66 protein-coding genes, 1 tRNA gene, 1 rRNA gene and 1 pseudogene (1 of these 69 running past the window's edge) are annotated in these 57671 nt (G+C 40.5%); 6 read left to right on the top strand and 63 right to left on the bottom strand.

Translation table 11 applies throughout. The features are described 5' to 3' along the window. Positions 1-92: ribosomal RNA gene (locus EDD58_RS11155) — 16S ribosomal RNA — on the bottom strand; the annotation flags it as partial. Positions 93-516: 424 nt separating this feature from the next. Continuing rightward, positions 517-1176 (bottom strand): DUF4272 domain-containing protein, encoded by a 660-nt coding sequence (locus tag EDD58_RS11160; RefSeq protein WP_131925613.1) that lies wholly within the window; start codon positions 1174-1176, stop codon positions 517-519. Positions 1177-1389: 213 nt separating this feature from the next. On the opposite strand from EDD58_RS11160, the gene EDD58_RS11165 reads away from it, so the two are divergent. Then, complete coding sequence (locus EDD58_RS11165; protein WP_131925615.1) at positions 1390-1740, top strand: hypothetical protein; 351 nt, start codon at positions 1390-1392, stop codon at positions 1738-1740. Between the two features lie 48 nt (positions 1741-1788). Here EDD58_RS11165 and ku read toward each other — a convergent pair whose 3' ends face one another. The 12 genes from ku to EDD58_RS11225 all read right to left on the bottom strand — a co-directional run bounded on the left by ku (position 1789) and on the right by EDD58_RS11225 (position 12231). Continuing rightward, positions 1789-2613 carry a non-homologous end joining protein Ku gene (ku, locus tag EDD58_RS11170; RefSeq protein WP_131925617.1) on the bottom strand — a complete coding sequence of 275 codons (825 nt, stop codon included), beginning with the start codon at positions 2611-2613 and terminating at the stop codon, positions 1789-1791. Beyond that, positions 2613-4001, bottom strand: a complete 1389-nt coding sequence (locus EDD58_RS11175; RefSeq protein ID WP_165875947.1) for a tetratricopeptide repeat protein — start codon at positions 3999-4001, stop codon at positions 2613-2615. The genes ku and EDD58_RS11175 overlap by 1 nt, the downstream gene beginning before the upstream one ends. A 140-nt stretch (positions 4002-4141) precedes the next feature. Beyond that, the gene (gene panD / locus EDD58_RS11180) at positions 4142-4525 is read right to left on the bottom strand and encodes an aspartate 1-decarboxylase (RefSeq protein ID WP_131925621.1); all 384 of its coding nucleotides are present in this window, start codon (positions 4523-4525) and stop codon (positions 4142-4144) included. 1 nt (position 4526) lies between these two features. Continuing rightward, positions 4527-5387, bottom strand: coding sequence for a pantoate--beta-alanine ligase (gene panC / locus EDD58_RS11185; protein ID WP_243648720.1), 861 nt, complete (start codon positions 5385-5387; stop codon positions 4527-4529). Continuing rightward, complete coding sequence (panB, locus tag EDD58_RS11190) at positions 5387-6250, bottom strand: 3-methyl-2-oxobutanoate hydroxymethyltransferase (protein ID WP_131925625.1); 864 nt, start codon at positions 6248-6250, stop codon at positions 5387-5389. The genes panC and panB overlap by 1 nt, the downstream gene beginning before the upstream one ends. A 321-nt stretch (positions 6251-6571) precedes the next feature. Beyond that, positions 6572-7546, bottom strand: coding sequence for a biotin--[acetyl-CoA-carboxylase] ligase (locus tag EDD58_RS11195; RefSeq protein ID WP_131925627.1), 975 nt, complete (start codon positions 7544-7546; stop codon positions 6572-6574). Next, entirely contained in the window at positions 7527-8756 is a 1230-nt protein-coding gene (locus EDD58_RS11200; protein WP_131925629.1) for a CCA tRNA nucleotidyltransferase, read from the bottom strand. The genes EDD58_RS11195 and EDD58_RS11200 overlap by 20 nt, the downstream gene beginning before the upstream one ends. A gap of 10 nt (positions 8757-8766) precedes the next feature. After that, positions 8767-9882 (bottom strand): N-acetyl-alpha-D-glucosaminyl L-malate synthase BshA, encoded by a 1116-nt coding sequence (gene bshA, locus EDD58_RS11205; protein WP_131925631.1) that lies wholly within the window; start codon positions 9880-9882, stop codon positions 8767-8769. Positions 9883-9898: 16 nt separating this feature from the next. Then, positions 9899-10603 (bottom strand): bacillithiol biosynthesis deacetylase BshB1, encoded by a 705-nt coding sequence (gene bshB1 / locus EDD58_RS11210; protein WP_131925633.1) that lies wholly within the window; start codon positions 10601-10603, stop codon positions 9899-9901. A gap of 21 nt (positions 10604-10624) precedes the next feature. Further along, positions 10625-11026: a methylglyoxal synthase gene (locus EDD58_RS11215; protein WP_131925635.1), complete on the bottom strand. Its 402-nt coding sequence runs from the start codon at positions 11024-11026 to the stop codon at positions 10625-10627. 39 nt (positions 11027-11065) lie between these two features. Further along, the gene (gene dapB / locus EDD58_RS11220; RefSeq protein WP_131925637.1) at positions 11066-11866 is read right to left on the bottom strand and encodes a 4-hydroxy-tetrahydrodipicolinate reductase; all 801 of its coding nucleotides are present in this window, start codon (positions 11864-11866) and stop codon (positions 11066-11068) included. Between the two features lie 32 nt (positions 11867-11898). Continuing rightward, complete coding sequence (locus tag EDD58_RS11225) at positions 11899-12231, bottom strand: nucleotide pyrophosphohydrolase (protein WP_131925639.1); 333 nt, start codon at positions 12229-12231, stop codon at positions 11899-11901. Positions 12232-12369: 138 nt separating this feature from the next. Here EDD58_RS11225 and EDD58_RS11230 point away from each other — a divergent pair, with 138 nt between their 5' ends. Further along, on the top strand, positions 12370-13254 hold the full coding sequence (locus tag EDD58_RS11230) for a YitT family protein (RefSeq protein ID WP_131925641.1): 885 nt from the start codon (positions 12370-12372) through the stop codon (positions 13252-13254). A gap of 111 nt (positions 13255-13365) precedes the next feature. Continuing rightward, a complete protein-coding gene (locus tag EDD58_RS11235) occupies positions 13366-13767 on the top strand; it encodes a helix-turn-helix domain-containing protein (protein ID WP_131925643.1) in 402 nt (133 codons plus the stop codon). Positions 13768-13936: 169 nt separating this feature from the next. Here the strand turns inward: EDD58_RS11235 and EDD58_RS11240 are convergent, their stop codons facing one another. From EDD58_RS11240 to EDD58_RS14925, 38 genes are all read right to left on the bottom strand, one after another. After that, positions 13937-14728: a sporulation protein YpjB gene (locus tag EDD58_RS11240; RefSeq protein WP_131925645.1), complete on the bottom strand. Its 792-nt coding sequence runs from the start codon at positions 14726-14728 to the stop codon at positions 13937-13939. Positions 14729-14945: 217 nt separating this feature from the next. Next, complete coding sequence (locus tag EDD58_RS11245) at positions 14946-15566, bottom strand: DUF1405 domain-containing protein (protein WP_243648721.1); 621 nt, start codon at positions 15564-15566, stop codon at positions 14946-14948. Positions 15567-15656: 90 nt separating this feature from the next. Beyond that, positions 15657-16463 (bottom strand): menaquinol-cytochrome c reductase cytochrome b/c subunit, encoded by an 807-nt coding sequence (locus EDD58_RS11250; RefSeq protein ID WP_131925647.1) that lies wholly within the window; start codon positions 16461-16463, stop codon positions 15657-15659. Positions 16464-16488: 25 nt separating this feature from the next. Beyond that, complete coding sequence (gene qcrB / locus EDD58_RS11255) at positions 16489-17160, bottom strand: menaquinol-cytochrome c reductase cytochrome b subunit (protein ID WP_131925649.1); 672 nt, start codon at positions 17158-17160, stop codon at positions 16489-16491. A 27-nt stretch (positions 17161-17187) separates the two neighbouring features. After that, on the bottom strand, positions 17188-17691 hold the full coding sequence (locus EDD58_RS11260; protein ID WP_131925651.1) for a QcrA and Rieske domain-containing protein: 504 nt from the start codon (positions 17689-17691) through the stop codon (positions 17188-17190). 167 nt (positions 17692-17858) lie between these two features. Continuing rightward, entirely contained in the window at positions 17859-18314 is a 456-nt protein-coding gene (locus EDD58_RS11265; protein ID WP_131925653.1) for a DUF2487 family protein, read from the bottom strand. Positions 18315-18374: 60 nt separating this feature from the next. After that, positions 18375-18926 carry a ReoY family proteolytic degradation factor gene (locus tag EDD58_RS11270; protein WP_131925655.1) on the bottom strand — a complete coding sequence of 184 codons (552 nt, stop codon included), beginning with the start codon at positions 18924-18926 and terminating at the stop codon, positions 18375-18377. Positions 18927-19053: 127 nt separating this feature from the next. Next, complete coding sequence (locus EDD58_RS11275; RefSeq protein WP_131925657.1) at positions 19054-20199, bottom strand: hypothetical protein; 1146 nt, start codon at positions 20197-20199, stop codon at positions 19054-19056. Between the two features lie 141 nt (positions 20200-20340). Further along, positions 20341-20829 (bottom strand): hypothetical protein, encoded by a 489-nt coding sequence (locus EDD58_RS11280; RefSeq protein WP_131925659.1) that lies wholly within the window; start codon positions 20827-20829, stop codon positions 20341-20343. A 185-nt stretch (positions 20830-21014) separates the two neighbouring features. Next, a complete protein-coding gene (aroA, locus tag EDD58_RS11285; RefSeq protein ID WP_131925661.1) occupies positions 21015-22301 on the bottom strand; it encodes a 3-phosphoshikimate 1-carboxyvinyltransferase in 1287 nt (428 codons plus the stop codon). A 12-nt stretch (positions 22302-22313) separates the two neighbouring features. Next, entirely contained in the window at positions 22314-23423 is a 1110-nt protein-coding gene (locus EDD58_RS11290) for a prephenate dehydrogenase (RefSeq protein WP_131925663.1), read from the bottom strand. Between the two features lie 3 nt (positions 23424-23426). Further along, positions 23427-24524: a histidinol-phosphate transaminase gene (hisC, locus tag EDD58_RS11295; protein WP_131925665.1), complete on the bottom strand. Its 1098-nt coding sequence runs from the start codon at positions 24522-24524 to the stop codon at positions 23427-23429. 31 nt (positions 24525-24555) lie between these two features. Continuing rightward, complete coding sequence (trpA, locus tag EDD58_RS11300) at positions 24556-25353, bottom strand: tryptophan synthase subunit alpha (protein ID WP_131925667.1); 798 nt, start codon at positions 25351-25353, stop codon at positions 24556-24558. Further along, positions 25350-26573, bottom strand: a complete 1224-nt coding sequence (gene trpB, locus EDD58_RS11305; protein WP_131925669.1) for a tryptophan synthase subunit beta — start codon at positions 26571-26573, stop codon at positions 25350-25352. The genes trpA and trpB overlap by 4 nt, the downstream gene beginning before the upstream one ends. Beyond that, positions 26533-27213, bottom strand: a complete 681-nt coding sequence (locus EDD58_RS11310) for a phosphoribosylanthranilate isomerase (RefSeq protein WP_165875948.1) — start codon at positions 27211-27213, stop codon at positions 26533-26535. Before EDD58_RS11310 ends, trpB begins: the two co-directional genes overlap by 41 nt. After that, positions 27200-27997, bottom strand: coding sequence for an indole-3-glycerol phosphate synthase TrpC (gene trpC / locus EDD58_RS11315; protein WP_131925673.1), 798 nt, complete (start codon positions 27995-27997; stop codon positions 27200-27202). The genes EDD58_RS11310 and trpC overlap by 14 nt, the downstream gene beginning before the upstream one ends. Next, positions 27987-29009: an anthranilate phosphoribosyltransferase gene (gene trpD / locus EDD58_RS11320; RefSeq protein ID WP_131925675.1), complete on the bottom strand. Its 1023-nt coding sequence runs from the start codon at positions 29007-29009 to the stop codon at positions 27987-27989. Before trpD ends, trpC begins: the two co-directional genes overlap by 11 nt. Beyond that, positions 29006-30520, bottom strand: a complete 1515-nt coding sequence (trpE, locus tag EDD58_RS11325; RefSeq protein WP_131925677.1) for an anthranilate synthase component I — start codon at positions 30518-30520, stop codon at positions 29006-29008. The genes trpD and trpE overlap by 4 nt, the downstream gene beginning before the upstream one ends. A 523-nt stretch (positions 30521-31043) precedes the next feature. Next, positions 31044-31418 carry a chorismate mutase gene (gene aroH, locus EDD58_RS11330; protein WP_131925679.1) on the bottom strand — a complete coding sequence of 125 codons (375 nt, stop codon included), beginning with the start codon at positions 31416-31418 and terminating at the stop codon, positions 31044-31046. Further along, the gene (gene aroB / locus EDD58_RS11335; RefSeq protein WP_131925681.1) at positions 31415-32515 is read right to left on the bottom strand and encodes a 3-dehydroquinate synthase; all 1101 of its coding nucleotides are present in this window, start codon (positions 32513-32515) and stop codon (positions 31415-31417) included. The genes aroH and aroB overlap by 4 nt, the downstream gene beginning before the upstream one ends. Then, the gene (aroC, locus tag EDD58_RS11340) at positions 32515-33678 is read right to left on the bottom strand and encodes a chorismate synthase (RefSeq protein WP_131925683.1); all 1164 of its coding nucleotides are present in this window, start codon (positions 33676-33678) and stop codon (positions 32515-32517) included. The genes aroB and aroC overlap by 1 nt, the downstream gene beginning before the upstream one ends. A gap of 179 nt (positions 33679-33857) precedes the next feature. Further along, positions 33858-34037: a hypothetical protein gene (locus EDD58_RS11345; RefSeq protein ID WP_131925685.1), complete on the bottom strand. Its 180-nt coding sequence runs from the start codon at positions 34035-34037 to the stop codon at positions 33858-33860. A gap of 203 nt (positions 34038-34240) precedes the next feature. After that, positions 34241-34684, bottom strand: coding sequence for a nucleoside-diphosphate kinase (gene ndk / locus EDD58_RS11350; RefSeq protein WP_131925687.1), 444 nt, complete (start codon positions 34682-34684; stop codon positions 34241-34243). A gap of 198 nt (positions 34685-34882) precedes the next feature. Continuing rightward, a complete protein-coding gene (gene hepT, locus EDD58_RS11355) occupies positions 34883-35854 on the bottom strand; it encodes a heptaprenyl diphosphate synthase component II (RefSeq protein ID WP_131925689.1) in 972 nt (323 codons plus the stop codon). Positions 35855-35868: 14 nt separating this feature from the next. Further along, positions 35869-36717, bottom strand: a complete 849-nt coding sequence (locus tag EDD58_RS11360) for a menaquinone biosynthetic enzyme MqnA/MqnD family protein (protein WP_243648722.1) — start codon at positions 36715-36717, stop codon at positions 35869-35871. Further along, on the bottom strand, positions 36714-37313 hold the full coding sequence (locus tag EDD58_RS11365; protein WP_131925693.1) for a UbiX family flavin prenyltransferase: 600 nt from the start codon (positions 37311-37313) through the stop codon (positions 36714-36716). The genes EDD58_RS11360 and EDD58_RS11365 overlap by 4 nt, the downstream gene beginning before the upstream one ends. Then, the gene (locus tag EDD58_RS11370; RefSeq protein WP_243648723.1) at positions 37310-38143 is read right to left on the bottom strand and encodes a UbiA-like polyprenyltransferase; all 834 of its coding nucleotides are present in this window, start codon (positions 38141-38143) and stop codon (positions 37310-37312) included. Before EDD58_RS11370 ends, EDD58_RS11365 begins: the two co-directional genes overlap by 4 nt. Positions 38144-38196: 53 nt before the next feature. Further along, positions 38197-38922 carry a demethylmenaquinone methyltransferase gene (locus EDD58_RS11375; protein WP_131925883.1) on the bottom strand — a complete coding sequence of 242 codons (726 nt, stop codon included), beginning with the start codon at positions 38920-38922 and terminating at the stop codon, positions 38197-38199. A gap of 7 nt (positions 38923-38929) precedes the next feature. Next, positions 38930-39691 (bottom strand): heptaprenyl diphosphate synthase component 1, encoded by a 762-nt coding sequence (locus tag EDD58_RS11380; RefSeq protein WP_131925697.1) that lies wholly within the window; start codon positions 39689-39691, stop codon positions 38930-38932. Positions 39692-39780: 89 nt separating this feature from the next. Continuing rightward, the gene (locus EDD58_RS11385) at positions 39781-40287 is read right to left on the bottom strand and encodes a hypothetical protein (protein ID WP_131925699.1); all 507 of its coding nucleotides are present in this window, start codon (positions 40285-40287) and stop codon (positions 39781-39783) included. Positions 40288-40373: 86 nt separating this feature from the next. Then, positions 40374-40601 carry a trp RNA-binding attenuation protein MtrB gene (gene mtrB, locus EDD58_RS11390; protein WP_131925701.1) on the bottom strand — a complete coding sequence of 76 codons (228 nt, stop codon included), beginning with the start codon at positions 40599-40601 and terminating at the stop codon, positions 40374-40376. 131 nt (positions 40602-40732) lie between these two features. Further along, positions 40733-40809: transfer RNA gene (locus EDD58_RS11395), tRNA-Pro, on the bottom strand. An 88-nt stretch (positions 40810-40897) separates the two neighbouring features. After that, positions 40898-41464, bottom strand: coding sequence for a GTP cyclohydrolase I FolE (folE, locus tag EDD58_RS11400; RefSeq protein WP_424321669.1), 567 nt, complete (start codon positions 41462-41464; stop codon positions 40898-40900). Positions 41465-41645: 181 nt separating this feature from the next. Next, the gene (locus EDD58_RS11405; protein ID WP_481249185.1) at positions 41646-41939 is read right to left on the bottom strand and encodes an HU family DNA-binding protein; all 294 of its coding nucleotides are present in this window, start codon (positions 41937-41939) and stop codon (positions 41646-41648) included. A 313-nt stretch (positions 41940-42252) separates the two neighbouring features. Beyond that, complete coding sequence (spoIVA, locus tag EDD58_RS11410) at positions 42253-43731, bottom strand: stage IV sporulation protein A (RefSeq protein ID WP_131925705.1); 1479 nt, start codon at positions 43729-43731, stop codon at positions 42253-42255. A gap of 169 nt (positions 43732-43900) precedes the next feature. Next, positions 43901-44044 carry a hypothetical protein gene (locus EDD58_RS14920; protein WP_165875949.1) on the bottom strand — a complete coding sequence of 48 codons (144 nt, stop codon included), beginning with the start codon at positions 44042-44044 and terminating at the stop codon, positions 43901-43903. Positions 44045-44198: 154 nt separating this feature from the next. After that, a complete protein-coding gene (locus EDD58_RS11415; protein ID WP_131925707.1) occupies positions 44199-44873 on the bottom strand; it encodes a hypothetical protein in 675 nt (224 codons plus the stop codon). A 57-nt stretch (positions 44874-44930) separates the two neighbouring features. Next, positions 44931-45089, bottom strand: a complete 159-nt coding sequence (locus EDD58_RS14925) for a hypothetical protein (RefSeq protein WP_165875950.1) — start codon at positions 45087-45089, stop codon at positions 44931-44933. 143 nt (positions 45090-45232) lie between these two features. Between EDD58_RS14925 and EDD58_RS11420 the strand changes: the two genes are divergently transcribed. Continuing rightward, on the top strand, positions 45233-45877 hold the full coding sequence (locus tag EDD58_RS11420) for a hypothetical protein (RefSeq protein ID WP_131925709.1): 645 nt from the start codon (positions 45233-45235) through the stop codon (positions 45875-45877). 250 nt (positions 45878-46127) lie between these two features. Here EDD58_RS11420 and EDD58_RS11425 read toward each other — a convergent pair whose 3' ends face one another. The 11 genes and pseudogenes from EDD58_RS11425 to EDD58_RS14930 all read right to left on the bottom strand — a co-directional run bounded on the left by EDD58_RS11425 (position 46128) and on the right by EDD58_RS14930 (position 55922). Then, positions 46128-47153 (bottom strand): NAD(P)H-dependent glycerol-3-phosphate dehydrogenase, encoded by a 1026-nt coding sequence (locus EDD58_RS11425; protein ID WP_131925711.1) that lies wholly within the window; start codon positions 47151-47153, stop codon positions 46128-46130. A 5-nt stretch (positions 47154-47158) separates the two neighbouring features. Beyond that, on the bottom strand, positions 47159-47755 hold the full coding sequence (gene plsY / locus EDD58_RS11430) for a glycerol-3-phosphate 1-O-acyltransferase PlsY (protein ID WP_131925713.1): 597 nt from the start codon (positions 47753-47755) through the stop codon (positions 47159-47161). Between the two features lie 22 nt (positions 47756-47777). Next, positions 47778-49094: a ribosome biogenesis GTPase Der gene (der, locus tag EDD58_RS11435; protein WP_131925715.1), complete on the bottom strand. Its 1317-nt coding sequence runs from the start codon at positions 49092-49094 to the stop codon at positions 47778-47780. Positions 49095-49324: 230 nt separating this feature from the next. Then, the gene (locus EDD58_RS11440) at positions 49325-49519 is read right to left on the bottom strand and encodes a capping complex subunit for YIEGIA (protein ID WP_243648724.1); all 195 of its coding nucleotides are present in this window, start codon (positions 49517-49519) and stop codon (positions 49325-49327) included. A gap of 12 nt (positions 49520-49531) precedes the next feature. Then, on the bottom strand, positions 49532-50416 hold the full coding sequence (locus tag EDD58_RS11445; protein ID WP_131925717.1) for a YIEGIA family protein: 885 nt from the start codon (positions 50414-50416) through the stop codon (positions 49532-49534). 4 nt (positions 50417-50420) lie between these two features. After that, entirely contained in the window at positions 50421-51059 is a 639-nt protein-coding gene (locus tag EDD58_RS11450; RefSeq protein ID WP_131925719.1) for a hypothetical protein, read from the bottom strand. 101 nt (positions 51060-51160) lie between these two features. After that, the gene (rpsA, locus tag EDD58_RS11455) at positions 51161-52312 is read right to left on the bottom strand and encodes a 30S ribosomal protein S1 (RefSeq protein WP_131925721.1); all 1152 of its coding nucleotides are present in this window, start codon (positions 52310-52312) and stop codon (positions 51161-51163) included. A gap of 490 nt (positions 52313-52802) precedes the next feature. Further along, positions 52803-53471: a (d)CMP kinase gene (gene cmk / locus EDD58_RS11460; RefSeq protein WP_131925723.1), complete on the bottom strand. Its 669-nt coding sequence runs from the start codon at positions 53469-53471 to the stop codon at positions 52803-52805. 331 nt (positions 53472-53802) lie between these two features. Further along, a complete protein-coding gene (gene ypeB / locus EDD58_RS11465) occupies positions 53803-55161 on the bottom strand; it encodes a germination protein YpeB (protein ID WP_131925725.1) in 1359 nt (452 codons plus the stop codon). Between the two features lie 15 nt (positions 55162-55176). Then, a pseudogene (locus EDD58_RS11470) lies at positions 55177-55536 on the bottom strand (cell wall hydrolase); the annotation flags it as partial. Between the two features lie 221 nt (positions 55537-55757). After that, positions 55758-55922 (bottom strand): hypothetical protein, encoded by a 165-nt coding sequence (locus EDD58_RS14930; protein WP_165875952.1) that lies wholly within the window; start codon positions 55920-55922, stop codon positions 55758-55760. A 202-nt stretch (positions 55923-56124) separates the two neighbouring features. Between EDD58_RS14930 and EDD58_RS11475 the strand changes: the two genes are divergently transcribed. Together EDD58_RS11475 and EDD58_RS11480 are read left to right on the top strand one after the other, a co-directional pair. Further along, positions 56125-57096: an asparaginase gene (locus EDD58_RS11475; protein WP_131925727.1), complete on the top strand. Its 972-nt coding sequence runs from the start codon at positions 56125-56127 to the stop codon at positions 57094-57096. A 265-nt stretch (positions 57097-57361) separates the two neighbouring features. Further along, positions 57362-57671, top strand: partial view of an NCS2 family permease gene (locus EDD58_RS11480; RefSeq protein ID WP_243648725.1) — the beginning only. 965 nt of this gene lie beyond the right edge of the window; the window shows 310 of its 1275 coding nt (coding positions 1-310); it begins with the start codon at positions 57362-57364; the stop codon falls past the right edge of the window.

Here is a 57671-nt window from a genome sequence, read left to right on the forward strand (position 1 = left end):
TCGCCGCTAGGAGCCGAAGCTCCCCGCTCGACTTGCATGTATTAGGCACGCCGCCAGCGTTCGTCCTGAGCCAGGATCAAACTCTCCAAAAATGGCTGTTTGATTCTATGCTCTCAAAAAATTAACAGGTCATGGTTTCACTCTTTAGTTTTCAAGGAACACTGTATCAATCTATTTTTTCTTTATCACCATCTTGCGGCGACAAGTAATAATTTATCATGCACAAGAAATAAAGTCAACACTGAAAATAAATATTTAAATATTCTTTTTTTCAATCTACTAATCATCTCCTTCATTCACAAGCATCAGGTAAATCAATTAACAACAAAATGGTTAGAAAAGTGTTAGTTACTCTATTAAACCATATGAGTCACACATGAATCTAAATTCCGTCGGGTTGTTGTTTCTCTAGGAAAACAACAACCCAACTCGATAGAAAGAATTATTTTTAATTACTACAAGAAATTTTATTCAAGTCAAGATGATTAAGCAAAAACAGAATCATTCTATTAACTTCTAGTCATCCCATTCATCTAACCAGTTCACAAGCCAAGCCAGCGCATGGATTCGCTCATAGACAATCATCTGATCAAATGACTGTAGAAAAGATTGTTGATCTCCTTCTTCATGGAAAGAACGATGAATCCGGTATGTAAAATCTACTTCGTCTAAGAGTATTGAAATATTTCTAAACTGTGCATCCTTAATAAATGATTGAACGGATTGCCCTAGTTCAGGCACACAACCTCGAAGTAATCCCCCATCACACTTCACTTTAGGCAAGTCTAGAAGATCTATTTTTCCTAAACTCCACAAGAGCACCCATAGACCCTCTATTCTCCATGTTAACAAATTAGATTGTAGAGATTTTTGTCGCCATACTTTTTCTCCATCATCCAAATTAGATATGGGTACTAAAAAAATTTCTTTTTCCTTGGGTGTGAGTGACTCCCATAAACCTTCATTTTGTACCCATCTAACTACTTCTTCTGGTTTTTCATAAAAAATCACTCCCATTAAAGCATGTAAAAGTAAAGCTCTCGAGGCAACCTCTTGTGGAGAACGTAATTGAATCATCGTTTCATCTTCAAGCGCTGGAATATTTTGATTAGGATGAAGACCGATCGAACGTAATTTTTCTTCAGAGCGTTTCTTCCGCTCGATGGATTGCACCATTATAAATGATAACCTCCTAGAATTAAGAATAGATTAATTATATAATATGCCCTTCAGAAATTCAGTGTTCATTTAATGAGTGATATCCTCTATTAAAATGGACATATGGTATCCAGTGATTCTCATAAGCTTATTTTATCAACATATATATTACATAAAACTCCAATGACAATTGGGCTATTACTCTTATTTACATAAGGTAGGTAGTTATGGATGAAAACATCACAAAAAGTGCTTATTAGGACTTGTTTGATCACAGCGATCACCATTAATCTCATGTTAATCGGCTTAGCTATAGGAAGTGCAAAAGTTCCACTCTATGAGAATATAGAAGAACCTGTTTCTTCCTTACTGGAACCCCCCTCTCAAGTTCGTACTGAATACATTATGGAACTCATCGAGTCTCAACCAGCTTCTTCCACATATATAGAAGAAGATCCAAGTGGAAGATGGATCGTTGACCACTTCAAAGAGTTTGAATACCAGTTTGACCAATATGGAAAAGTAATTCGAAAAACTCCAACCCAAAAAGAAGAATACATTCGTTACTGGGAAGGGAACTAAAAAAATGGAGCTAGATCACTCCACCTAGCTCCTTAGATCTGCATCATTCTATGATGTAGCTTTTTTCTTTTTGCCCGTTGCTTTATTCGATTGCCTTTGAGCTTTCCCTTTGGTAGCATTTAAACTCGCTTGTAGCGCTTCCATCAAATCAACGATTTTTTCAGGTTTTTGTCCAGGTGCTTCTACAATTGCTTCTTCACTCACTTTTTTCTCGATGGCTTGTTCGACTGCGTTTCGATAATCATCCTGGTATTTTTCTGGATCAAAGGTAGTCGTCAACTGTTCGATTAGCTGAATCGCCATTTTCATTTCTTTTTCAGGAAGCTCCATCCCCACAGGAACATTGGGGACTTGATTAGAATCTCGAACCTCATCAGGATAAAAAATCGTTTCCATCACCAAACAATCACCATAAACGCGGATCACTGCTAATGTCTGTTTAGAGCGAATCGTTACTTGGGCAACGCCAATTTTACCTGATTCATCTAAAGCTTGTCTTAAAAGTGCATATGCTTTATGATTCGGATCTTGTGCTCCTAAAAAATAGGTTTTATCGAAATAAATGGGGTCAATTTGAGATAACTCTACAAAATCAAGGATTTCAATCGCCCGATTCGCCTCTGGTTGAAGTGACTCTAACTCTTCTTTTTCCATCAATACATATTTTCCATCCGCATATTCAAAACCTTTGACAATCTCATCCCAAGAGACCTCTTTTTCACAATGAGGGCAAGTGCGAACCATCTTGATCGGAGTCTGACACTCTTTATGAAGATAGCGAAATCGAATATTTTTCTCTTCTGTTGCTGCATACATTTTAATCGGTATGTTAACAAGACCAAAACTAATCGATCCTTTCCACATTGTATGCATTATGTCACCTCGATCTTTGTGAGAACCATTTGTCCCCAACAGGTTTGCGTTGAATGTGGTCTACCCTCGATCATATGGCAGATCCCTTCAAAAAATAAAGGGTCTTTCCACTTTGGACTTAATCTCTGTGCCTGTTGAAAATCAAAAATCGCTTCTTGAACTTTCCCTAACTCCAACAAAGTTCGTCCTTTTTGAAAGTAACCCAATGCTTGCACAGACGCTTGTTCATTTTCAATCAACTCATGGGCCATACAAAGCGCATGATCAAACTGTCCCATCTGAATTGACAAACGTGATCGTAAGGCCATCCATATGGGTTTCTCTTTAAGCTCTGATGGTAAAGTTTGCATCGCTGATTCAGCTTTCTCCATCTCCCCATCCATCATGGTAAACCAAATATAACCTAATAGTAAGTCAGGGTGGTTTGGAAATAATGAAAGTCCTTTTTTGATCCATAACAATGCCTGATCTTGCTTCTGAAGAACCCATAAATTCCATGCAATACCGTAGTAAGCGGTGGCTTGACGTGGTTCTTTGTCTACCAAACACTGGTACCAATAAATAGCTTCTTCTGGCTGCCCCATCTCTTCATAATCTTGGGCAATCGATAAAAGAACTTCTGGGTGATGGGTTTTTTCATAGGAAGCTAACCTCCAAAACGAGACACTGCTCCACTCTTGAAAATAACGGTAACAACTAGATAAATAATACATGGACTCCCAGTCATCTTCATTCACAGATAATGAATAATAAAAACAAGGGATGGCTTCATGATATTCCCCTAACCGAAAATGACAAGCTCCTTGATTAAACCAGGCATCCGATTGATCAGGAATTAAATCAACCACTTTGGAAAAAAGTTTGATGGCTCTTCGATCATCCTGCTGTTTAACTGCAATACACCCAAGCATATGATATGCAAAGGCTGTAAACATCTCATGAGTAGCGGTTTGACTTACTAGTTGAAAATGTTGACTGGCTTCATCCAATTGATTCTCTTGAAAATAGCTTAAGCCTAAATAAATTCGACCTAGTAAAAAATCTGGTTCATCTTTAACAACTTGCTTGAACAATTGACCCGCTTCCTTAAACATAGTTAAACCATAATAACCTTGTCCTTGTCGAAACTGACGAACCACTGATTCATGTAATAAACATTCTTCCTCCAAATCTAATTCATCCGAAGTGAGATCAGGATATTCAGATACCAAAGTAGCAATCTGCTCTTCAATGTATGCCCAAGATTCCAGGAGTCGATCACATGATTTTTTTATTTGTTGTAATCGAATCCTCCACTTCGAACGCTCGTCAGCTGGACATTGTGCATATTGATCTTTGATCTCCCCCAACTCTTCTTTAACCGTTTCCAGCCACGCTTGATGATTCATATCACTCTCCTCCATCCGACCTATTTTATAAGGAGTATAACCGGATCTCACAAAACCATACGGGAAGGTTTTTCTATTCCAACAAGTAAATAAAAAAACTCACGCCTCCGCAATAAAAGGAGACATGAGCTATAAGCAATTTATAAAACCGTTCCATGTACTTCTTCACCAATAAACATCTCAACTTGATTTTTTTCGTTCATAATCGCTATTTTCGGTTGATAATTACGAGCAGTTGCCTCATCCATCCATGCATAAGAAATAATAATGACTTGATCACCGGGTTGAACAAGACGAGCAGCTGCTCCGTTTAGACAAATCGTGCCACTTCCACGCTCTCCTGGAATCACATACGTTTCCAATCGAGCGCCATTATTGTTATTGACGATTTGTACTTTTTCATTGGGTAAAATATCAACTTGATCTAAAAGGTCTTCATCAATGGTCACACTACCTACATATTGCAAATTGGCCTCAGTGACTGTGGCACGATGGATTTTAGCTTTCATCATAGTTCGGAACATGTCACACACTCCCATTGTCAAACAAAATATTATCTATTAATCGTGTCGTTCCAAATCGGACGGCTACAGCTACTAAAATCGGCTGTTGTTTTAAATCGCTAACCGGTTCGAGACGAGGGTAAGACAAGGTTTCCACATAATCAATTTCCGCAAGTGGTTGACTCTCAATTCGTTGACGAAGAAATTGGTTGACCTGATCCGCTGATTGAAAAAGATCAGATTGAAGCTTTTGCTTCGTCTCGAACAGAGATTGACTTAGGATTAATGCTTGCTTCCGCTCTTCCTCTGATAAATAAATATTTCGTGAGCTCATAGCCAAACCATCTGGTTCACGAATAATATCGCATGGGACAATAGTAATGGGAAAGTTCAAATCTTTAACCATCTGTTGAATGACAGCCACTTGCTGGGCATCTTTTAAACCAAAGAAAGCACAATCAGGTCTAACGATGTGAAATAGTTTCGAAACCACTGTCGCAACCCCAGTGAAATGTCCTGGTCTGGATGCTCCACATAATTGTTCAGTGATTCCTCCAGAAACTTCAACCTGTGTTACGATGGGTTCTGGGTACATCTCTTCACCTGTTGGATGAAAAAGAAAGTCAACTCCTGCTTCTTCTGCTAATCGTGCATCGCGTTCCAAATCACGTGGATAACGATCTAAATCTTCATTCGCTCCAAACTGAAGCGGATTCACAAAGATTGACATCACTACAAGATCGCACATTTTCTTTGCGCGTTTAACTAAACTTAAATGCCCTTCATGTAGATAGCCCATCGTAGGAACTAAACCAATCTTCACCGGATTAGGTTGAAGATGCAATGCAGATTGTAGATCTTTGATCTGGATAAACCGTTTCATCATTTGTCTCCTTCTTTACTACCATAAAGCTGTTCAATGAGATCAGACGAAAGGTGGGAAACATGAGAAGCTTCTGGAAATGCTCTTTGTTTAACCTCTTGCACATAGGTTTGAACTCCTTGTTTCATCGCTTTACCGATCTCACCATACACTTTTACAAAGGATGGATGCCAATCACCACCCAAGGCGAGAACATCATGAATCACAAGGACTTGACCATCACAATAACGACCTGCTCCAATCCCAATCACAGGAATATGAATAGATTCTGCAATCATTTGAGCCAATTCCTCAGGAACACATTCTAGAACTAGGGAAAAGACACCCGCTTCCTCTAATCCCTTAGCCTCTTCCAACAATCGTTGCGCAGTTTCAACATCTTTTCCTTGTACTAAATATCCACCCAATTGATTGACCGATTGGGGTGTTAAACCTAGGTGACCCATTACTGGGATTCCGGCCATCGTTAATGCTTGGATATTTGAAATAATTTCTGAACCACCTTCTAGCTTCACTCCATATGCTCTCGCTTCTTGCATCAACCTTGCTCCTGCACGTAAGACTTCATCTTTGGAGAGATGTGCTAACATAAAGGGGATATCAGCAATCACCATCGAATGCTTCGCAGCACGCGTAACCGCTTTCGTATGATGAATCATATCATCAAGGGTTACAGGAATGGTTGAATCGTATCCCAACACGACCATTCCTAATGAATCACCTACTAAAAGTAGATCCGCTCCTGCTTGTTCAGCAATCATAGCTGTTGGGTAATCATAAGCTGTAATCATTGCGATCGGCTCACGTTCCTGTTTCATCTTTGCCAGTGTACGTGTGGTTACTTTTTTACGAGATTCGCTCACGGGAAAAGAACCCTCCTTCACTTAAGGGCCCTTGGGCAGAGAAAAATAAAACGCCCATTTAGGTCATCGGACCGAAAAAGGCGTAGGTTTGGCAAAAACCATCCTTCTGTCTCCGTCCCAATGGCTCGAAGCAGATTTAGTTTGCATAGAACTATTGTTGCACCCTATCAATAAAAAACTCAATTTAAGTTTTGGAATAGAAAGGGAGCAACGTCCATCGAGATAAAAAATATAAATAGGAAGTCTCGTGTAGCTCTGAAACAGATGCCACCGATATCCTTTTTTAGGGTACCTAAAATGTCACCAAATTGCAATCTTTTTTCACCATTCAATCTCAGCTGAATAAATGGGGACAACTCCTTGCTCAGTCTGCAACAGTAAGGCTCCATTTTCATTTAGCGAAAGAGCTTTTCCTGATAGTTCCCCTTGTGTAGTACGTGCCTTAATCATTTGTCCTAACATCCCAGCCGCTTTTTCCCATTCTGTTCGCACCACAGAGAAACCTTCGGCTAAATACTGTGTGTAAATGAGCTCTAACTCTTCTAAAATAACCGCGATCAAAGAGGCTCGATGAACGGAAGAACCCAATTCCATAGCTAATGAAGTGGCAATCGGTTTTAATTCCGGAGGTAAATCTGTTTCCATCGTATTTACATTGATCCCAATCCCTGTTACCAAATAGTGGATCCGGTCTTGTTCCCCTCTTAATTCACACAAGATTCCACATACTTTTTTCCCATTGATAAGAAGATCATTGGGCCATTTGATCTGTATAGGTAAACCCGTCACTCGTTGAATCCCTTTCGATACTCCGATTGAAGCCAACAATGTCATATGAGGGGCATGGGCAAGTGGAATCTTGGGACGTAAAATGAGGCTCATCCAAATACCAGTATGAGGAGGAGAATGCCAAGAGCGGCCTAATCGTCCTCTTCCTGATCTCTGCTCTTCAGCGACAACAAGCGCTCCTTCTTTCGCTCCTTCTTTCGCCCACTGATGAGCTGCAATTTGTGTAGAGGTAGTTTGAAACTCATAACGAATCTCTTTACCAAATTGCTGAGTATGTAGATGAGGAATGATCTCTTCTGGTGCAACCCGATCTGGACGATAAACAAGTCGATATCCACTCCGTGGTTTAGCTTCTATTTCATAACCTTCATTTCGTAGCTCTTCAATATGCTTCCAAATAGCGGTTCGACTTACCCCTACTTTCTGACTAATCTCTTCTCCGGATAAAAATTGAGTTTGATTTTGTAACAACACAGCGATTAACTCATTACGAATCCCTTTTCTCAAGGTAACATCCTTCCTTTAACAAAACATCCTTACGGTTCTCCAACCGCCTGAGAGCCACTTGCTCCAATAAATAGTTTAATCGCTCCCCAATCCACGGTCCTGTTTTTTTGGGGATGGCTTGAAGTAAATCCATTCCACTTAGATCAAGCTCTTTCAGGTGAGTAATTGGCATTTCACTCCACCATTGTTTCAGTCGCGAAAGGGTGATAGAATCCGAGTCCAAATCAACGGTTTCTGTCATCACTGCTAATAGCCAACCTCGTTGAACCGCTTCCAATCCATATGTTAATAGCAATTTTTTCCCCGATATTTCATCTAATGAAGACCAACCCAGTCCCAACTGGAAACAAGTCTGAATCTCTAAACGATCCACTCGCGATAACTTAAGAGCTTGACAACGCTGTTCCACTTGGTTGTACTTAGTATGAAACATCCATAAAAGAAAAGCCCAGTAGACAATACGATCTTTCCTGTTCCCCAAGTAAGTCAGGTGCAAAGGGGTAAGTCGCCTCCATCGCTCATAACGATGGAATGGTGGCAAATCATAGATGAGTCCAGTATCAAATAAGAGCTTCATCCCTAAATCAGGTCTAGCCCCCTCCCACATCTTTTCCAGCTCCGCTGTCACTCTCTCCACCGATAAATTCACACATAACCCTTTCCATTGCTGGATTGCCTTTAAAGTGGATCCATCTAAACGAAACTGGAATTGAGCAGCAAAACGAATAGCTCGTAACATGCGAAGAGCATCTTCCTGAAACCGATCCTCTGGTTGACCCACTGTTCGAATGATCCCTGCTTCTAAATCCGATACACCACCAAAATAGTCATAAAGACAATCTTCTGCATCTTTGGCCATGGCATTAATCGTAAAGTCACGTCGTGATAAATCCTCTTGTAAGGTTCGAACAAATTTCACTTCTGAAGGGCGGCGATGATCCTTATATTCAGATTCAACGCGAAAAGTAGTCACTTCAACTGGGTTACGATCGATCACTACCGTTACCGTTCCATGCTGCAAACCCGTAGGAATCGTATGAGAAAACACTTTTTGCACCTGCTCAGGTAACGCATTCGTAGCCACATCATAATCTTTGGGTTCTCTACCCAACCATTCATCACGAACGCATCCACCCACCCAATACGCTTCATAACCAACCTGATTTAAGGCTTGGATCACCTGTTGAGCACTTTTACGTTCTTTTCTCATGCGTCTACTCCTACTCTAGGACTTGTTGGTACAACTCTTCATATTGTTTCACAATCGCCTCTCCCGAAAAGCATGTACGAGCTCGATCCATTCCTGCTTGTGAAAACTCTAAATAAAGACTCTCATCTAATAAAAGCGAAAGAGCATCCTTACTCATCTGTTCCACATTTCCAATCTCTGTTAAAAACCCCGTCTGCCCATGAACAACTACTTCTGGTAAACCACCTGCATCAGAACCAATCGTCGGTACACCACATGCCATCGCTTCTAAAGCGACTAAGCCAAAGCTCTCTTTTTCGGAAGGCAAAATAAGTAGGTCTGCGAGAGACATCAAGGGAGCTACCTCATCTTGCTTCCCCAAAAAACAGACTTTATTCATTAATCCCAGTTCTCTAGCTTTCTTCATAATATTGGGCATTTCTGGTCCTTCACCTACCAATAGCAAACGAGCAGGTATCTGCTTTTGCACCTGATAAAAAATATCAATCATATCATTAGGACGTTTGACAGGCCGAAAATTGGAAATATGCAACAGTATTTTTTCGTGATCATCTGCATATTTGTTACGAATCTCTGTGACATTACGGGGATAATAAACACGCGTATCAACAAAATTATAGATACGATAAATGGAACGATACACTGGAAAGCTGGCTAAGGTTTGTCTGACTAAATCATCTGAGACCGCCGTAACTGCATCACTATGCTGAATCCCATAACTAATAATATCTTTGAGTGAAGGGTCTTCTCCTAAAACTGTGATATCTGTTCCATGTAGAGTCGTGACAACTTTTAAATGATCTCCTACCATTTGCTTCGCTAACACAGCAGCGATTGCATGCGGAATCGCATAGTGGACATGTAGTAAGTCAAGTTGATAAGCCTTGGCTACTTGTGCCATCCGACTGGCTAATGCCAAATCATAGGGTGGGTATTTAAACACTGCATATCGATTCGCTTCCACCCCATGATAAGATATATTTTCGTGAAACCTTCCCAATCGAAAAGGCATATCATAAGTAATAAAATGAATCTGATGCCCTCGTTCGGCAAGTAACTTACCTAATTCTGTTGCGACCACTCCTGATCCACCATGAGAAGGGTAGCATGTTATTCCGATACGCATGGAGTACCTCCAACAACTAAGATCGAGAAATGAGGAAAGACTGTTTGAGTGGACGCGGACTAGCTAACGCCTCTCCATAAGATACTCCAATTTGATGTCCCCATAATTGGTCGCGACCGCGAATCATCGACAAAAAGGTAGGACTATTTAACGGGGTATCTACTTCTCCAACTTCTCGTTTAAATTGACTTTCAAAAGCAAGTAATGCATTGACTTTTGTTTCGTACACATCACTAATATCCACAATCACATCAGGAACATGGATATCATTGATAAAATAATGAAACATCTGAGAAACACGATGAACTGGTTCATGTCCAGGTGTTTCTTTTTTACGGATCGCAGCATCAAACACTGCTTCTTTAACTAAATGACTACAGGCCACATGGTCAGGATGACGATCATCCCAGAACGGAGCCAATACAATAGTTGGTTTCCATTGTCGAATCACTTGGGTAATTCGTAACAATTGCTCAGGGGTTCCCACTAAACCACGATCAGGAAAACCTAAATTAATATGCTCAGTTACACCTAATATGTCAATGGCTCTTTGTGTTTCCACTCTTCGACTTTGTACCGTTCCATTCGAAGATAGCTCTGCTTCTGTCAAGTTACAGATTGCAGTCGTAAATCCGGCACGAGCATGTTTGGCTAAAATTCCACCCATTCCGATTTCCACGTCATCGGGATGGGCTCCAAATGCTAATAGGTCAATACTCATTTTATAGTCCTCTCTTTAATATTACCGCTGTTCGATGAGATTTCGCCACGCTAGTTCGCCTTCCTCCACTGCACGAATGAGGATTTCGGCAGAAGCCATATTGGTAGCCACTGGGATATTATGAACATCAGCCAATCTCAATAGCGCGAGGATATCTGGTTCATGGGGCTGTGAAGTGAGGGGATCACGAAAAAAGATAATCAAATCCATTTGATTTTGAGCAACTAAAGCTCCAATTTGTTGATCTCCCCCCAATGGTCCAGAAAGAAAGCGCTGAACTTTTAGCTGAGTAGCTTCCATAACCCGACTTCCTGTAGTTCCTGTGGCATACAATTGATGCTTTTTTAATATAGATTCATAAGCAATAGCAAATTGTACCATTCGTTCTTTTCGTTGATCATGGGCAATCAATGCGATATTCACTTATTTCACCTCTATATAAGATCGAGCACCTTTTCCTACTTATATATCTAGGATATGTTCAAGACCAAAGATCAGATGGTCTATGTCCATCACTTTTTCAATAGCTAACTGGACTCCAGGCATGAATGACTCCCGATTGAAGGAATCATGACGAATCGTTAATAACTGTCCTGATCCACCAAATAAAACCTCTTGATGGGCCACTAATCCAGGTAATCGAACACTGTGAATTCGGAAACCTTGTGTATAAGCTCCTCTAGCCCCTTCTAATCGCTCAGTCTCTTCAGGGTGGCCTTGTCTAAACTCAGGTCGTTGTTGAGCAATCATTTCAGCAGTCTTCATCGCTGTTCCTGAGGGAGCATCTAATTTTTGGTCATGGTGAGACTCTATGATTTCCACATGTGGAAGATACTTAGCTGCCTTCATTGCAAAATCCATCATCATCACGGCTCCAATGGCAAAGTTAGGAGCCACAATTGTTCCCACCTTATGCTGATCACAAAGAATGCGAATTTCCTCCAAATCTTCTTCCGTCAGTCCGCTTGTCCCAACTACAGGACGAACCCCAGATTGAATCGCCAGCTCCATATGATCCTTCACTACATATGGGGTCGTAAAATCAACGAGTACATCTGCCTCATGTTTAGCCAAAGCATCCATGAGAGACCTTTCAAAACTGATATCTAAAGACTTTAATCCAAGTACTTCCCCCACATCTTGTCCTTCTTGGGAGCGAGATATTGCACTCACTAAAGACATATGGTCAGATTGAGTGATCATTTTCACAGCTTCTCGTCCCATTTTTCCATTGGCTCCAGCTACGATGACACGAATACTCATGATTCTTTCTCTCCTCTATCCCTTGTTCTCGATTAGGCTTCATCTTTACGAGTCCATCGTTCTGCATCACGAGTCCGATATTTGTTCATAACCTCATCAAAAGCTTGTTCTAAATCAATATTGAGTGAATTAGCAAAACAAGTGATAATAAAGAGAAGATCTCCTAATTCATTTTGAATCGAGTTTTCCTCTTCACCTGGCTTTTTTGGTTTTTCTCCATAATGGTGATTCACTTCTCTCGCTAACTCTCCTACTTCTTCTGTCATCCGAGCTAGCATCGATAAAGGATGAAAATATCCTTCCTTAAATTGACTAATATAGTCATCTACCTCTTTTTGCATCTCTTTAAACGTTTTCTCAGACATCTGAACATCCCCCTCACACTTTCTCATGTTAACTGATTCCCCAAATGAACTCAATCAAAGGTACATTGATAAACTATATGAGGGCATGTATAATATAGCGGGATTATAAGTATATGGTAAAGAAGAGGCGACAGTTCCATGACACACAAAATAACACTTCATATTCGTAATATCTTCATCATTTTGCTCGGTTCAACCATTTTTGCAATCGGGATTAATTACTTTGCCATCCCCAACCAATTAGCTGAAGGTGGCTTTACAGGGATTGCACTGATCCTAAATTATCTATTTGATTGGTCTCCTGGGCTATTAATTTTCATTCTAAATATCCCTCTCTTATTTGTTGGGTATAAAGTATTTGGTAAACGAACCCTTGTTTACACCATCGTTGGGATTTCAGGTGTATCCATTATGCTTGAATTAACCAAAAGCTTAGCCGAAAATACAAAACCACTGGGTGATCTCCTTCTAGTGGCTTTATATACAGGTGTCTTAACCGGAATTGGATTAGGTATGATCTTCCGTGTAGGGGGAACAACTGGCGGCGTTGATATTATTGCACGCCTTGTCAATAAATACTTTGGGTGGAGTATTGGTCGGACTATGTTCTTATTTGACCTCGCAGTGATTTCATCTACTATTTTCTTATTCAATTTACAGATGGCCATGTATACACTAGTCGCTGTATTCGTAGGTGCTCGGGTTATTGATTTTGTAGTCGAAGGACTAAGCGCCTCGAAAGCAGCCATGATCATCTCCAATTCAGCTCAAGATGTAGCCACCACCATTACACAAAAAATGGGTCGAGGTGTAACGATTCTCAAAGGCAAGGGCGCATATACAGGTGCAGAAAAAGAGGTACTCTATGTCGTTGTAGCACCCAACGAAATGCCAAAACTAAAGCAAATTGTTCATGAAAGAGATCCCTATGCATTTGTCGTTGTTAATGATGCACGTGATGTTCATGGTGAAGGCTTCTCTTTTGAACGAACAGATCAAGATCACCCGAATCCCCATCAATGATTGATGGGGATTTTTTTATAAATAACAGTCAGTTTTTTCAATTTAATGCATATCTTTAAAAGGAAATCAACCATTTCACTACAGTCTTAGATGTAGAAAGGAGAGAATCGATTGCTTTCCGACCGCTTAACCCAACTTCGGAAACAAAAAAAGCTCACCATCGAAGAAGCAGCTTCTAAGATGAACATGAACTCCTTATCACTACACAAATTTGAAAAAGGTAGCAGAGAACCAAGCCTACATAATCTGTGTCGGATCGCCGACTTTTACAGCGTTTCTTTAGATGAACTTGTAGGTCGTAATTGGCACCCCATCTTTGAAGAGTTAGTCTACTTTACAGATGAAGAGATTGCTCTTATGATTCGAGCCATCAACGCTAAAATGGTCCGTCTGGAAAAAGGGATTGAGCTAGATCAACATATAAACTTACCATTTTCCCTTTGGTATAATGAATTAGAAGGATGTAAAGAAGTTATTAAAAAATTGAGTCAATCAAAAGCCATAGAGGGCTAAAGACCAACCATTTTGACTACTTCTCCAATTGGGAGAAGTTTTTGTTTATAGCACAATTTTTTAAGACAAAAAGTAAGCATGAGTCTTACGTCGACGATAGTTCATGCTTACTTTTTGCTTATACAGAGTTTCAATTTCCAATCATGGATACTCACTCATTCTTCCACGATCACTCATCCATCCTCACCTGATATCTCGTCCAACTTACATAAGTCAGTACACCTGCAATAAAACTACTTACCCAAAAAATAAATACTTGAACAGAAACCCCACTAATCTCTTGAGTCACAGCCATCACATCTTTTTCAGTCCCGAAAAATAAAGGTTGTAAAAGAGTTTCTAGTTGTTTAACTCCCTGATCCAACTTAGACAAATCAGTCTGTTTTTCAATGAATGTGAGTAGTGAATCTACTTTATGTACCGTTGAAGGGCTTTTCGTTATGACTAATGCGGGACGAACCATGTGATATTCATCCAACAATTGCTTCACAGCTTCCTGGACTGAATCCAAATCCTTCTGCACAATTGCTTCTTTGATATGTTGGATATGTTTCTTCATCGGATCATAATATCGTTTCCATAAAGGTTGGTGAGGATGAGATACTGCATCAAAGGCTACTTGTAAGCGGATCGCTGAGACCCTGATTTCTTCTTCATTGGGCGTAATACGATTGAGCTGATGTTCTAAATCTAAAATGACATTAGATAACTCATGAATAGCCTCAATACTCAGGTTTTTATCAGATAAATTGGACTTTGAAAATTGATTGGCAAGAATAGCTAATTGGGTTTTCGCCTCTAGATAATCTCCTTTATCAATCCATTTGACGACTAGATTCGCTGTTCGAGACCAACTCTCACTCTCTTTTTGGAAATCCGTACTTGCCAAAGTAATCGGTTGGAATAGGAAATAGATAAGAAAACTACAGAGAAAGAGATATCCCCTAACTCGAGTAAACACCCTTTCTCCCTCCCCTCGTTAACCCTTTTTATCAATCTATTCAGTTTGTCCAATTTAATATGTCTTCCAATAAAAAAAGCCGGACTATCTTCCGACTTTTCGCACACCATATAGTGTTGATGTTCAATGAGATATGAAAGTTTTACATAAAAAATGACTTTATCTAATTCATCGACCATCTAAATTCATCTGTTCGTTTTATTATCAACATAGCTGTTTATGACTTTATTCCTTGCAGTTCTTTTCTCATTTGTAAAATAGTGAAAAGAAATATCGTGACTAAGCTAAGTATAAAGGTAAACCAGCCGACCCAATGAATAAATGGTTCCAACGTTGGAGCCACCCAAGGATGAATTTTTAAACCATAATCTAATCCATCATTGAGTAAGGTCCATCCTGAAACAATCAAAATTTCCTTGACTCCATATGTATAAAACGGTGAGTATAACAAAGCTTGCGCCGCCATTCCTAAATGCGACCCAATCAGCATCCAATGCTGCCATGTCAAAGCATCCATAAATGGACGATCATCTAATGCTCCACCCCAAATAATCATGACAACTGCCCAAATTCCATATTTAAATAGAGTGATTGATGCAAAAGATTCCATTAAAGGGCTGCGCCGAGATAACAGATAAAGAAGTAAGACCATCGTAAAAAATGCACTAGCTGTAGGACTATCTGGAACAAAAATGATTAGACTTGGCTCAGTAATAGCCAATTGATTTTTATACCAGTAAAACCCATAAATAGAACCAAATAAGTTAATGATAAAAAGGATCCATAAGAACCATGAGCTCATCAATAGTGAACGAAAATGAAACCAAAGGAGTTTCACCGTTTATTCCTCCTTTCATCTAGATTTTATTTTACATGATAAAAACCTGGCTGCCAAAAAGCAACCAGGTTGGGTTGGAATGAGTACAAATTATTTTTGCTTTTGTTTCATTAACCAGTCAACGAGTACTTTTTTCTGCTCCTCACTACCTTGGAACATACCAGCTGGCATTGCACCGCGACCGTTATCAATGATATCAATCATATCTTCGGCAGTTAATGTTTTGTCACCCTTCATCCGGTCACCTACACCGAGAAGACCAGGACCACCTACACCCTGTAATTGGTCACCATGGCATGTAATACATGCACTTTGGGAATAAAGTTTATAACCTTCTTCATATTTACCAACTACCTGTGTATTTTTAGGTACAGGTCCTGCAGAAGAAATTAATTGAGCTTCATGTTCATATTCAGCTGCCCAAGTAAGTGCAGCTACCGAAATTAGCGCGATAACCATTAAGCCAGTAGTAACTGGACGCTTCAGAGGTTGACGCTCTTTACTACGATCCAACCAAGGAGCTAGGAATAATCCCATAAACAAAATGAAAGGAACAACTAAAGTACCGATTACTACATAATCTCCAGATGCCCATTTGTATTTAAGCAATTGGTACAAGAATAAGAAGTACCAGTCTGGAACAGGCAAGAAACTGGTGTTTGTGGGGTCAGCCACTTCACCCAGTGGTGGTTCTTCTGCCATAACCAAAGTCATAAATCCAACTAAGAAGACGGCAGCTACCATCCATTCTTTTAATAAAAAGTCAGGAAAAAATGCTTCAGTTTTACCTGGAAACTCAGAATAGTCCTTGGGATATAACTTCGGACGGTCTGCACGAACGCGCGAGTCTCCCACATAGTGGACTTGCTTTTGGTTTCCGTCTTGTTGGTTTGCCAAGTGGATCCCTCCTCACACGCAGACCTTATAGTGGGCCTGAGATGCCCTGACGACGAATTAATAAGAAATGGGCTCCCAACAGTCCTAATAGAGCCGCTGGTAAGAAGAATACATGTAGGGCAAAGAAACGAGCAATCGTTTGAGCACCTACGATATCTCCACCTTGAAGGAACGTTGCAATATAAGGTCCTAAGTAAGGAACAGAAGCGGCAATCTCAACCCCAACCTTGGTAGCAAAATAAGCTTTATTGTCCCAAGGTAAGAGATAGCCAGTAAATCCTAGACCTAACATTACAAAGAAAATGGACATACCAATCACCCAGTTAAATTCACGTGGGTTTTTGTATGAACCGGTGAAGAATACACGTAAAGTATGCAAGAAGAGCATAACGATGGCTACACTCGCACCCCAGTGATGCATTCCCCGTACGATGGCGCCCATAGCCACCTCATTTTGTAAGTACTGAACACTTGCATGGGCATTAACAATATCCGGAACATAGTTCATTGCCAGAAACATCCCGGAAAGGATTTGAATGACAACTACGAAAAATGTCAATCCACCAAAGCAATAAATAAATGCTGAAAAATGGTGGGCAGGGTTCACGTGTTCTGGCACCTCGTGATCTGCTATATCTCGCCATAATGGCGTAACGTCAATGCGTTCATCTACCCAATCATAAATGGCGCGCAGCATCTATGCTACACCTCCCATCACCGCACATTATCCTTTAACTACTGGGCCAATCAATAAGTTACCGTTTTCAACTTTAATCTTATACTTATCTAACGGTTTATTTGGTGGGCTTCCAGGAAGGTTGACTCCATTAGCATCATAACGCCCAAAGTGACAAGGACAGAAAAACTCGTTCTTGAATTGGGGGTTACCTTCCCAGCTTACCGTACAGCCCAAGTGTTTACAGATGGGGGATAGAGCAACGATCTCTCCAGCTTTATCCTTAAATACCCACGCTGTAAATGGTTCCCCTTTTTCAGGTACATACCAACCATCTTTGCGCCCTTGAACTACGAAACTAACCGATTTAGGTCTTTCAGTAATTTCACTGACTGGTAGATTGACATCAATAAAAGTCTCATCTCCACCTTGTTTCAGTACAGGGTCAACTGCAAAGCGCACCATTGGAAATAACATCCCAGATGCAAGGAACCCAGCTGTCCCACCCAATGTGTAAGTTAAAAATTGACGGCGGGAAACTTTCTTACTCACGACTCGTCCGACCTCCTTCTATACGGTATAACCGTCCACTCGGACCGGAACCTTGTTTAACTTGCTAGGACAAATTACTCTTTTACTAGGACATATACATGATAGCGAATGCCCCTTGAAAAAGTCAAGGAATGAGCTGTGAATATCAGACGACAAAATCCTAACTTTTAACTGTCAATATTTGGATCGTTTTGCCACATTTGAAGAACATCCTGAAAAAGCAGATGAACAGCTTGTTCCAGTTGCTCATCAGTAGCAGTATCTTCTAAATTAACTTGATGAGTTAGAACTTTGATCTGCTGACTAGGATCACAGACTGATAAAGACTCAGTGGAAACGATTACAAGATGATAAAAGCCTGAGTCTTTTATCTCTTTGATTATCTCATTAAAATATGCCATAAAAACTTCATGATTTTGTCCAATATATGAAATTGTAGGTAGTAATAGAATTCGTCCTTTTAATTTTTTCTCTAATGATGTAGCAACACGTTCCAACAAACGGGACTGTTGTACAAAAATCTGCTTTTGCTGGATTCGAATCCCTGATACAGGAATACAAAGAGTATCTACAAAGGGAGAAACCTCTTGCCAATCTCGATCTGACATAGTCATTAATTCCATGTGATCATCCTCTTTTCCACATAAAAATGCCCGACATCTCTGTCGAGCATTATATCTAAATTATTGTTTTGACTCTACTATCTTATTCCATTGTTCGCTGAGCTGTAAAAAAGTCTGTTTGTCCCCTGTAGCTAACGCGTCGTCGATTTTCTTGTATAATTCTTGTTGTTGAAATTCTCTAACCGCTTGATCAAGAAGCATCTCCGCGAACAGACTGAGCAAATGGTCTTGCACCAAGTCATGTTTTTCCATGGGATTAACCTCCAATACCGCGGCATACTCAGGACACGCTGCCCGGTCTTTGAAATACAGCTCAATATATAAATCTTCATGGGGATAAGTTCGGATATCGTAAAAAGCTGCTTCGACATCTGTTCCAACCCGTTTATTTTTGATAAACTTAAATGGAATCATATTGCTACAAGTGGCAGAAAGAATCATTGACTTACTTAAATTTTGGGCATTATCGACAAAGTGGACCCGCTTTAACAATTCCTGATTGGAAGACAGGTAATTGAGCAAAAAGGCTGCTTGTTTGATTTTCAACTCATACCGATCTAAAAACCATCCAATAAACTCTTTTTTCTCAGCGATGGAAACTGTATGGCTCATCTTCCTTCTCCCACCCCGCTTTTGTGATTGAATATTATGTCTTTTCGTCTGCCCGCCTCAGAAAATATGGCGCTGAAATGGTATCTGAGTATATCTATGATTCGAGTTCGGGAGGTTTATTTCCTGCTTATTTCCCCGATTTTATGAAACCTTCTTCAATCACTTGTTCACGAAATGCGGAGATTCCATGCATCCACTTGACACCCGATTGAGTAAGTTTCACCAAAGATTGATCTTGCTCCACTCCAAATTGTAAAATCCCCAGATGGACAAGCATTTGAATGGTCTTTCTAAATAATGACTCTTGACTCTCGTAATAATACGGGGAAATCCATTCATTAACTGCCTTATAGATCTGTTCCGTCGGCATCCATTTAGATCGACTAAGTAAACCAATCCAGCGCAAGATAATGGGTAGATGTGGAATGGGCTTACGATAGAGACGAATCCAAAAGCGATAAAGCTGTTTATCTGCATTGGAGTCGTTTTTATATAAATACCCGTTTCCGATATCCGTTAAACTTAAATTTTCTTTATTTTCTCTAAAGTATCCTTTGTAAAATGCATAATCATAGAGAAGCGAAAACCGATCTGGGTAAAGATGATACATCCTGCCAAAACCAAAGCGAGGGCCTTTCTGGTTGATCACGTCCTCGTTAATCACAAATGTTTTTAATAATTGCTTCTGTTGTTGTTTATGGATTGCCCCATCTAAAGTCAATCGAAGAACTTCTTTGCGAATCAAATCAAGGAAACGATAAAGATCTTTAACGAGTTGTCCTTCCTCATTCCGATAAAAGGAGGGAGGGCGTAACAATACCTCTATATCATTTAGGAATGGGCGAATAAACAAGTCCGTCATTTGCTCCCTAAGATCTGATGGAATATGATATAAATATTGCGTGCGATGCGAATAACCAGTAAATAACCATCCTCTTTTTAATGCCCCTACGACTAAACTTCGCGGTTCTCCTTGATCATTCTGTAATGCTGCTCTCCCTTTAGCTAATAGCTCTTCCATTGTATAAGATGGACTGTGATCCAAGATGATTAATTGCATAAACCGATGTTGTGAAGGGGACAAGTCTACAACCATCTGATCCAAGCTTGACTTTTTCCCCACCTTTCTTAATACAGCACAGATCAAGTCATGTTTTGAATGATGGTCACTTACTACGCCACCGTAAAAACGGTTTAATTGTTTTAACTGTTCAATATCTGTATAAGTTAACCAATCAGCCATTCGCACTGTCACATCATCCTCACTATCCAATGGCATTACCACTATAATTAGTTTGGACAAGAAACAGTACAGATAGACCTATGGAATCAAAATAGAGTGAACCCCAGATAAACTTACCTGTCACCTTTCAAAGCATGATCAAGTGCTCTTTAGGCTAATTCCATACAACTATCATCTATTTTTTTGTGTAACTTTCGTCAGAGAGTCTCTCTCCTGGTCATAAGTCTCTTGGACTTGAATCCCTCTCCCAAATAAGAACAAACTAAAATATATTGAAAACATCAATCCTAAAGGAAGCGATTGTTTAGGAAAAAAGAGAGCAAAAAGATCCCCGATCATATTTTTCCACCCTGTTTTTATCTCAAGCATTCCTGCCCATTCGGGGAGTAGTAATGGGATATGAATGATAAAAAAACAGATGATTGCTTCACTCAATGATAACCGATGGCTAAATTTCGCTGACGATCCCAAGCCGATGTATATAAAACATGTGATGATTCCCACCATAATCAATGTCCATTCAAGCATCAGAGAAGATAAGTCATTGGTTGGAAACCAGATAGAGATAAAAAAAGGAAACACCCAAATTTTCAATAATGTAATACTTATGAGTACAAAAGTCGCTTCGATCCACCACCGCCAATATCGTTGAATGAACATTAGACAACCCTCCTCATCAAAAAATATGACTGGAGAATAAAAAAAAGAACCGCCCAATGAAGAGCGGTTTTGCACAAGACGTACAATATTGGATAGGAGTGGAGAGAAACCATACTGTAGTTTAATTATACGAAAATCAGTGGACAAGGTCAACACTTAATTCCTAATTTTCTGATTTGTACTAACTATAAACGAAGGATCATCTCTTCAAATCCCGGAAATGATATTTGAATTGCTTCTGCCTGTTCTACCCGAACCCCATCCTTTGAAGCAAGACCTGCGACAGCCAATGCCATTCCAATTCGATGATCTCCATGACTTTGACAAACCCCACCTTGAAGCGGAGTAGGACCTTCGATCATCAAACCATCTTCTGTTTCCTCAATCTGTGCGCCTAGCTTCCGTAGCTCCTGGGTAATAGCTCGAATTCGATTCGTTTCTTTCACCTTCAGCTCTTCCGCATCGCGAATGATCGTACGCCCTTTTGCTTGGGTAGCGATCACTGCCAAAATTGGGATTTCATCGATCATACGTGGAATGATCTCTCCACCAAATATAGAGCCCACCAACTCCTCGGCGACAATTGTTACTCGCCCCATGGGTTCATGACAGGAAAAATCGGTAATCTCCCACTCGATGTCAGCACCCATTTGGCTAAGTGCTTCGATTAGTCCTATTCTTGTAGGATTAAGCCCAACTCCTTCGACCGTAACCCGACTCCCTGGAACCATACAAGCTGTAGCTAGTAGAAACGCTGCTGACGAAAAATCCCCAGGTACTTGAACAGTCGTTGCAGAAAGTGACTGTTTCCCTTGAATAGAAACCATGCAATCATCATCCCGATTCACTTCCACCCCAAAAGCGGGCAGTAATCTTTCAGTATGATCCCGAGACAGAGAGGGTTCTTTCAGTATGGTTTGACCTTCCGCAAACAGACCTGCTAACATAAGGGCTGACTTCACTTGGGCACTAGCAACAGGTGTTTGGTAAGTGATTCCTTGTAAAGGAGAACCATGAATCACTAAAGGCGTATATTTCCCACCCTGTCTGCCATCAATTTTGGCCCCCATCAGGCGTAAAGGTTCTACGATTCGTGACATCGGTCGTCGTGAAATCGAATCATCTCCAATTAAGACAGAGAAAAACGGGGCTGCCGATAAAAGACCTGCCATCAATCGAATCGTAGTTCCAGAGTTACCAACATCTAGTGGTTGTTTGAGCTCCTTTAGCCCCTCCATCCCTTTTCCATAGATGTATAGCGTAGTTTCTTCAGGTCGCTCCATGTGTACACCCATTTGTTGAAAACAGGTCATGGTGTTTAAACAATCTGCCCCAGTTAAAAATCCTTTAACTGTAGTAATCCCTTCAGCAAGAGCCCCCAACATGATCGATCGGTGAGAAATAGATTTATCTCCAGGAACCCTAAATGTTTTCTGAAAAGGTTTTGAGCGAGAAACTTGGATCTGACTCATGCTTTACTCCTTTCACTCATCATCCATATAAACGGTATATCCTGAATGACGAAGATAAGTGACTGCCTGGATCACATCTTGCTGTGATTGAAAAGAAAGTCGGAGAACACCTGGTGTATACTCACGATTCTCCAATATACATATATTTTTGATATTAATTTTTTGTTGACCCAAAAGCTTCGTTAGATAAGCAATCTCCCCAGGCTGATCACAAATATCTACCACACATTCAAAAAAAGGGGCAAGGATTCCTTTCCGTTTTTTTTCGGGTAATTGACGACGTAATTCTCTAGAACGAGTAAATAGCTCTTCAATCTGATCTGCATTTTTTTCTTGAATAGCTGTGCGAAAGTGCACCATTTGCTTAATCCAATCATCTAACAACGGAATCAATGCTTGATGATTGGTAAGTAAAATATCTCTCCACATTGTTGGATCACTTGCGCCAATCCTTGTTAAATCTCGAAATCCTCCCGCTGCTAACAAATGAAACCATTCATTTTCTTCGTTATATTTTCCCACTTGATTGACGAGTCCCGCTGCAATCACATGGGGGAGGTGGCTGATCGCCCCAACTACCCGATCATGCGCACTAGGCTCCATCAAAACCAGCTTAGCTAAAGTCGCTCTCTCTAATAAGCCACCTAACCGCTGAATTGCTTGCATGGATGTCTCAACCTCTGGAGTTAAGACATAGTATGCATTTTCAAATAAGAGAGACTGAGCCGCCTGCATCCCCGATTGATGCGACCCAGCCATCGGATGACCTCCAATAAAGGTAACTCCCTGTTCGATGAGTACTTTGCCAGTTTGAACGATTTCAGCTTTCGTACTTCCCACGTCTGTCACAATACAATTGGAAGAAAGAGAAAGAGCCGATAGTTCTAAAATTGTATGTTTGATCAGCGTCACTGGTAGTGCAATGATGATAAAGTCAACGCCTTCTACAGCCTGGTTTAATTGGGTTGTTCCTTTATCAATCGCACCTAACGATTCAGCAAGCTGTAAATTCTGATCCGCATGGTCAAATCCAATTACCTCAACAGAAGTTCTCTCTTTTAAACCTAAAGCAATCGAACCACCAATCAAACCCATTCCCAGAATAGCTACACGTTCTGGCATTAATTACAACGATCCTTTCTCCTCGATCAACGATTGATATGCTTCTAAAAAGCGGTCATTTTCTTCGTCTGTCCCAACCGTCACTCTGATAGATGTGGGAAAGCCTAACGCTTGACCAGACCGAACAATAATCCCTTTTTGGAGCAGGTATTGAAATACTTCATCGGCGGGTGAACCTGTATCAAATAAGATAAAGTTGCCATGTGCAGGGAAGTAATGACATCCCCAACGATCTAGTTGAGACATGATTTTCTTCATTCCTAAACGGTTTTGGTTGCGACAATACAACACAAATGTTTGGTCTTTCACAGCTGATGTTGCCGCTTGTTGTGCTAACCGATTAACGTTAAATGGTTCCCGAACCCGGTTTAATTGCTTCAATACATCTGGATGACCGATTCCATAACCAACACGAAAAGCTGCTAATCCATAAATTTTTGAAAAAGTTCGGGTGATGATGATATTAGGATTATAGTCTAAGAGTGAAAGGCTATCAGGATATGATGGATCAACGACATATTCGGCGTAAGCTTCATCAATGACAACACACACATGATCGGGGAGGTCATCTAGAAATTGCTCCAACTCCTCATGACTTACAATCGTTCCTGTTGGATTATTTGGATTGCAAATCCATACGATCCGTGTTTTCTCAGTAATAGCTTCTCTCATTGCCTTTAAATCATGAGTTCCATCCTTTAATGGGATTAGAATTGGCGTGGCTCCTTCAATTCGTGTGACTGTCTCATAACGTGGAAATGTGTGATCTGCCATAATGGATTCTGTCTCAGGTTCCAAGTAAGCACGAGCGATCATTTGTACAACTTCATCTGAACCATTGCCAAAGATCATACGGCGTGGATCAACTTCTATATGTTCCGCCAGAGCTTCTCTTAAAATAGGGGCAGTTCCTTCTGGGTAGAGATGAAATTGGTCTTTAACCTCAGCTAAGGACGTCCATACCTGTGAAGAACATCCAAAAGGGTTCTCATTTGAAGCAAGCTTGATGACTTTCTCGATTCCTAACTCTCTTTTAACTTCTTCCAACGGTTTTCCAGGCTGGTAAACACCCAAACCTTGAATAGATGCTTTTGGTTTCATGGAATAACCCCTCTATCTCTTTTTCCTAATTTTACTCTGATTTTAGATGTCTGACAAATCTCCGAACCTCCTCTAATCCTTCGTCCCTACGAGCGGGGTCCATAAGTGTAGGGGACAGTTGATGAATTCGTTCCACCAATGAACTACCAACGATTACAGCATCACTATAGGAAGAAAACCGAGCAACCTGTTCGGGAGATGAGATCCCAAAACCAACTGCAATCGGAACCGGACTTGCCTGTCGAACCGTCTGTAAAAAAGAAAAAATTTGCTCATCAAATTGAGACCGTTGTCCTGTTGTTCCTAAAGAGGAGATACAATAAACAAATCCTTCTGCTTCCTCTACAATCATTTCAATTCGCTGTCTAGAAGTGGGGGCAACTAGAGGGATCACGGCAATCCCTTCATTTTTTGCCCACTGACGAAGTGAACCACTCTCCTCAAAAGGTAAGTCGGGAATGATCATACCTTGAAAACCAATCTCGGCTAACTCTCCAATTAAACGTTCTAATCCATACTGTAGAAGTGGATTATAATAAGAAAATAAAATAAGCGGAACTTGACATCCCTTTTCTCGTACCCGTCTAGCTAGATCTAAAACACTCATTAACTTAACACCATTCTCTAATGCTCGCTGTGAAGCTGCTTGAATCGTCGGACCATCAGCCACTGGTTCAGAGAAAGGAACTCCCAATTCGATTGCAGTAACTCCTTCCTCCTCCAACAGCTCGATGATTGATTCCGTTACCTCTACATTTGGATCTCCAGCTGTAATAAATGGAATAAGATGAGTTCCAGGTTTCTTGAAGGCCTTTTGTAAGGAATTCATGTTCGCTCCTCCTTAACTGCTTGTCGAATCGTTTCCACATCTTTATCACCGCGTCCTGAAAGACAAACGAGTACAATTTCGTCAGAAGAAAGGGTAACTGCTAGTTGAATTGCTTCAGCAATCGCATGGGCAGATTCCAAAGCAGGCAAGATCCCTTCTGTTTGACATAAGATTTTAACAGCCTGTAAAGCTTGTTGATCAGTAACCGATGTATAACGAGCACGTTTCATCTCTTTGAGGAAAGAATGCTCTGGTCCCACACCTGGATAATCTAATCCAGCAGAAATCGAGTGAGCTGGGATAATTTGTCCATGGGGGTCCTGTAAAAGATAACTATAAGCACCATGTAACACACCTGGACGACCTTTCGTTAATGAAGCGGCATGTTGCTGTGTGTCCAAACCTTTTCCGGCAGCCTCTACTCCATGTAATCGAACAGAATGATCATCTAAAAAAGCGGCAAACATACCAATGGCATTACTTCCTCCGCCCACACAAGCTATCACATCGGAAGGCAAACGATCTTCTACCAACAACAGTTGAGCTCTTGCTTCATCACTGATGACCCGTTGAAAGTATTTAACCATTTGTGGATAAGGATGTGGACCTACTGCAGAGCCAATTAAATAAAACGTTTCATCTACCTCTGCCACCCATTGTCGTAAAGCTTCATTGGTAGCGTCTTTTAAAGTTTGAGTTCCAGATGTGACAGAAACCACTTCTGCCCCCAATAATTCCATTCGGAACACGTTCAATTGTTGACGTTTTACATCTTCTGCTCCCATAAAGACACGACATTCCATTCCTAGAAGTGCTGCCACTGTTGCCGTTGCCACGCCATGTTGACCTGCACCTGTTTCCGCTATTAACTTTTTCTTTCCCATTCGTTTAGCTAATAACGCTTGACCGAGAGCATTATTAATTTTGTGTGCACCTGTGTGATTTAAATCCTCTCTTTTTAAATAAATTTTGGCACCACCCGCATATTGGGTGAGTCTTTGCGCAAAGGTTAGGGGGGTTGGACGTCCTGAATACTCTTTCAATAGTTTTTTGTACTCATGAACAAAATCCTGATCTTGAATCGCTGACTGAAACTCTTGTTCCAGCGTAATTAAAGCATTCATCGAAGTCTCTGGTACATATCTCCCACCAAATTCTCCATATCGCCCTGTCACTTTCTTATTGATTTGATCCGTTATTTTGGCTGTTGGTTGAGCCATGTTTTCTCACCCTTTCAATGAAACTACTCATTAAGTACAAATCCTTTTTTCCATGGATCTCTACACTACTTGAAAGATCCACTCCGTCTGGAGTGTACATCTGAAGAAGATCAATAATATTGCTTTCTTGAAGACCTCCTGCAATCCAAAGAGGGAGATTCGCTTGTATGCATTCTTTTTGAAAAGGAGGGATTACCTGCTTCCATTGAAATGAAGTCCCTGTACCTCCTCGCTTTCCTTTCACCACGGAATCCAACAAAGCGAGATCAATCCAAGGAAGATAAGATGATGGGGAAGTACTAGTCCCTTGATGGTCTACATGAAATGTTTTAATTAATTGAATCGAAAAGCGCTTTTTTACTTCTGCACAAAAGGAGGGTGACTCCACTCCATGAAGTTGAATCGCTCGAAGTGGAAACTCCGTTAACCAATCTTCGATTTCTTGTAAAGTAGGATCCATCATCACTCCAACAGTGAATAGATGAGAAGGGACTAAGTGAATCATGTTTCGGAGATTCGCCTTACTTACAGTCCGTCGACGTCCTGGAACAAGAACAAATCCGACAGCATTTAGATCTAAATCTTGGATCGCATGTAGTTCCTCCTCACACTGAAAACCACAAATTTTAATCCAAGTCATGGTCGGTACCCAGATCCCGTAACTCTTGTAGAGCTTGTTCAGAATCATCCTGTCGCATCAGATATTCACCGATTAAAATCCCATCTACACCTGCTTGAACCATCCGTCTTACGTCTTCGACCGAATGTACCCCACTCTCTCCAATAACCAGAAAAGGGGGTGGAATCATAGGACGTAACCGTTCTGTGACTGATAAATCAGTAGCTAATGTTTTTAAGTTTCGATTGTTAATGCCAATAAAATCAGGATTAGCGAAAACTGCTGCGTCAATCTCTGAGGGCTCATGAACTTCAAGTAAGACTTCCATTTCTAACTGATGAGCAAGTTCCGTTAGCTCCCTCAATGAATGATGGTCTAATAGTGCAGCAATCAGCAAAATCACATCTGCTCCCATTTGTTTGCTTTCGTATACTTGAATAGGATCCATTATAAAATCTTTTCGTAATACAGGGAGCCTCACCTGTTGACGAACTTGAGTTAACGACTCTGCTTTACCTTTAAAATAATGCTCTTCGGTTAAGACAGAAATTGCAGAAGCTCCCCCCTTCTCGTAACTAAGTGCTGTTGCAATCGGATCTACCTCTTCACGGATCACACCTCGAGAAGGTGAGGCGGGCTTTACCTCTGCGATGAACGATACACCCTTTGACTGTTTCACGATTTCAACTAAAGATCTTCCGGGAGAGTGACTGAATCGTTCATTCATCTGTTCCATTGGGTGATACTGGGCATAAAGTTGTTGAATCTCTTGCTTCTTCAACGCAACAATCTTTTCAAGAAACATGCTGTACCTCCTTGGAATAACGAACTACTTCTTCTAACTTGCTAGCTACGTGTCCAGCGTCGATGAGATGAGTTGCTTGTTTGACACCCTCTTGTATGGAGTTCGCTTGCCCCGTTAGATATAAAACTGCACCCGCATTAAGTAAAACCACATCCCGAGGTGCTCCCCGTTCTCCGTTAAAAATTCGTTTCATGAGGGCGGCGTTAAACTGTGAATCTCCACCAGCAATCTCATGTATATAGCTTCTTTTTACTCCTAGTTCTTCAGGAGTGACTTCATAGGTGTAAATCAAATCTCCGTTCACTTCACAAATCCGGGTGGTATCTGTCACCGTAATTTCATCTAAACCATCTAAGCTTGAAACCACTAAAGCACGTTTAACTCCTAATGCACGAAACACCTCTGCAACGGGTTCGACCAAAGTTGGATCATACACGCCCATCAGTTGAATTTTCACTTTTGCAGGGTTGGCTAAGGGTCCTAGAAGATTAAAGCAGGTACGAAAACCAAGTTCTTTGCGGATGGGCATCACATGCTTCATCGCTTGGTGATATAAGGGAGCAAATAAAAAACTTAATCCCGTTTTCTCAAGCATGTACTCCGCTTCTTTTGGATTTAATTGAATATCCATCCCTAAAGCTTGCAATACCTCCGCACTACCTGTTTTTCCTGAAACTGCGACAGATCCATGTTTGGCGACAGGAATTCCAGCAGCAGCAATCACAAAAGCGGCAGCAGTAGAAATATTAAAAGTTTTCCCACCATCCCCTCCAGTCCCGCATGTGTCTACCGCTTGTAAACTGGACACTTCTATGTTTGCAGCATGACTACGTAAACTTTCGGCAAATCCAATTAGCTCATCGACACTCTCCCCTTTTAACCGTAAAGAGGTTAGAAAGCTAGCGATTTGGGATGGAGTCGCTTGCCCCCTCATCATCAGATCCATGGCTTCTCTAGCTTCAACTCTAGTTAATGGACTCCCCATCATGAGCTTAAGTAAGTATGACTTCATCCTTTAACCGCTCCTTCCATTTCTTCAGATGCCAGATGTAAAGCACGAATCATCCCTTTTGCTTTATTGACAGTCTCCCAATATTCATTTTCCGGGTGGGAATCTGCAACAATTCCTGCTCCCGCTTGGATCGTTGCACAACCGTCCCGAAACACGATGGTTCGAATAGCAATACAAGTATCAATCGAACCTGAAAAACTGAAGCAACCAATCGCTCCTGCATAAACTCCACGTGGCCCTGGCTCTAACTCGGAGATCATCTCCATTGCTCGAATTCTAGGAGCCCCAGATACCGTCCCGGCTGGGAAACATGCCATCAATGCATCAATCGGCTGAAGTTCAGGGTGTAACTCGGCTTGTATATGGGATACCAAATGCATGATATGAGAATATTTCTCTACCTTCATCAGACTAGTCACTTCAACTGTCCCTGCTTTCGCAATCCGCTCTAAATCATTTCGCCCCAAGTCAACAAGCATCATGTGTTCAGCTCGTTCTTTGGGATCCTGGAGAAGATCCTCGACCAAATCTTTTTCATCTTTTAATGTTTTTCCACGCGGACGCGAACCCGCAATGGGACGTACTTCAATCTTTGATCGGTTTGCCCGCAGTAATAGTTCAGGTGACGTACCCACTAATGTCTCTTCACCCATTCGGAGATAAAACATATAAGGAGAAGGATTAATCACACGTAAAATCCGATAGACACGAAGCGGATCAGAGGCTTGCTCAACCTTAAAGCGTTGTGAAAGAACCACCTGGGTCAGATCCCCTGCCAGAATGGCTTCCTTGGCTATCTCAACATTTTTCATAAACTGTTCTGGCTCTAGATTAGCAGGAGGCATAGACTTCTCTTCAACCTCATTATCAATGAGACCCAGTGAGGTAATCTCAGTTTTAGACTTGAAGATTTCACTGATCCAATTCTCTAATTCTTCCGTCATTCGTGAATAATCTTGTTCAATAGAGTCTACATTTTCTACATTTAGATGAACGACAAAATGGATCGCTTTTTTCACATGATCAAAAACCATCAATCGATTGATCATCATAAAATGAAAATCATCACTCTCAGCAGGCATTTGGTTTACTTGGGTAATCTTTTCATTTGGATAGATATAGCGAACCGAATCATAATTGAGATAACCTAAAGCACCACCAAGAAAAGGAGGCATATTTTCATAAACAGGCGTTTGATCTTTACGTAGCCATTCAGATAACCATTTCAGCGGCTCATTCGATTTAATTTTCTCATTACAAGAAGATTCAGTGATCGTAATTAAGCCATGAAGGCAACGAATGATTTGAAAAGGATCTGTTCCTAAATAAGAATACCGAGATTCTTTTTTTCCATCCTCTGCACTCTCTAGCAGAAAAGTATACGGAGAATTAGGTAAACGCTCCAATAGCATCATGGGGGTAACTGTGTCTGAATAGACTGTTTTACAAATGGGAATAGACGAATAAGTCCTTGTCAAGTCAAGAACTTGGTCCAAACTAGGGGTAAACATATCATCTCTCCTCTCAAGCTTTTGGCTTGAAAGAGAGAAAGGAAGATATACGGGGAGGGCAAAAATGGGAATATAAAAAGCCAAAGCAAACGCTCTGGCAGTAGATTCGTATAAATAATCCTCCACTAGCTCAGCTCGACTATGCTCGTATATCCACTCTCTACTCTTCTCTGCTCATTACTTACAACTTAAACTATAGACTAAACTCTTAAAAATAAATTAGCTATCAAATTGATAAATGGATTACACCTAATCATTTAGATATAACCACTATACCTATATACTCTTCATTCACTCGTCTCTCCTACACTTTAACTGAGAGAAAAAAAACTGTCAATAGACTTTTAAATTCTATATGAGCATTTTTAGTCACAGATGGATCCAGATCCCGTCGTGTCACTATTTCTCTGTCTCACTCTCATAGCGTATACGCAAAAGTCGTTCGTCAGAGAAATATCTCCCCTCCTAGGCTCATTCAATCAAGCCACTCAATTGCAAATTCATTTTAGTTTAGTGATTTTGTTCAAGTCGAGTTTTCATTCAAATCTGGTCGTAGTCGCATCGCATCTCGCAAAAAAATATGCTTGATCTCTTTAGAAGTCTTTTCTGTTTCCACTAGTAACAACATTCGTATACAACCTGATATGGCATGAGGAACAGCCATTTCACTTGCACAAAGCATCGGAATATATTCCCACCCGGATATGGAGCGGATCGCCGCGGCAGGGAACACAGCATTTAAATCAGGAGTGGCTGTAATCCACAAACTACAAACATCTTCAGGTTCGATCCCATTTTTATCTACCATCTCACAAAAAAGCTCTGCTGTCGCTTCGTAGATTTCTTTCTCTAAATTATGCTCAACTGTAATCGCTCCACGAATCCCTTTTACACTCAACAAGATCCTCTCCTGATTTCTCTTAGTACATTCTTCACCATAACCGCGTCTACATCACGGACAATTTCAACATTCCCCAGTTGTTTGGATAAAATAAAAGTGAGCTTTCCACCACGAGCTTTTTTATCTTGAGTCATCCGTTGAATGAACTCAGTTTCATCCCAATCTTGTTCAAAGCGGGTTGGTAATTGAAAAGATCGAAGAAGTGCTTCAGTCTGTTCAACCAAGGATGCGTGAGCGCCTAATACTTGCCTGCTTAGTCGCGCTGCTCCAGCCATTCCGATCGCAATCGCTTCCCCATGGGTATATTGCTGATAAAATGAAATCGCTTCTAAGGCATGCCCGATCGTATGTCCATAGTTTAAAACCGCTCTGATCCCTAGTTCTTTCTCGTCCTGTGCAACCACAGTAGCTTTTACTTGGCAACCACGCTCAATAGCCTCTATCACTGAAGCTCGATCCAACGACAACAATGGTTCAGCTCTCATCGCTAGCCATTGGACAAAAGTTCGATCCCAAATCAAACCATGCTTAATCACTTCTGCATAACCTGATATCAATTGTCGCCTAGGTAGTGTAGTTAGAGTATCGACATCAAATACCACCATGAGCGGCTGATGAAAGGCGCCAATCATATTTTTACCTAAACGATGGTTAACTCCTACTTTGCCCCCCACACTACTATCATGGGCCAACAAAGTGGTAGGAAGTTGTACAAATGAAATACCACGCATATAAGTAGCAGCAACAAAACCGGCAAGATCTCCGACAACTCCACCACCTAAGGCGACAATTACACTTTGTCGATCTAAGCCCCAGTGATAACATTGCTCAATCAGCTCTTCGACTTGCTGAAGATTCTTCTTCTTTTCACCCGCTGGAAAAATAGCTGTTCCTATACGATAACCCGCCTGTTCTAAAATCGACTGAACTTGATTTAGATATAACGGCGCTACTTGAGAGTCTGAGATAATCATCAAACTCCGCTTTGTGGACACTCCTACTTCTGTTAGCAGGTAGGGAAGTTTTGGGTAAATGGATGAACCAATATGAATGGGATAAGAATGCTGTGCGAGAGAGACCGACAAGGTTCTCATCAAAACAAACGCGTCCTTTCTCGGTAACGGTTCACTTGCTCGATCCACTCATCTGCCGTATCAGCAGGAAACTTCTCTAACATTGCTTGAGCGATCTCCCATGCAACTACATGTTCAGCTACTACACTCGCTGCTGGGACAGCACAACTGTCAGAGCGTTCTATGCTGGCAGCGAAAGGTTCCTTCGTATCGATCTCTACACTCATCAACGGTTTATATAAAGTTGGAATAGGCTTCATAACTCCCCGCACTACAATCGGCTCTCCAGTCGTCATTCCCCCTTCAAATCCACCCAGTCGGTTGGTACGACGATAAAATCCACGTTCCTCTGACCACTCGATTTCATCATGAACTTTAGAACCTGGCAAGCGAGCCGCTTCAAAACCAATCCCAAACTCAACTCCTTTAAATGCATTAATACTAACCATTGCTTGTGCAATTCGACCGTCCAGCTTACGATCCCATTGAACATGACTTCCTAGACCAACAGGTACACCCTCTACAAGTACCTCAACCACACCGCCTAAGGAATCACCTTCTTTTTTAGCTTGATCAATCAAATCCATCATCGGCTGTTCCACATTTTTATCTACACTGCGTACAGGGGATGCCTCTGAGCGACGTTTGATTTCTTCACACGATAGATCTAAGATTCGCTCCGCCTCAATCTCACCAATTTGAACGACATGCCCAACTACTTGTATCTTACAAAATTCTAATAACTGAAGAGCTACAGCTCCCACAGCCACCCGTGCTGCTGTTTCACGAGCACTGGAGCGTTCTAATACATCCCGTAGATCTCGATGATTATACTTAATCGCTCCATTCAAGTCCGCATGTCCTGGTCTTGGGCGTGAAATTCTACGTTTCTCTGCTTCCTCTGGAATTGGATGTACACCCATTACCTTCTTCCAATGGGTCCAATCTCTATTTTCAATAACCAAAGTAACAGGAGCACCTGTCGTTTTTCCAAATCGAACCCCTGATAAAATCTGCACTTGATCTTGTTCAATTTGCATTCGTCGTCCCCGACCATAACCTTTTTGCCTTCTAGCTAGTTGCTCATCTATTTTTTCCTTCGATAATGGCATCTGACTTGGTAACCCTTCAATAATTACAGTTAATTGAGGACCGTGTGATTCGCCTGCTGTTAAATATCTCATCTCCATCTTCCTCTCTATGCTCTATTCAGCTATGCTCTGCACCTTTCAATAAGACGAAATTTGTTAGCTATCATATCATAGAAACAATCCAAAAGGTACGCTTGACAATAAACTCGGCCAGATATTGCAAACATAAAAAAACAGTCAACACAAAAAGCTGACTGTTGCCATAGGTTCAATTATTCCTTGATGTTTAAGCTGTTTTTCAAGGCATGATCCCAGCTTGGAAAGTAATACAAGGCACTTTGTAATAGTTGCGGCTTTGTCTGCTTTACCTTTTTCTTATTGAGGGGATGACCTTGCTCTTTAAGATTCTGAATTTGACTCATAACCTCTTCCATGCTTAGATATTGATCCATCGTTCCACTCCTTTATAGTCGGGAGCTACCATACCTGCTATTAGATATACTATGATTTGAAGCAGATGGATATGTCATTCTAGAAACGATTTAAAACTAGCTTCCTAACCAAATGGAACAATGAATCTCACATGGATACAATTTATCTAGTAAGAAATATAAATAAAAAAGAGTACGGGTGATTCCGCACTCTTTGGTTCAAACTAGATCCACTGGTTGATTGCTTTTTGATATTCTACTTGTTCACCTTCACCAAACCAGAGAGCCAGTTCGCGTTCAGCACTTTCAGGAGAGTCAGAACCATGGATAATGTTCATAGAAAGACTCACACCATAATCACCACGGATGGTTCCAGGTTGTGCATCTGCTGGATTGGTTTTACCCATCATTTGACGAGCGGTAGCAATTACATTTTCTCCTTGCCATACCATAGCAAACACAGGACTGGAAGTGATAAAGTCAACCAATTCGCCAAAGAATGGCTTTTCTTTATGTTCAGCATAATGTTGTTCAGCCAATTCTTTCGGAACTGACATTAATTTCGCTCCCACCAGTTGAAAGCCTTTCTTTTCAAAACGAGCAACGATCTCCCCAACGAGTCCACGTTGTACTCCATCAGGCTTTACCATTAGAAAAGTTTTTTCCATCTGTGACTTCCTCCATTATGTATCAATTGGCCACCCTTGACCTTGTGGCACCATCAGTCCTCCCTCTACACTCCAACAATCCGATCTTAGAAAAGTAGAAGGAGGCTCTAATGCCTATTTTTCATTCAAATTCATAGCAAATTGACATTGTTTGAACATGAAAAATTGTATCAAGAACTTATTCGAAACGCAACTTACCTAGTAAGAGCGCCTAACAATAAATTCAGCAATCATTCTGAGGGATTCTCGTTCAGAAGAGTCAGGTAGACGATCTAATCGCTCCTGTGCTTTTTGTAAATATTGTTTGGATAAGTCAAGTGTGTATTCAATTCCTCCCGCTTGCCGAACCACATCGAGAATTTGTTCAACCTGACTAACTTCTCCTCTAGATTGTAAATAATTGCGAATCATTTTCTTCTCTGCCGCATCCCCATGATGTAAGGTGTAACTTACTGGAAGTGTTATATTTCCTTGCAATAAGTCACTTCCAGCAGGCTTTCCTAACACTCTCTCCTCACCCACAATATCAAGTACATCATCAGTTAATTGAAATGCCATGCCCACATAATAGCCATATGCATATAAGTCCCGTACAATTTCTGGCTTGGCTCCACTTACGATCGCTCCAAGTTGACAACTGATCGCCATTAATAAAGCGGTTTTTCTTTTAATTCTTCGAAGGTATTGACGGAGATGCTGATCTCCATTGTACAAATCTTCGATCTGATCGATTTCACCTAGACACATACGCATAATAGAGGTTGATAAAATACGATGAACTTCAGCTTGCTCAATCTTTGCGATTTCCGCCAATGCTTGTGCAAGGATAAAGTCCCCTGTATACATAGCAATTCGATTATCCCACTTCGCTTTGACTGTTAAACGTCCCCGACGAGTTTGTGCATCATCGATCACATCATCATGAACCAAAGTCGCCATATGGATTAGCTCAAGAGAGACAGCTACTTGCTTAAGACGTGTCAACTCATAATCCCCAAAACGACCTGATAACAAGACAAAAACGGGACGCATTCGTTTTCCACCAGCTTCTAAAAGATGAGTGGCTGTCTGACGTAAAGGTTGATATTCTGGATTGACTGCAAAAGATAAGTCCTCTTCAATCTGTTCAAGATCTTTCTTTAGGTTGTGATAGATTTGTTGCAAATTCATCCGCTTCACCCTGATCAACGCATACCTAGACTTTCTCTCAAGTCAAGCATGCAAATCTGCACATCTGGAGAAATTAAACCAATCTCTGCCGCATATTGATAATAAGTTTTAAGTCCGATCTGTTCAGTTTCCTGAAGGTCATAACAAAGTCCATCGAAATATTGGTTCCAAAACGATTCACTACCATTCAACTGCTTCATCGCCTCTTGAATGATCGGTTGTCGTTGTTGACTTCCTTGCTCTTTAGCTTTCATAAACCGTGCATAAATCTGTTTCAGTTCATCTTTACGAGTCTCAACGATCTCACGGCGAACAGCCCAAACAGCAAAGGTCATGCTCAAATCTGTTCGATTATACCATTCCTGCCCCAAATCGAAAATACGATAAGGTAAATCTGACGTCATTTTTGCTTTTAAAGCATCATCCCCAATGAGTAACGCAGCATCAGCCTCATTCATCATTTGGGAAAGATCAGGGGTCATCGTTTTATACTCAGGTGTTGCACCAATAAATTTCTCCATAATGATACGTAAAAGGGCAACGGATGAAGCTGAAGTATTCGTCAATGCAATTCGCGCTTTTTTTAAATCTGTCAGTTCCTCTCCTTTGGTAAACAAGAAGATGGAACCCACAGGCCCCTTCGCACTCACAGATAGATCTGGCATGAGTACAAACTCTGGATAATGTTCAGCGTAAGCAAACGAAGAAATGGGTCCCATATCGATTTCACCAGAAGCCATTCCTCGATTCAGTTGTGCTGGTACTTGTGGAACTAGTTCAACATCTAAGCCTGTTCCATCAAAAAAATGATAGATGGGTAAGATGTTGGTAAAAGATATTTTTCCAATACGAATTGGTTTCATCTCCCACCCTCCCATCGTTGATATAATTGATGATCTACTTGTAATAAATCAAGTACTTTTCCTGCCATAAAGTTGACTAGATCTTCAATCGTCTCTGGTTGATGATAAAAAGCAGGCATCGCAGGAATGATGGATACTCCATAAGTTGAAAGCTTCAACATATTTTCTAGGTGTATAGCACTTAATGGCGTTTCTCTTGGGACAATAATTAAAGGTCTCTTTTCCTTGATCATCACATCTGCGGCACGCTCCACCAAGTTAGCAGAAAAACCATTGGCGATTCGTGCTAGTGTTCCCATCGAGCACGGAACGACTACCATCGCTTCACACTGAAAAGAGCCTGAAGCAATACTAGCCCCAATATCTTTGACTGGGTGAAAGACCAATTCCCCTGGCAAGTGCTGGAATCTTTCAAGAAAAAGTTGCTCTCTTTTTTGGATCTCCCATTGATGTTCTTCTTTCAATACACGCCATGCTGCCTCAGTCAACAATAAGTGAACTTCATGTTCTTGCCTTAATAATTCTTCAATCACAGCTAATCCATAAGGTGCACCACTAGCTCCTGTCATCGCAATCACAAATCGTTTTGCACTCATAGTAACACATCCACCATTGTAAATACGAACAAGATCACACTTAAAACACCATTCATCGTGAAAAAAGCAGTATTTAAACGAGACAAATCATTGGCAGATACAATCTTATGCTCATAGATCAAGATCACTAAAGCCACTAAAACTCCCAGCGCATACCAGACACCCAATTGGGTCAAGAAACTTAAAGCAACCAATCCAATCGCTGTCCCCACATGCATCCAAGAAGAAATGTCGAGAGCATTTTTAATCCCAAATTTAACAGGGATCGAGTGTAATTCTTGCTCTTTGTCAAACTCCATATCTTGACAAGCATAAATCACATCAAATCCAGCTGTCCACAAAGCCACTGAGATGAATAAAATCATAGCAATGCTATCTATTTGTCCTGTGGTTGCTACCCAACCACCTAAAGGTCCTAAACCGATAGCCATTCCTAAGACGATATGACATGCCCAAGTAAATCGCTTGGTATAAGAATAAAGAACTAAGAAAAAGACCGCAATCGGTAATAATTGAACCGCTAACATATTTAGCTTAAAGGCTGCATAAAACAGAACAGCAAAAGAAACAATTACAAATCCCCAAACAAAAGTCGCAGAGACTAAACCAGCTGGAATGGCTCTTTGTTGAGTTCGGGGATTTTTCGCATCAATATGACGATCAATCAAGCGATTTAAAGCCATCGCTGCACTTCTAGCTCCAACCATTGCTAGTGTAATCCAACCGATCTCTGCCCAGCTGGGTAAGTGTCCATTTACTTCTAAGCTTCCTAAAACCGCCCCCAAATACGCAAAGGGTAGAGCAAAAACAGTATGTTCAAACTTGATCATTTCAAGTACGACTTGTATCTTTCTAAGAAGTCTCATCCATCATCTATCCTTTTTTACTCTTTGGGCTTCCGTCCGATATGAAGTGCAGTAATCCCACCCGTTAATGGATACACTTCTACCTGATCAAAACCGACCCGTTCCTTCATGATGTGTTCTAGCTCCTTATAATCTGGAAAAGAGATCAAGGATTCAGGTAACCACCGATATTGCTCATATCGATTTGCAAATAACTTACCTAATTGTGGTAGAATCCGTTGAAAATATAGATAATAAATAGCACGAAACGGAGGCCAAGTTGGTTTGGACAACTCCAACGAGACAACTTGTCCACCTGGTTTCACGACTCGTTTCATCTCTGTGAGTACTTGAACAAAGTCAGGGACATTTCTAAGCGCAAAGCCAATAGTTGCATGATCAAATGAGTTGTCAGGAAAAGGTAATTGCATGGCATTCCCTTGGATCAACTCAATTTGCTCTGTTAAGTGTAATTGATCCCTTTTTTGCTCGCCGATCGAAAGCATATTTTGACTAAAATCAAGACCAACGATTTTGCCTGAATGAGATGCTTGTGCCAACGAAATGGTCCAGTCACAGGTTCCACAACAAACATCAAGTGCTGTATCTCCAGGTTGAACATTCATTTTCTTCATCGTAAAGCGTCTCCAAGCTTTGTGTCGACCGAAGCTAAGCAATGTATTCATTCGATCATAATCTTTAGCAATGCTCTCAAATACGCCATGAACAAACTTTGCTTTATTCCCGGCTTGTTGATGACTCATCGACTGTTCACTCACTTTCACCTGTCTCAGCTTCTTGAAACATTGAAAATCGATTCATTAAAATAGATAATAACTCATTTCTTACTTCTAAATTGGAGATGATGGACATGGCTTCATGACAGCGTTGCCATGTTAGAGTAAGTACGCTCCAACCCGTCGCAGTAATTTGATAATGCTCCTCAGATTGTAACCGCAATATCTCTTCAAATCCAAGTAAACCACATATAATTTGCTTCCACTGATCTTTCAACTGAGAATGGCAAAAAAAATCGACCAATGCAGTCAAAATTCCACTAGAGATGTTTTGAAGTAGTCTACAAGCATGATCATCTAAGCCATCTATCCAATCAGATTTTTGATCATAAAAGATCATTTTTGCTTCATTAATTCGGGCAATGGCCTGACCTAAACAATGAACACCTTCAATTTCATTGTTTTTCGCTAGAAGATGATAAAAAAGACCACTATAATAATCCCCTGCTAGAATGTACAATTGACGTTGCCTTAAGGCTTCTGAAGAAAGAGATGAATCATTCGACACTTTCTCATGAGTATCTAAGCCCATTTGTAACAAAGTTGCCGCTGTACCGTATATTTGAGCTCGTTCTTTCGAAATTTCAAATGTAGCTAACATGTACTCTAAAACGCGCACAAAAAAAACAGGGACAGGAGGCTTCCCAATTATCTTTGTCAGATACGGCTCATCTGCCAATTGTGTAATGAAGTCTGTTAACTCAAACTGAACGCGATCTGTATGTATGGACGTCATCAAGCGCCCCCCCAAAAAAAACCAAAGAAATAAAAACACATTAGTTAGTATATCACATTTTTATGATCATGCGGCACCCTCCCCTATATTTACCTATTTGTATCTGGAGTTGGAATGATCTTCAGATCAAACATTTGACCTAGATATTCTTTATACGATAATTGTCCTTGATTCAGCATATCTGGATCATTTTGCAATTGATCCTTTTTCGCTACAAGCAACCAACTAGATTGCTCATCACGATGGATCACCAGACGTACCTCCTGAATATTCTCCATCCCCACTAAACTGTGTCGAGTCAATTGATAAATCTCTTTTGCCATTGATTCTTCACTTACTGATGGAGGCTGAATCAACTCTACAAAAAAAGTAGGCTGATCCCAGTCGACCCGAATCACTCGGATTTGTAGGGGATGGCTTAACAGATGATCAGCTACACGCTCTGGAGTCAGTTTCTGAAAAGAATCGGGTTGAAAAACATTGACCGCCTGTTGACTATTCCACGTTTCAACCATCATTGGAACCGTGGATAATAATGCCGCTAACAAAACAGCTATGAGTACAGGTGCAAGTAATCGTTGGATTAAAGCTTTCATATTACCACTTCTCCCTTGTTGGCCCCTTTCATCATTTTATCGGTCTACAAAGGAAAACATGCTTGAAATATGAAAGCTATTCCCCATTATTCCTCGTCAGTGTCAACCTGTGTAAACGAAGTAATGATGGTAGCTTTTCCCCTTATTTTCACTGCAGAAGTATGTTCTGTAAACTGAGCAATCATCACTTCTCCTTCATCTAACTTTTCAGAATGGTGAAAACGTGTATCTTTTCCTCTCGTTAAACCAATCACATTCACACCATTTTCTTTCGCTTTAATAATAAAATACTCTCCTGTTTTTTTCTCTTGCACATGTGTTCCCTCCCCAAAATTATATATACACCATCATGCCTAAATAAAGGCTCTTTCCTAGTGTAACATGGAAGAAGCCTATTCATTCACAGAAAAAGACTCTTCCTTTAAGATCGGAAGAGTCTTTAATGTGGTCGGGCTAGCCAGATTTGAACTGACGACCTCTTGCGCCCCATGCAAGCACGCTACCAAGCTGCGCCATAGCCCGCTAATTCTAATCAGACAAAGATTTTGTGATAACAATTAAAATTATATGATGCGCTCGTCTGGTTGTCAAGAGGTCTTTATAGTAAAAATTATTTTATTCCGATTAAGTTTATTGCTTCTGCCCGAGCTGTTGCATCTTCTTTAAAGAGTCCACGAACAGAAGTTGTGATCGTCTTCGAGCCAGGCTTTTTAACCCCTCTCATGGTCATACACATATGTTCAGCTTCTACAACCACGATCACTCCATGTGGATCTAACTTTTCCATGATTGAATCTGCTACAGTTGATGTAATCCGTTCTTGCAACTGAGGACGACGTGCTACTGTTTCAATGGCTCTTGCTAACTTACTGAGTCCAGTCACACGACCTCCTTGGGGAATATAGCCCACATGCGCACGTCCAAAAAAGGGAACTAAATGATGTTCACAGGTGGAAAAAAACGGGATATCCTTAACAATCACCAATTCTTCATGATCTTCACTAAAAATAACAGAAAAATGTTCTTCAGGATCTTCATTTAATCCCGAAAAGATCTCTTTGTACATTCTAGCCACACGTGCTGGAGTATCTAATAAACCTTCACGGTTCGGGTCTTCACCTACAGCTTCTAATATCATCCGCACCGCTTCTTCAATTTTGCGATGATCGATTTCCATCAGGTCGTCCTCCATCCATAACTATTTCTAGACTACAAACGATAAATATGGTTTAGGTCTCCGATAGATTATACCACATTTAGTTCAACTTCAATCCCAAAAGGAAAAGACCCCTAAGTAGAGGTCTTTTCCTAGCAGGTCATATGTATTCCATCCCAACTCGAGATGTCTAATCTCCTGCTTATTTTTTAACTTTGTTTACTTCTTCTTTCAATTGTTTACCTGCTTTAAAATGAGGTACTTTTGTTGCAGGGATATCAATCTCTTCACCAGTTTGCGGGTTGCGCCCTTTACGTGCTGCACGATCCCGAACTTCGAAGTTTCCAAAACCGATCAATTGCACTTTATCTCCTGAACAAAGAGCATCAGAGATTGCTGAAAAAACAGCTTCTACAGATTTAGTTGCATCTTTTTTGCTCAAGTTGGTAGCTTCAGCTACTTTGTTAATCAGTTCGGTTTTATTCATTAACCGCACCTCCTGTACAAATCCACGACTCGTTTCTGTATAGATTGACTGATGGAATCTAGAGCTGGTAATACAATGCGTGGGACAATCCTATACTAATACAGAGATTAGCGAAGTTCAAGAGAATTATTGCATCTTTTCTTCATTTCATACAAAAAAAGCGCAAATAAGCGCTTTTTTTGAACTAAGATCGATTTTTATAACACTAAAAAGGTATTTATTCCATTATTAGGTGTAGATCAGCAAACCATCTATGATCGCTGGTCTACACCTATTTATTTCTATCAAAAAATGGGCACTTACTTAACAGTTTACTGATGTATCATAGAATAATGGCGATGAGCCCACCTGATCCTTCATTGATAATTCGTTCTAGCGTTTCTTGTAGTTTAAAACGAGCATTTTCAGGCATCATTGAGAGTTTGGCCTGAATCCCCTCACGCACGATCTGATTCAGTGATCTTCCAAAGATATCAGATTCCCAGATCTTCAATGGGTCACTTTCAAAGTCTCTCATCAAATAGTTTACTAATTCCTCACTCTGTTTTTCCGAACCAATGATTGGAGCAAACTCTGAGTGAACATTGACCCGAACCATATGGATCGAGGGAGCCGTTGCTTTCAACCGAACTCCGAAGCGTGGTCCTTGCTTGATTAGTTCAGGCTCATCCAGAGACATCTCCTCAAGTGCTGGGGCGGCAACGCCATATCCAGTTGTTTTTACCATTTTTAGAGCTTCTTCTACCTTATCATACTCTCTTTTAGCAATACTAAATTCCTGCATGAGCTCTAAAAGATGGTCTTTTCCTTTAATTTCCACACCAACCACTTCAGTTAATACCTGATCATACAATTCATCAGGAGCGTAAAGATCTATCTCCGCTACACCCTGTCCCATATTCATACCAGATAAGGAAGCTTTCTCGATAAACTCATAATCGTAAAATTGCCCCACCACTCGATCTACATCGCGAAGTCTTTTGATGTCTTTCACTGTTTCCCGTACCGAACTCTCAAACTCTCGACGAAGCCAATGCTCTTCATCTAATACCATAACCCAACCAGGCAAGTTTACATTTACTTCATGGACTGGAAATTCATAAAGCACTTCTCTCATAACACCCAAAATATCTTCTTCACTCATACTAGCTACACTGATCGGAATCACAGGGATATCGTACTTTTCCACCAATTCAGATCTTAATGCTTGTGCTTGTTCACTGTATGGACGAGTCGTGTTAAGAAGAAGAATAAATGGTTTCCCTACTTCCTTCAGCTCACTGACAACCCGCTCTTCAATTTCTTCGTATGATTCACGTGGAATATCAGTAATACTTCCATCTGTTGTCACAACGATTCCTAAAGTAGAATGTTCTTGGATTACCTTACGAGTCCCTACCTCAGCCGCTTCTTGAAACGGAATCGGTTCTTCAAACCAAGGTGTGTTAATCATCCGAGGTCCGTTTTCGTCTTCATAGCCTTTCGCACCTTCGATGGCATAGCCAACACAATCAACTAATCGAATATTGACACTGAGCCCTTCATCCACAGAGAGACTTACTGCTTGATTAGGTACAAATTTCGGCTCAATAGTTGTGATCGTTTTTCCCGCTCCACTATGTGGAAGCTCATCAACAGCTCTCGTACGCTCCGCTTCATCACTAATATTCGGAATAACCACTTGCTCCATAAATCTTTTAATAAATGTTGACTTACCGGTGCGCACCGCACCGACCACACCCAGGTAGATGTCTCCTCCTGTCCGTTCTGCAATATCTTTCAAGATATCTACTTTTTCCACGAAATTCCCTCCTTAAGTCTTCCACATGCTGGATCTGTCGCCGGTGCGAAGGCATCCCCTCCCTCCGGTCCTTCTCCTTGGACACTATAAATATATGAGTCCAACTCTCTAATATGATTCTTCCAGATAAAAAAAAGGAGTCACTCGTAACATCAGCGACTCCTTACAACTACCGTTGACGAGTAAATTCGCGTTCCTTAGCTTTTGAGGAGATCACCTTAGCTCGGAAACCTGTAATCTTGACGGAGCTGGATAGACGACCCAATAAAAAAACTCCTGGGAGCACCACTAGATAAAACCATAAATTCTCCATCGTGATTCCACCCTTTCGACTGGATCCAGAACACATTTTTAACTCATCTTATGTGAAACAGCGGAGGAATATTCGTTTACTTACTTATTACAAGCTCAGTAGTGTCGAGGAGTAATTGAATAAAAAATAATAATTTTATTTAAGTCTTAAGCGCTTACTCTAACTCAAACACAGGTTCTTGATCTTTCAACTTCATTGGAGGTGAAAAAGCAGGAACATAAAAAGAATCTTCACTTAACCAAAAGCGCAAATCCATTTCAGGGGAGATCACTTCTTTACTTTTTTGAACTTTTTTCATCACCTCTGTCCGATAATCGATATAGACTTTCCCTTTTTTATCAATTAACAAGGGTAAGTCTGTAGGCGAATACGGACTTGGAATGGTGACAGGATCCATCTTGATCTTTTCAAAATCAATCGTATAAAGATCTTCATCAATTTTCTCTTTGATTGGGAGGATTTTATTTTTTTGTAGATAAGTCAGTACAACTGGCTGTACCCGTCCGATTTGGTCATTCACCCGTAGATCAAAAAGTCGAACCTTGGGTCCTTTTTCAACATCAGTTAAGACATATATAAAGTAGCCACCTTTTTCAAATGCCGTAGGGGGAATCTCTCCGACATATCCTTGTAAACGGCGAAAATCAACCAAATATTTGGTCGTAAACTTCACCTCGTCCTCCCTATATAGATAAGGAAGCCATCCTTCATTATTCTCTTTATAAACTTTTACTGCTGCCTCCACTCTTTGAATATGATCAGGCAATTGATCCAATTGTTGACGGCGTTCCTCGGGATATAAACACCCTGTAAGAAGTACTACAAACATGAACCATATGAGGGTTGTATGAATCCTTTTCATCCCATACTCTCCCTTTCCTTCAAACTAAGTTAACATACGAAATCCAAAAGCTATACAAATTAAAAAAAGTAAAAAAGCTAGGCTCGTCATCACCGTTCGCACCCATTTTTTTGCTGATTGACGCCCAATCGCAATTAATAAATTAATTAATACTAACAAAAAAAGAATAATCATCATATCCATGTGTCACACCATCCTCAATCATCTATCTGTCATACAGTATAGCAAATCCACATCCGCCTACCAATGTGAGTAGACATCTGTCTAGTCAGAAACTGGTGAGATGCATAGAATAAATGGACATCAGCCTGAATGGAGGAAGCTTAATGAAAACAAAACCACGTAAAGTCGCTTCCAGGAAACGGCCAAACCGAAAACCTCCCAGTCCGACATCATCTGCTTCTTTACCTTCTCCCAAGCCAACTTTACCATTTCAACTATCTTCCCTTAATCTAGCCAAAATATTGAGTGGATTTATGACATTTCGTTCAACAGTCAGGGACTTAAGCACTTCGATCCAAAAAGTGGAGTCCATGATGGATTCAGCGTATCGCATGTTTGAAGTCGCCTCCCAGATCATGCCCCAAACTCGCCAATCAGGTAGACAACAAAACCATCCCTTCCCTACTCGTCCACGCTTTTCAAATCCTTCAGAGCCAGGAAAACCTGATGAGGACGATATTCCGATCATTCGTCTTCCCATGGAAGAAAGACAAGCAGAACCACCCTTTCCATTTCCCAACAGACCACATCCTATGAATCGTAGAGGTCGCCCTGGAGGTGGGGGATTGTCATTTGCATCACTCCTACAAAATATGGATTTGAATCAAATTATGGGGATCGTGCAGTCACCCTTTTTCCAAAAAATGATCGCTAACATTTTACAGCCTAAGGAGACTGCCCAGACATCAAATACCCCTGCACCCTCACCATCAAAAACGGCTAACCGCCCCAGAAGAAAGCGAGCATAAACTCCATGATTCCCAGAGAAACTTGCCGGTTTCGACTGGGTTTTTTATTCCAACAAAAAGACTGCTAACCTTTAAATCGGTCAGCAGTCTTTTGTTGGAGGAGAAGCTTTGGATTTAACCAAGATCCTACTCTTGAGCTAACTGATTCCCTGCCTCGACTCTTACTGCTCAAGATTTTGGATTATGGTAAGTCTACTACAGATTATGAACGGGCAGGAACGGTTGTAACAGGCTAAAAGCCCAATTGTATTTACCATCCTAGTATAATTTCATCCATCTCTGCAGTTCTGCCTCTAGACATCAAATCTTTAACTGCCTGTGCTGGTTCTTTTCCATTAAAAAGTACTTGATACAATTGATCAGTTAAAGGCATTTCCACCTGATAATGTGCCGAAAGTTTATGGGCAGCTTGAGTCGTTTTAATTCCTTCTACCACCATTCCCATGTCAGCCAAAACTTGTTCTAATTTTTTTCCTTGACTGATCATGTGTCCTGCACGCCAATTGCGACTATGGGTGCTTGTACAAGTTACCACCAAATCTCCTACACCAGCCAAACCCACAAAAGAGATGGGATTCGCTCCCATCGCTCGTCCCAAACGTGCAATTTCTGCCAAGCCACGAGTAATTAAAGCTGCTTTAGCATTATCACCTACTTGTAAACCATCAGCCAACCCTGCCGCTAAAGCGATAATATTTTTTAAAGCACCGCCTACTTCTACACCGATTAGATCTGGATTGGTATAAACCCGGAAATATTGGTTAATAAATAGTGCTTGAATTGATTCCGCTGTCTTTTGAAGACCAGAAGCGACTACAACAGTGGTCGGATTTTTTTTGATCACTTCTTCAGCGTGACTTGGACCTGATAAAACAGCAATTCGGCCTGGATCATCAGGGGATAATTCTTCTTCAAGTACTTGTGACAAACGTTTTAAAGTATCCATCTCAAACCCTTTGGAAGCATGGACAATGAGTGCATCTTTTTTTAACCAAGATCGGGCTTGACGAGCAGTCTCTCTCATTGAATGAGAAGGTACCACAAACACAACTACATCTTTTCCTTCAACCGCTTCAGCAAGAGTAGAGGTGGCCACAAGTCCTGCAGGCAATTCAGCGTGAGGAAGATATTTCTGGTTGGTATGATTTTCATTAATTTCTTTCACTACTTCTTCACGACGTGCCCACAATGTCACAGAGAGACCATTCTCCACAAGGACAGAGGCGAGAACTGTTCCCCAACTTCCTGCACCCAGTACTGCAATTTGCTTTTTCATTCACTCTACTCCCTTGAACTGATCTTCCGTTCTTGGCCTTTCACCAAATTGGTAATATTTTGTCTATGCTGATATATAGCTAAAACTGCGATGACAGTGGTTAGCCAAATGATTGAGCTCGATTGGTTCATCAAAAGTAGAATCACGGGGATCGAAATCGTATAAATAAGTGAACCAAGTGATACATATCGCGTCAAAATGATAAATAGGATAGCTAGAATTCCTGAAATCAGAGCCGCATAAAAAAACAATAAAGCTGTTACACCAACTGTGGTGGCAACTCCCTTTCCTCCTCGGAAGCGAAGAAATATAGGCCAATTGTGCCCAACAATTGCAGCAATCCCACAAACCACTAAACCTACTTCTGATGAATTAAACAAAGCACCAATCCCAACTGCACCCATCCCTTTGAATACATCTAAAAAGAAAACAGCGATCCCTGGAACTTTCCCCAAAACTCTAAGCGTATTTGTTGCCCCTGCGTTTCCACTTCCATGACTACGAATATCAATTCCTTTTAAATAGCGGGCAACTAAATAACTAAATGAAATTGAACCTATAAAGTAAGATAAAATGGTTGGCAACACCCATGTCAGGAGCATAACGAACCTCTCCCTATTGAAGTTATGAATTTTTCTTTCTTAATATTAATCGCATTGGCGTTCCAGTAAAAGCAAACGCTTGACGCAATTGATTTTCTAGGTATCTTAGATAACTAAAGTGTGCCAACTCAGGGTCGTTGACAAATAGTACAAAAGTTGGTGGTTTGACAGAAACCTGTGTTCCATATTGAATTTTCAAGCGACGTCCGCGATCCTGTGGTGGAGGCGTTGAAATAATCGCATCCTGAATCACTTGGTTTAATACAGAAGTGGTAATTCTCATCGCATGTTGTTCGGATACTTCTTGAACCATTGGTAAGATTCGGTGGATTCGTTGTTTCGTTTTTGCTGAGACAAATAAGATTGGAGCATAATCCATAAAACGGAATTGATTCCGAAGCTCTTGCTTAAAATGATCCATTGTTTTTTCGTCTTTTTCCACAGCATCCCATTTATTAACGACAAAAATAGCCGCACATCCAGCTTCATGGGCATATCCAGCAATCCGTTTATCTTGTTCTGCAATTCCTCTCTCTCCATCAACAATGATTAAACAGACATCAGAGCGTTCAATAGCTCTTAGCGCTCTCAAAACACTATACTTTTCGATGGATTCATATACTTTTCCTCGTTTACGAATACCGGCTGTATCCACCAACACATATTCCTGTCCCTCATACTTAAATGGGGTGTCGATTGCATCCCGTGTCGTACCAGCTACAGGACTCACGATCACTCTTTCTTCACCCAATAAAGCATTCACAATGGAGGACTTTCCTACATTTGGACGGCCGATTAATGAAACTCGGATCGTATCTTCATCATAAGATTCTTCTTGAGTATCTGGAAAATAGGAAACGACAGCATCTAGCATATCTCCAGTTCCAGTACCATGTATGGAAGAGGTAGGAATTACATATTCAAAACCGAGTTGATAAAACTCAAAAGCATCATTGCTATGCTTAAAGTTATCAATTTTATTAACCATCAGTACTACTGGTTTATTCGAACGATGTAACATCTCAGCTACTTCTTGATCGGTAGGTGTCATCCCATCTCGACCATCTACAACAAATAAAATCACATCCGCCTCTTCAATAGCTAACTCTGCTTGATTGCGGATATGATCCAAAATTTCATCTTGCTCACCAAATTCCAAGCCACCTGTATCGATTAAATGAAATTCCCTTCCATTCCACTCACTCCGGCTATAGATCCTGTCTCTGGTTATACCCGGTTGATCTTCCACAATTGCAATCCGTTCGCCTGCTAGCCGATTAAAAATAGTGGACTTTCCCACATTGGGACGACCCACAATAGCAACTACTGGTAAACTCATATCAAATCCTCACTTTTCAACCAAATCTCTAAAGGTACAAACTGATCCCGAAGCTGATGAGAAAGATCATCCGGTCATTGTTCTTAGTCATGCCGTTCCGATCTGTCCATGAACGCTTCATCACTCTCCGTAATATACAACCTCAAGTTAGTCCTCGTTCTTTAGGTATTGACATCCTTTATCTTATTTGAAATTGGTTGTTTAAGCAACCATAACATTATGACCTGGTATTAATGTCTAACTATAATCATGGTCTGTGGATCTACTTCATGAGCCATACCGTCAAGAATTTTCTCCAACACAAAAGCTTTATGTTGAAATTCTTCCTGATTGTCGGCAATAAAAACAGGAACTCCTCCTTTAATCTGTGTCGGATTCATAGTAATGATTGCCATAATCGCTTTTTGGATTGTTCCATCCCCCATAAACTCACTCCTTTATGAACTTGGGATTTGGGTTGGCTTTCGGATCGCACTTTCTAACACGGGGACATGTTGGATAATATAAATCGCTAGTTGAACATCTTTTTTTTGCGGAAGCAAAAGAATGCCCAATCTCCCATCATTTAAATCCCTTTTAGCGATTGGAACAAGTGCTGGTTCACCAGAATCCCGATAAACTCCTAAAATGGTGGATGCATCATGCAAAATGGCTTGTCGTTGCCCCATATTAGAAATGGTTACTTTCCCACTGGGGTCCTTCGGCTTGATTATAATACCAACCCCATGTTCCATAATCCTTTGCCTATTATCTTCTAAACCTACATTCATGAGATAAATATCATCCACATATAAATTAGGTCCTTGGATCTTTAAAGGAGCTTCATAAACCTCTGCAATTTGTTGAATCATCTTACCTGAGCGAAACCAACGACTCAATGATAACAAGAGGACTCCTAATAAACCTCCTTGCCACCAACTATTAGTCATAATTACAGTCATCGATGTCAAAAAGCTTGTAAAAATAACCAAATAATTTCTACCTTCAAAGACCATTGCAATCCCTTCAATGTAGTTGCTACCTCGTGGAACTAGTTCCATTTGATCTAATCTAGAAAGGGTTTCCCGTTCCATATTGCGCACATCTCGAAATTGTTGTGCTGCTAAAGTCAAAAAAGTAACTGCAGTATAGTCTTTATTCAGTAACGAAGGAACTGCAACAGCACCCAAAGCTGCTGCAATTAATCCCAAGGCGAGGTGAATGACATAACCATGTGGATATGTAGGATATTGACGATAATCGCTTTGTAAAATAGATACTCGATTTAAAAAGCCAATTGTGATCCCGATTATAACGGCCCAAGTGTAGATATGCCAACTCATTCCATCAATCACCTTCTTTCAATCTAAACATTGAGCGGATTCTCTTTCTTTTATAAATCCACTCTCTTAACCAACCAAAAGAATAGTGAGCAACTACGATCCCCATTAAACAAAGCCAAGTAGTATCTACATATTCATCCTTTCCAATGATTAGAGGCTTCAACATTTCACGATGAAAAAACATAACCCAACCATATAAAATCCCTGTTCCTCCTAAGCAAATGAGTAGCTGATCATTTAACCGAGAACTAAAGAGAAAAGAAATTAAACATAATAAACTAAACGTTACAATTCGAAAATAAGAGTTTCCCCAATCAGGATCCAGATGTCGCCACTCGTGTATTAAAAACAACATGGACCCCGTAAATAAACTTATACTGGCTAAGGCTAAGTATCCCCGATTCGGAAACATCTTTAGCAGATAAAAAAACAAGAAAACGCCTGGAAACCAACCCGGTCCAACTTGAATTAAAGAAGAACCTGGAAAAGAAGGAAGAATGATCATAGCCAATGAAATAACAAGAAAACCCAAGATTTGTTTTTTGTCAGCTTGTAAATCAAGTTCCAGTTTAGGTAACCAATCAGTTTGAATAAAGACTAGTAATGTTGTTATACATAACAGAGACAAAATCCCTGGACTCACAATTCTCCCTCCAACACATTTTGTTTAGTTTGCGTAACCTCAGTAGGTTTTAGGCATAAAAAAAACCAGCCATTTCTTGGCTGGTTTTAGATGGTAAAAAATCATTTTAAATTACGTAACTCTGGGTAAACATCACCTAAGGTTACATTAAGACCAGAGTTTGAATTGCTTTGGTCGAATTCTTCAACCTGTTTACGAGCTTCTTCTTGTTCTACTTCTTTGATGCTGAGACTGATCCGCTTTTGTTCAGATTGAATATCGAGAATCTTTACTTGAACTTCTTGACCCTCTTCAAGCTCTTCAGAAGGTGTTCCTACATGACGACGAGCGATTTGAGAAACATGGACTAAGCCTTCTACACCTGGATAAACTTCTACAAACGCTCCAAAAGGTACAAGACGTTTCACAGTACCTTTAACAATGTCACCAACTTTTAGTTGATCAGAAGCTTGATCCCAAGGACCTTTTTGAGTTTCTTTAATACTAAGGCTGATCCGCTCATGGTCAGGGTCTACTTTCAAGACCTTGACAGAAACCTTGTCACCTTCAGCCAAAACTTCTGATGGGTGATCCACACGATTCCAAGCTAATTCGGAGACATGAACTAAACCATCTACTCCACCAATATCGACAAAAGCACCGAAATCAGTTAAGCGTTGAACAGTACCCTCTAACACTTGACCTGCTTCTAAGGAGCGGATCAATTCTTGTTTTTTATCATTCACTTCTTCTTCTAAAACAGCTTTACGAGATAAAATCAACTTGTTTTTCTCAGAATTAATTTCAACCACTTTTAATGTGAGTTCACGACCCTTATAATCTGAGAAATCTTCGACGAAATGAAGCTCTACTAATGAAGCTGGGATAAAGCCACGTACACCCACATCTACAACTAATCCACCTTTAACAACATCAGCGACAGTAGCAGTTAAGGCTTCACCTGTATCAAATTTCTGTTGGAGTTCTTTCCAAGCTTTTTCAGATTCTACTGCTTTCTTGGATACCACTAATTTTTCTTCTTCATCTTTTAAACGTAACACTTGAACAACAATTTCATCTCCAACACTGAGAACATCTGCAACTTGATCTATATGGAGACTTGAAATTTCAGAAATTGGCAAAACAGCATCAAACTTATACCCTACATCGACAAGTGCTTGATTATTATCCACTTTTGTTACTGAGCCTTTGACAACATCTCCCACTGATAATGGGCTTACTTCAGTTAATTCAGATTTCAATTCTTCCGTCATTCCGTACGACCTCCTAAAGCAATCTAATATTACCTTTTCCTATTTTTAAAAAAGACCATGACTGTAAAAGATGTTTTTGAAACTGAGCATCATAGTAATGATTAAAATACCTTATATCATTGTAAAAAATTCCTATATGACTCTATTGTATTCAATCCCCCAGTTCCCCTATATGTATAAATATGAATATAGTGGGAAGGAATGAGCCTATTAGGGGATGATGTCATAGAGTTTTTAGGGGCTTGCTACACGAGATCAACTATAGATCGCTAGTGTGTTGCCAATCAGTGGCGGATCGATTTATTGATAGAGTGGTTGGCACAAATCACCACTGGATAAATATTCCTGAAAATATAAGTACATATTTACCTTTTGAATAAAAACGACTACATCCTAACCCTTGTTTGGACACATGGAATCCGAGTTGGCTCATTGGATTGACATTCGTAAAAAATGGGTAGATGCTAACTCGTGAAGCATATAACATATATTACTCCATTACGCCCATTTGGTGCCGACAAAGTTGGATAATACTTTCCACAACTTGTTCCAATGAGCGATTGGTTGTATCCACTAACACTGCATCTTCCGCTTGTCTAAGTGGAGCATGCACGCGGTTTTGATCATTTTCATCACGATGGCGAATCTCTTCTTGAAGCGTCTTCAAATCAGCTGTTAATCCTTTATGAAGTAATTCTTTGTAACGACGCATCGCTCGCTCTTCAATGGAGGCAGTCAAAAAAATTTTTAGATTTGCCTGTGGTAGCACATGAGTACCAATATCGCGACCATCCATCACTACACTTTGAATTTGCGCAATCTCTTGTTGTTTTTTCACAAGAACTTGTCGCACGCCAACCATCGTGGCAACCGTTGATGCTAGAGTAGATACCTGTGGAGTTCGAATTTCGTCAGTTAATTGTAAATTATTAACCCGAATCCCTTTAGGATCAAGTTCAAAATGGAGTGATTCTGCTAACGCTGTAATTGCTTGTTCGTTATTAATATCTACTCCATCCTGCAATGCTTTCCAAGCGATTGCTCGATACATTGCACCTGTATCTACATAAGTAAATCCGAAAAAGTCTGCTACTTTACGAGCTACGGTGCTTTTACCGGCTCCGGCTGGACCATCAATTGCAACTGAAAACTGTTTCATTGATCTGACAAACCCTTCCACATCGGGATGAAAAATGAATCGAGCAGGCCGTGCCTGCTCGATCGGGGATGAACTTTATTCGATTAACTCGATAGCAAAGTACAATCCTTATCGAAAATCTCGACCATCATCCATCAGTGATCTGTAGCCACTATGTATTCCTTTTGTTATTTCCTTCACACCGATCGGCATGAAATTTTACAACCTGAAGCTAAAGTCCAAGTTGAAAATTTAACCTGTTTAAAGAATAGCATAATTTCGCCACAGTTGCAATGGAAACAATTTATTGAGCCGGGTGTTATTATACCGGCTCAACAATTATTTAAAAATTTTATGCTTGATCTATATCAGCCTTCTTAACTTTCTCAATGAACTCTTCATTCCCTGTATCGGCATTAATAAAGATCCGATACTGTTCACTACCTTTTTCACCTGGAATTCTTCCTAGAAATTCGTAACAGAGAACCTCTTTTCCCTCATCATTATAGATGACAGCCAAATTATCCTTTTGTAAATCTAACCGTGGACTTATTTCTTTTTTGGCTTGTGCTAAGCTCAACTTGGGTTTAGATAACGGGAGCTTAATTTTATTGAAAACATATTCATCCGCTTGTAAACCCGTAATTTCTCCATTATCTAAAGCAACCTTTACAGTAGCCGCCTCTGGATAGATATAAACTCCACTTTGACGATGAACAAAGTTAATTGTGGCTAAATTCCCTGTTTCGTCATACGAGATGGGAACCATATCTTTATATTGAATTCTTTCAAGAAACTTCGTTGCATAGCCCTGAGCCTGATCAATAGATAAGCGCTTTTCTTTAACAGGTCGATCATAAAGCATCCAGACCATGTATCCACCTTGACTGGTTAAATCAGCATAGACTTCTGTTTTGTTCTTCCCTTCATAACGAACACTATAGGTTTGATAGTCCCCTTTTTTGTTTAAGACGACAGTCATCCCTTTGGTCGATTTTTGATCTAATGCTTTAGCCACCTTCTGTTTTGCTTGTTCTTTGGTAATCAGGGGAGCTGTCAGTTTTTTAAATTTCTCTTTTTCACGAACTTGCTTATAATTAACAGTTGGACCCCAATCGACTTCTGAATACTCTTCCACCATTCGATTCACTTTTTTAAATCCATCAATAATGGTGTTATCCATTTTTTTATCTTCAGTGGCAAGAGCCAATTCTACATCCATCCAGCGTAAATTTTTATCTAACACTTTTCTCTGCATAGATTGTAGGTCATTCCGAATTTCTTGGGATCGATTATACAAGGTTTGTAACGTTTTCCACTCTTGTTCTGTAAGAGGCTTTTTATCTAAGTCTCTAACCCCCACTGTATATGCAAACCGTCCAATATTGTTCACAAATTGCTCCGTCTTATCAAAAGGCATAAGTGTTAACGGAAGTTGTCCTAAGTCATTTTGTGCTACATAGGCAAGTCTCCATATGTTAGTCATAGAGGTTGACATCTGTCTACGTGTGTTAAGGGCCAGCGACTTTCCCATTTCATCAGAAAGTTTGTCCATATGATCATTTAACTCATGAAAAGCACGCTGGTATTGATTTTCTGCCTTAATCAGAATTGAGTTCTTATCTTGATTCTCTTGATATCCCCATGCACCTGCTGCAATTAAACCGATTAAGGTGATGGGAAACAAGATGGCAGCCACTTTCTGATACATGGCTTCACCACTCCTTTAGTCGCAAAAAATGTGTTTTCCGATTTTCTTTCGTTGTGGTCGTGTCCAAATCCATTTGGAAGTAGCTGTGTCTGGATTAAAGTAATAAAGTGCTCCTGCAGTAGGATCCCACCCGTTGATCGCATCCCTAACAGCTTTTTTAGCTGTTTCATTGGGAGTAAGCCAAATCTGTCCATCTGCAACTGCTGTAAAAGCTCCAGGTTGAAAGACGACTCCTGACACCGTGTTCGGAAAGCGATCCGCACTGATCCGATTTAAGATGACAGCAGCAACAGCTACTTGGCCGATATACGGTTCCCCTCTAGACTCTCCATATACCGCATTTGCGAGTATCCGAATATCATTTTCCGAAAAGCCCTTGCTACTTTTCCCCGCATTGGAGGCATTAGTGATATTAGGATCACCGACGGTAGCAAGAGTAACGCAAATAAATAAAACTATAGCCCAAAGCCGCTTTCTTTTAAGCGCATTCATATCCTAGCCGCCTCCATTGATTAGTTCGTTTCAATGAGTAGTCTAAACGTAGTCTAGGAGATTTATGCAACAGATTCTTAGCCTTCAATTCCATTCATAAGCGTTTATAAATGTTCATTATAAATTTCAAAATCGGATTCATTGTCACAAAGACAACGTTTAAAACCAGTCTCCACTCGTCCTTTGCGGAGTCTTCCTTTTAACATGAATTTTTCTCCACATTGATTACATTGAATTTTAACTAGGTAACGGTTGTGTTCTTTTAACATGTGAATGATGCACCCCTAAGAAATTATTAGATCTATTATTGACACACATACCAACCTTCCATACGATAGATTTTGTTATGTCAAAAATGAATGTCTTTGTTTAACCAATAAAGAATTAATAATTGAAGCAACCTATTGCTAATCAAAAAGGATCAAACAAGAAAGGTGGAAGCGCTCCCATTTGAGTAATAGCGCGAAATAGATGAAAAAAATCCTTGTTATCACTACAGGTGGAACAATCGCGATGGCAGAAAATGAAGATTCACAAGGAGTAAAACCCCAAGATCCTACTTCACTTCAAACAGTACTTCCTCTGTTATCACGATATGCCGAAGTTGAAATGGAACATTTATTCAATATCCCAAGTCCACATATGACTCCTCAACACATGTACACCCTTGCCACTGAAGTTAACAAGCGATTACAGCAACCTGACATCAGTGGAGTGGTCGTCACACATGGAACCGATACATTGGAAGAAACTGCTTACTTCCTCAATTTGGTGATCGACCCACCCAAGACGGTTGTTGTGACAGGTGCAATGAGAAGTCAAAATGAACTCGGCTCAGATGGTCCCTATAATCTAGTCAATGCAGTTCGAGTTGCAACCCATTCGAAAGCTAGAGGTCATGGAACTTTAGTTGTATTTAATGACGAAATTCATGCCGCCAAAACAGTAACCAAAACACATACAAGTAGTGTGGCTACTTTTCAATCACCTTCCTTGGGTCCGATTGGATTTGTCACCAAAAAAGAGATTTTCTTTCAACATCATCTCAAACGAGAACCCACTCTTCCGCTTCAACCTCCTACAGCAAACGTTTCTTTGATCAAAACAGTTGCCGGAATGGATGATCAAATGATTCAGTGGGCTCTTAAGCAAAATGCAGATGGAATCGTCATTGAAGCGTTTGGACAGGGAAATGTACCTCCTGCGATGTTACCAGGAATTCGCCAAGCCTTAGCAAATGAAGTTCCCATTGTTCTTGTATCTCGTTGCTTTAATGGAATTGTACAAGATACGTATGAATACGAAGGTGGAGGCAAAACATTAAAAGAGATGGGTTTGATTTTTTCAAATGGAATTAATGGCCCTAAAGCAAGAATCAAGCTGATCCTTGCTTTAAACAAAACAAAAAACTTTGCCCAATTACAAAGCTATTTCCAACAGTAGTCTCCTTGCTAAATAACTCGACTTGAGCAAAACTACGTAAAGCAATCAGAATTTTTTTCCGACCCCATTCACCAAAGGGGAGATGTCTCTCAGCAAACGACTCTTGCGAACCCTACAAGAGTGAGGCAGAGAAACAACGCTCCGACGGAATTCGGATCCATATGTGCCTAAAATTGCTCATATATATAAAGTGAGATAAAATATGGGATGGCCTTGTTTTAAAGGTGGGCGGGAGAGGGTTTTATAAAAATAAGAGGATCTGTTCGTGAATATTTTTGAGTCTCTGTTTCAACTCAAACACCACCAAACCAATGTAAAACGGGAGTTGTTAGCCGGTTTAACCACATATGTGACTGTCGTTTATATTCTGATTGTCAATGGTTATATCATCGCTGATAGTGGAATTCCCTTACAAGCAGCCATTTTAGCCACTGCTTTTACATCAGTGATTGGTTGTGTCTTAATGGGATTTTGGGCTAATGCACCTGTCATCTTGGTTCCTGGAATGGGAGTTAATGCCTTTTTCACATATACCATCGTTCATAAAATGGGATTGACTTGGCAAGAAGCTCTCG

It is taken from the genome of Hazenella coriacea (genome assembly GCF_004341825.1).
GTDB lineage: Bacteria > Bacillota > Bacilli > Thermoactinomycetales > Thermoactinomycetaceae > Hazenella > Hazenella coriacea.

What these genes read in the sequence shown, in the direction of transcription:
- EDD58_RS11160 (WP_131925613.1), bottom strand. Translation starts at nt 1,176, where the DNA reads ATGGTGCAATCCATCGAGCGGAAGAAACGCTCTGAAGAAAAATTACGT.
- EDD58_RS11165 (WP_131925615.1), top strand. Translation starts at nt 1,390, where the DNA reads ATGAAAACATCACAAAAAGTGCTTATTAGGACTTGTTTGATCACAGCG.
- ku (WP_131925617.1), bottom strand. Translation starts at nt 2,613, where the DNA reads ATGCATACAATGTGGAAAGGATCGATTAGTTTTGGTCTTGTTAACATA.
- EDD58_RS11175 (WP_165875947.1), bottom strand. Translation starts at nt 4,001, where the DNA reads ATGAATCATCAAGCGTGGCTGGAAACGGTTAAAGAAGAGTTGGGGGAG.
- panD (WP_131925621.1), bottom strand. Translation starts at nt 4,525, where the DNA reads ATGTTCCGAACTATGATGAAAGCTAAAATCCATCGTGCCACAGTCACT.
- panC (WP_243648720.1), bottom strand. Translation starts at nt 5,387, where the DNA reads ATGAAACGGTTTATCCAGATCAAAGATCTACAATCTGCATTGCATCTT.
- EDD58_RS11200 (WP_131925629.1), bottom strand. Translation starts at nt 8,756, where the DNA reads ATGAGAAAAGAACGTAAAAGTGCTCAACAGGTGATCCAAGCCTTAAAT.
- bshA (WP_131925631.1), bottom strand. Translation starts at nt 9,882, where the DNA reads ATGCGTATCGGAATAACATGCTACCCTTCTCATGGTGGATCAGGAGTG.
- bshB1 (WP_131925633.1), bottom strand. Translation starts at nt 10,603, where the DNA reads ATGAGTATTGACCTATTAGCATTTGGAGCCCATCCCGATGACGTGGAA.
- dapB (WP_131925637.1), bottom strand. Translation starts at nt 11,866, where the DNA reads ATGAGTATTCGTGTCATCGTAGCTGGAGCCAATGGAAAAATGGGACGA.
- EDD58_RS11225 (WP_131925639.1), bottom strand. Translation starts at nt 12,231, where the DNA reads ATGTCTGAGAAAACGTTTAAAGAGATGCAAAAAGAGGTAGATGACTAT.
- EDD58_RS11230 (WP_131925641.1), top strand. Translation starts at nt 12,370, where the DNA reads ATGACACACAAAATAACACTTCATATTCGTAATATCTTCATCATTTTG.
- qcrB (WP_131925649.1), bottom strand. Translation starts at nt 17,160, where the DNA reads ATGCTGCGCGCCATTTATGATTGGGTAGATGAACGCATTGACGTTACG.
- EDD58_RS11265 (WP_131925653.1), bottom strand. Translation starts at nt 18,314, where the DNA reads ATGGAATTAATGACTATGTCAGATCGAGATTGGCAAGAGGTTTCTCCC.
- EDD58_RS11270 (WP_131925655.1), bottom strand. Translation starts at nt 18,926, where the DNA reads ATGAGCCATACAGTTTCCATCGCTGAGAAAAAAGAGTTTATTGGATGG.
- EDD58_RS11280 (WP_131925659.1), bottom strand. Translation starts at nt 20,829, where the DNA reads ATGTTCATTCAACGATATTGGCGGTGGTGGATCGAAGCGACTTTTGTA.
- aroA (WP_131925661.1), bottom strand. Translation starts at nt 22,301, where the DNA reads ATGAGTCAGATCCAAGTTTCTCGCTCAAAACCTTTTCAGAAAACATTT.
- EDD58_RS11290 (WP_131925663.1), bottom strand. Translation starts at nt 23,423, where the DNA reads ATGCCAGAACGTGTAGCTATTCTGGGAATGGGTTTGATTGGTGGTTCG.
- hisC (WP_131925665.1), bottom strand. Translation starts at nt 24,524, where the DNA reads ATGAAACCAAAAGCATCTATTCAAGGTTTGGGTGTTTACCAGCCTGGA.
- trpA (WP_131925667.1), bottom strand. Translation starts at nt 25,353, where the DNA reads ATGAATTCCTTACAAAAGGCCTTCAAGAAACCTGGAACTCATCTTATT.
- trpB (WP_131925669.1), bottom strand. Translation starts at nt 26,573, where the DNA reads ATGGCTCAACCAACAGCCAAAATAACGGATCAAATCAATAAGAAAGTG.
- EDD58_RS11310 (WP_165875948.1), bottom strand. Translation starts at nt 27,213, where the DNA reads ATGACTTGGATTAAAATTTGTGGTTTTCAGTGTGAGGAGGAACTACAT.
- trpC (WP_131925673.1), bottom strand. Translation starts at nt 27,997, where the DNA reads ATGTTTCTTGAAAAGATTGTTGCGTTGAAGAAGCAAGAGATTCAACAA.
- trpD (WP_131925675.1), bottom strand. Translation starts at nt 29,009, where the DNA reads ATGAAGTCATACTTACTTAAGCTCATGATGGGGAGTCCATTAACTAGA.
- trpE (WP_131925677.1), bottom strand. Translation starts at nt 30,520, where the DNA reads ATGTTTACCCCTAGTTTGGACCAAGTTCTTGACTTGACAAGGACTTAT.
- aroB (WP_131925681.1), bottom strand. Translation starts at nt 32,515, where the DNA reads ATGAGAACCTTGTCGGTCTCTCTCGCACAGCATTCTTATCCCATTCAT.
- aroC (WP_131925683.1), bottom strand. Translation starts at nt 33,678, where the DNA reads ATGAGATATTTAACAGCAGGCGAATCACACGGTCCTCAATTAACTGTA.
- EDD58_RS11345 (WP_131925685.1), bottom strand. Translation starts at nt 34,037, where the DNA reads ATGGATCAATATCTAAGCATGGAAGAGGTTATGAGTCAAATTCAGAAT.
- ndk (WP_131925687.1), bottom strand. Translation starts at nt 34,684, where the DNA reads ATGGAAAAAACTTTTCTAATGGTAAAGCCTGATGGAGTACAACGTGGA.
- hepT (WP_131925689.1), bottom strand. Translation starts at nt 35,854, where the DNA reads ATGAATTTGCAACAAATCTATCACAACCTAAAGAAAGATCTTGAACAG.
- EDD58_RS11360 (WP_243648722.1), bottom strand. Translation starts at nt 36,717, where the DNA reads ATGAAACCAATTCGTATTGGAAAAATATCTTTTACCAACATCTTACCC.
- EDD58_RS11365 (WP_131925693.1), bottom strand. Translation starts at nt 37,313, where the DNA reads ATGAGTGCAAAACGATTTGTGATTGCGATGACAGGAGCTAGTGGTGCA.
- EDD58_RS11370 (WP_243648723.1), bottom strand. Translation starts at nt 38,143, where the DNA reads ATGATCAAGTTTGAACATACTGTTTTTGCTCTACCCTTTGCGTATTTG.
- EDD58_RS11375 (WP_131925883.1), bottom strand. Translation starts at nt 38,922, where the DNA reads ATGAGTCATCAACAAGCCGGGAATAAAGCAAAGTTTGTTCATGGCGTA.
- EDD58_RS11380 (WP_131925697.1), bottom strand. Translation starts at nt 39,691, where the DNA reads ATGACGTCCATACATACAGATCGCGTTCAGTTTGAGTTAACAGACTTC.
- EDD58_RS11385 (WP_131925699.1), bottom strand. Translation starts at nt 40,287, where the DNA reads ATGAAAGCTTTAATCCAACGATTACTTGCACCTGTACTCATAGCTGTT.
- folE (WP_424321669.1), bottom strand. Translation starts at nt 41,464, where the DNA reads ATGGAAATCGATCATCGCAAAATTGAAGAAGCGGTGCGGATGATATTA.
- EDD58_RS14920 (WP_165875949.1), bottom strand. Translation starts at nt 44,044, where the DNA reads ATGGAGAATTTATGGTTTTATCTAGTGGTGCTCCCAGGAGTTTTTTTA.
- EDD58_RS11415 (WP_131925707.1), bottom strand. Translation starts at nt 44,873, where the DNA reads ATGTTTGTAGTACTTCTTACAGGGTGTTTATATCCCGAGGAACGCCGT.
- EDD58_RS14925 (WP_165875950.1), bottom strand. Translation starts at nt 45,089, where the DNA reads ATGGATATGATGATTATTCTTTTTTTGTTAGTATTAATTAATTTATTA.
- EDD58_RS11420 (WP_131925709.1), top strand. Translation starts at nt 45,233, where the DNA reads ATGAAAACAAAACCACGTAAAGTCGCTTCCAGGAAACGGCCAAACCGA.
- EDD58_RS11425 (WP_131925711.1), bottom strand. Translation starts at nt 47,153, where the DNA reads ATGAAAAAGCAAATTGCAGTACTGGGTGCAGGAAGTTGGGGAACAGTT.
- plsY (WP_131925713.1), bottom strand. Translation starts at nt 47,755, where the DNA reads ATGCTCCTGACATGGGTGTTGCCAACCATTTTATCTTACTTTATAGGT.
- der (WP_131925715.1), bottom strand. Translation starts at nt 49,094, where the DNA reads ATGAGTTTACCAGTAGTTGCTATTGTGGGTCGTCCCAATGTGGGAAAG.
- EDD58_RS11440 (WP_243648724.1), bottom strand. Translation starts at nt 49,519, where the DNA reads ATGGGGGATGGAACAATCCAAAAAGCGATTATGGCAATCATTACTATG.
- EDD58_RS11445 (WP_131925717.1), bottom strand. Translation starts at nt 50,416, where the DNA reads ATGAGTTGGCATATCTACACTTGGGCCGTTATAATCGGGATCACAATT.
- rpsA (WP_131925721.1), bottom strand. Translation starts at nt 52,312, where the DNA reads ATGACGGAAGAATTGAAATCTGAATTAACTGAAGTAAGCCCATTATCA.
- cmk (WP_131925723.1), bottom strand. Translation starts at nt 53,471, where the DNA reads ATGAAACAGTTTTCAGTTGCAATTGATGGTCCAGCCGGAGCCGGTAAA.
- ypeB (WP_131925725.1), bottom strand. Translation starts at nt 55,161, where the DNA reads ATGTATCAGAAAGTGGCTGCCATCTTGTTTCCCATCACCTTAATCGGT.
- EDD58_RS14930 (WP_165875952.1), bottom strand. Translation starts at nt 55,922, where the DNA reads ATGTTAAAAGAACACAACCGTTACCTAGTTAAAATTCAATGTAATCAA.
- EDD58_RS11475 (WP_131925727.1), top strand. Translation starts at nt 56,125, where the DNA reads ATGAAAAAAATCCTTGTTATCACTACAGGTGGAACAATCGCGATGGCA.